At 70.9% G+C, this 56082-nt stretch carries 50 protein-coding genes, 1 tRNA gene and 7 pseudogenes (2 of these 58 running past the window's edge); 22 read left to right on the forward strand and 36 right to left on the reverse strand.

Annotated features, from left to right (window positions below; all coding sequences use genetic code 11):
* The 4 genes in view from Phou_RS50270 to Phou_RS50285 are tightly spaced (at most 53 nt apart) and all read right to left on the reverse strand, a layout consistent with a single transcriptional unit that may run on beyond the window.
* Nucleotides 1-29, reverse strand: partial view of a hypothetical protein gene (locus Phou_RS50270; protein ID WP_173072071.1) — the beginning only. It extends 619 nt beyond the left edge of the window; 29 of the gene's 648 nt are visible here — the first part of the coding sequence; the start codon lies at nucleotides 27-29; its stop codon lies off the left edge, out of view.
* A 53-nt stretch (nucleotides 30-82) separates the two neighbouring features.
* Nucleotides 83-583, reverse strand: coding sequence for a DUF456 domain-containing protein (locus tag Phou_RS50275; protein WP_173072073.1), 501 nt, complete (start codon nucleotides 581-583; stop codon nucleotides 83-85).
* 45 nt (nucleotides 584-628) lie between these two features.
* Nucleotides 629-1156 carry an NUDIX domain-containing protein gene (locus tag Phou_RS50280; protein ID WP_173072075.1) on the reverse strand — a complete coding sequence of 176 codons (528 nt, stop codon included), beginning with the start codon at nucleotides 1154-1156 and terminating at the stop codon, nucleotides 629-631.
* 2 nt (nucleotides 1157-1158) lie between these two features.
* Nucleotides 1159-1686: an AAA family ATPase gene (locus Phou_RS50285; RefSeq protein ID WP_173072077.1), complete on the reverse strand. Its 528-nt coding sequence runs from the start codon at nucleotides 1684-1686 to the stop codon at nucleotides 1159-1161.
* Nucleotides 1687-1788: 102 nt separating this feature from the next.
* Between Phou_RS50285 and Phou_RS50290 the strand changes: the two genes are divergently transcribed.
* The gene (locus Phou_RS50290; protein WP_173072079.1) at nucleotides 1789-2202 is read left to right on the forward strand and encodes a hypothetical protein; all 414 of its coding nucleotides are present in this window, start codon (nucleotides 1789-1791) and stop codon (nucleotides 2200-2202) included.
* Between the two features lie 620 nt (nucleotides 2203-2822).
* Here the strand turns inward: Phou_RS50290 and Phou_RS50295 are convergent.
* From Phou_RS50295 to Phou_RS50305, 3 genes are all read right to left on the reverse strand, one after another.
* Nucleotides 2823-3512, reverse strand: coding sequence for a DUF3159 domain-containing protein (locus tag Phou_RS50295; protein WP_173072081.1), 690 nt, complete (start codon nucleotides 3510-3512; stop codon nucleotides 2823-2825).
* Between the two features lie 33 nt (nucleotides 3513-3545).
* On the reverse strand, nucleotides 3546-4208 hold the full coding sequence (locus tag Phou_RS50300) for a class I SAM-dependent methyltransferase (RefSeq protein ID WP_173072083.1): 663 nt from the start codon (nucleotides 4206-4208) through the stop codon (nucleotides 3546-3548).
* Nucleotides 4209-4328: 120 nt separating this feature from the next.
* Nucleotides 4329-4532 carry a cold-shock protein gene (locus Phou_RS50305; RefSeq protein WP_173072085.1) on the reverse strand — a complete coding sequence of 68 codons (204 nt, stop codon included), beginning with the start codon at nucleotides 4530-4532 and terminating at the stop codon, nucleotides 4329-4331.
* A gap of 284 nt (nucleotides 4533-4816) precedes the next feature.
* On the opposite strand from Phou_RS50305, the gene Phou_RS50310 reads away from it, so the two are divergent.
* On the forward strand, nucleotides 4817-5071 hold the full coding sequence (locus tag Phou_RS50310; protein ID WP_173072087.1) for a hypothetical protein: 255 nt from the start codon (nucleotides 4817-4819) through the stop codon (nucleotides 5069-5071).
* 19 nt (nucleotides 5072-5090) lie between these two features.
* On the opposite strand, the gene Phou_RS50315 is transcribed toward Phou_RS50310, so the two are convergent.
* Nucleotides 5091-5537, reverse strand: coding sequence for a response regulator (locus Phou_RS50315; RefSeq protein WP_173072089.1), 447 nt, complete (start codon nucleotides 5535-5537; stop codon nucleotides 5091-5093).
* A 107-nt stretch (nucleotides 5538-5644) separates the two neighbouring features.
* Here Phou_RS50315 and Phou_RS50320 point away from each other — a divergent pair, with 107 nt between their 5' ends.
* Nucleotides 5645-6493, forward strand: coding sequence for a MerR family transcriptional regulator (locus Phou_RS50320; protein ID WP_173072211.1), 849 nt, complete (start codon nucleotides 5645-5647; stop codon nucleotides 6491-6493).
* Here Phou_RS50320 and Phou_RS50325 read toward each other — a convergent pair.
* The 5 genes and pseudogenes from Phou_RS50325 to Phou_RS50345 form a co-directional block, all read right to left on the reverse strand.
* A pseudogene (locus Phou_RS50325) lies at nucleotides 6494-8813 on the reverse strand (transglutaminaseTgpA domain-containing protein).
* Nucleotides 8767-9897: a DUF58 domain-containing protein gene (locus tag Phou_RS50330; protein ID WP_173072091.1), complete on the reverse strand. Its 1131-nt coding sequence runs from the start codon at nucleotides 9895-9897 to the stop codon at nucleotides 8767-8769. Before Phou_RS50330 ends, Phou_RS50325 begins: the two are co-directional and overlap by 47 nt.
* A 204-nt stretch (nucleotides 9898-10101) precedes the next feature.
* Nucleotides 10102-11112: pseudogene (locus Phou_RS50335) on the reverse strand (AAA family ATPase); the annotation flags it as partial.
* Nucleotides 11112-13759: pseudogene (locus Phou_RS50340) on the reverse strand (fibronectin type III domain-containing protein). The pseudogenes Phou_RS50335 and Phou_RS50340, both read right to left, overlap by 1 nt.
* A gap of 229 nt (nucleotides 13760-13988) precedes the next feature.
* On the reverse strand, nucleotides 13989-15089 hold the full coding sequence (locus Phou_RS50345; protein ID WP_246274886.1) for a fibronectin type III domain-containing protein: 1101 nt from the start codon (nucleotides 15087-15089) through the stop codon (nucleotides 13989-13991).
* A gap of 155 nt (nucleotides 15090-15244) precedes the next feature.
* Between Phou_RS50345 and Phou_RS50350 the strand changes: the two genes are divergently transcribed.
* From Phou_RS50350 to Phou_RS50360, 3 genes are all read left to right on the forward strand, one after another.
* Entirely contained in the window at nucleotides 15245-16210 is a 966-nt protein-coding gene (locus Phou_RS50350) for a quinone oxidoreductase family protein (protein ID WP_218579678.1), read from the forward strand.
* Between the two features lie 200 nt (nucleotides 16211-16410).
* Entirely contained in the window at nucleotides 16411-16593 is a 183-nt protein-coding gene (locus tag Phou_RS55985) for a DJ-1/PfpI family protein (protein ID WP_371872297.1), read from the forward strand.
* 38 nt (nucleotides 16594-16631) lie between these two features.
* Nucleotides 16632-17102, forward strand: coding sequence for a helix-turn-helix domain-containing protein (locus tag Phou_RS50360; RefSeq protein ID WP_173072095.1), 471 nt, complete (start codon nucleotides 16632-16634; stop codon nucleotides 17100-17102).
* A gap of 22 nt (nucleotides 17103-17124) precedes the next feature.
* Here Phou_RS50360 and Phou_RS50365 read toward each other — a convergent pair whose 3' ends face one another.
* Both Phou_RS50365 and Phou_RS50370 read right to left on the reverse strand, forming a co-directional pair.
* On the reverse strand, nucleotides 17125-18531 hold the full coding sequence (locus Phou_RS50365) for an aldehyde dehydrogenase family protein (RefSeq protein WP_173072097.1): 1407 nt from the start codon (nucleotides 18529-18531) through the stop codon (nucleotides 17125-17127).
* Between the two features lie 114 nt (nucleotides 18532-18645).
* Nucleotides 18646-19050, reverse strand: a complete 405-nt coding sequence (locus tag Phou_RS50370) for a RidA family protein (protein WP_173072099.1) — start codon at nucleotides 19048-19050, stop codon at nucleotides 18646-18648.
* A gap of 164 nt (nucleotides 19051-19214) precedes the next feature.
* Between Phou_RS50370 and Phou_RS50375 the strand changes: the two genes are divergently transcribed.
* From Phou_RS50375 to Phou_RS50390, 4 genes are all read left to right on the forward strand, one after another.
* Nucleotides 19215-19298, forward strand: a tRNA-Leu gene (locus Phou_RS50375).
* 38 nt (nucleotides 19299-19336) lie between these two features.
* Nucleotides 19337-19549: a hypothetical protein gene (locus Phou_RS50380; RefSeq protein WP_173072101.1), complete on the forward strand. Its 213-nt coding sequence runs from the start codon at nucleotides 19337-19339 to the stop codon at nucleotides 19547-19549.
* A 356-nt stretch (nucleotides 19550-19905) separates the two neighbouring features.
* Entirely contained in the window at nucleotides 19906-21078 is a 1173-nt protein-coding gene (locus Phou_RS50385; protein WP_173072102.1) for a polymorphic toxin-type HINT domain-containing protein, read from the forward strand.
* Nucleotides 21075-21785 (forward strand): hypothetical protein, encoded by a 711-nt coding sequence (locus Phou_RS50390; RefSeq protein WP_173072104.1) that lies wholly within the window; start codon nucleotides 21075-21077, stop codon nucleotides 21783-21785. Before Phou_RS50385 ends, Phou_RS50390 begins: the two co-directional genes overlap by 4 nt.
* Before the next feature lie 861 nt (nucleotides 21786-22646).
* Here the strand turns inward: Phou_RS50390 and Phou_RS50395 are convergent.
* From Phou_RS50395 to Phou_RS50405, 3 genes are all read right to left on the reverse strand, one after another.
* The gene (locus Phou_RS50395; RefSeq protein ID WP_173072106.1) at nucleotides 22647-23390 is read right to left on the reverse strand and encodes a class I SAM-dependent methyltransferase; all 744 of its coding nucleotides are present in this window, start codon (nucleotides 23388-23390) and stop codon (nucleotides 22647-22649) included.
* 412 nt (nucleotides 23391-23802) lie between these two features.
* Nucleotides 23803-24711, reverse strand: a complete 909-nt coding sequence (locus Phou_RS50400) for an alpha/beta hydrolase (RefSeq protein WP_218579679.1) — start codon at nucleotides 24709-24711, stop codon at nucleotides 23803-23805.
* A complete protein-coding gene (locus Phou_RS50405; protein ID WP_173072108.1) occupies nucleotides 24708-25016 on the reverse strand; it encodes a putative quinol monooxygenase in 309 nt (102 codons plus the stop codon). Before Phou_RS50405 ends, Phou_RS50400 begins: the two co-directional genes overlap by 4 nt.
* Nucleotides 25017-25145: 129 nt before the next feature.
* Between Phou_RS50405 and Phou_RS50410 the strand changes: the two genes are divergently transcribed.
* Nucleotides 25146-26039: an AraC family transcriptional regulator gene (locus Phou_RS50410; protein WP_173072110.1), complete on the forward strand. Its 894-nt coding sequence runs from the start codon at nucleotides 25146-25148 to the stop codon at nucleotides 26037-26039.
* A 36-nt stretch (nucleotides 26040-26075) separates the two neighbouring features.
* Here the strand turns inward: Phou_RS50410 and Phou_RS50415 are convergent, their stop codons facing one another.
* The 4 genes from Phou_RS50415 to Phou_RS50430 form a co-directional block, all read right to left on the reverse strand.
* On the reverse strand, nucleotides 26076-26378 hold the full coding sequence (locus tag Phou_RS50415) for a hypothetical protein (RefSeq protein WP_218579680.1): 303 nt from the start codon (nucleotides 26376-26378) through the stop codon (nucleotides 26076-26078).
* 74 nt (nucleotides 26379-26452) lie between these two features.
* Nucleotides 26453-27727: an Hsp70 family protein gene (locus Phou_RS50420; RefSeq protein WP_173072114.1), complete on the reverse strand. Its 1275-nt coding sequence runs from the start codon at nucleotides 27725-27727 to the stop codon at nucleotides 26453-26455.
* Nucleotides 27728-27745: 18 nt separating this feature from the next.
* Nucleotides 27746-28548, reverse strand: a protein-coding gene (locus Phou_RS50425; protein WP_371872292.1) for an IS5 family transposase whose coding sequence is annotated in 2 segments (ribosomal slippage) — nucleotides 27746-28203 and nucleotides 28203-28548 — 804 coding nt in all. Because the reading frame shifts where the segments join, the coding sequence is not laid out codon by codon here.
* 444 nt (nucleotides 28549-28992) lie between these two features.
* A complete protein-coding gene (locus Phou_RS50430; protein ID WP_246274887.1) occupies nucleotides 28993-29739 on the reverse strand; it encodes a hypothetical protein in 747 nt (248 codons plus the stop codon).
* Between the two features lie 206 nt (nucleotides 29740-29945).
* On the opposite strand from Phou_RS50430, the gene Phou_RS50435 reads away from it, so the two are divergent.
* A complete protein-coding gene (locus tag Phou_RS50435; protein WP_173072116.1) occupies nucleotides 29946-31370 on the forward strand; it encodes a DEAD/DEAH box helicase in 1425 nt (474 codons plus the stop codon).
* 56 nt (nucleotides 31371-31426) lie between these two features.
* Here the strand turns inward: Phou_RS50435 and Phou_RS50440 are convergent.
* Nucleotides 31427-32100, reverse strand: a pseudogene (locus tag Phou_RS50440) (DivIVA domain-containing protein).
* Nucleotides 32101-32446: 346 nt separating this feature from the next.
* On the opposite strand from Phou_RS50440, the gene Phou_RS50450 reads away from it, so the two are divergent.
* Entirely contained in the window at nucleotides 32447-32923 is a 477-nt protein-coding gene (locus Phou_RS50450; RefSeq protein ID WP_173072120.1) for a ricin-type beta-trefoil lectin domain protein, read from the forward strand.
* 98 nt (nucleotides 32924-33021) lie between these two features.
* Here the strand turns inward: Phou_RS50450 and Phou_RS50455 are convergent, their stop codons facing one another.
* Complete coding sequence (locus tag Phou_RS50455) at nucleotides 33022-36090, reverse strand: AfsR/SARP family transcriptional regulator (protein ID WP_173072122.1); 3069 nt, start codon at nucleotides 36088-36090, stop codon at nucleotides 33022-33024.
* A 249-nt stretch (nucleotides 36091-36339) separates the two neighbouring features.
* Between Phou_RS50455 and Phou_RS50460 the strand changes: the two genes are divergently transcribed.
* The gene (locus Phou_RS50460) at nucleotides 36340-36807 is read left to right on the forward strand and encodes a hypothetical protein (RefSeq protein WP_173072124.1); all 468 of its coding nucleotides are present in this window, start codon (nucleotides 36340-36342) and stop codon (nucleotides 36805-36807) included.
* A gap of 106 nt (nucleotides 36808-36913) precedes the next feature.
* Here Phou_RS50460 and Phou_RS50465 read toward each other — a convergent pair whose 3' ends face one another.
* Nucleotides 36914-38236, reverse strand: coding sequence for a glycosyltransferase (locus tag Phou_RS50465; protein ID WP_173072126.1), 1323 nt, complete (start codon nucleotides 38234-38236; stop codon nucleotides 36914-36916).
* 83 nt (nucleotides 38237-38319) lie between these two features.
* Here Phou_RS50465 and Phou_RS50470 point away from each other — a divergent pair, with 83 nt between their 5' ends.
* A complete protein-coding gene (locus Phou_RS50470; protein WP_173072128.1) occupies nucleotides 38320-38955 on the forward strand; it encodes a TetR/AcrR family transcriptional regulator in 636 nt (211 codons plus the stop codon).
* 140 nt (nucleotides 38956-39095) lie between these two features.
* Here Phou_RS50470 and Phou_RS50475 read toward each other — a convergent pair whose 3' ends face one another.
* From Phou_RS50475 to Phou_RS50490, 4 genes and pseudogenes are all read right to left on the reverse strand, one after another.
* Nucleotides 39096-39755, reverse strand: a complete 660-nt coding sequence (locus Phou_RS50475) for a response regulator (protein WP_173072130.1) — start codon at nucleotides 39753-39755, stop codon at nucleotides 39096-39098.
* Nucleotides 39752-40909, reverse strand: a complete 1158-nt coding sequence (locus Phou_RS50480; RefSeq protein WP_173072132.1) for a sensor histidine kinase — start codon at nucleotides 40907-40909, stop codon at nucleotides 39752-39754. The genes Phou_RS50475 and Phou_RS50480 overlap by 4 nt, the downstream gene beginning before the upstream one ends.
* A pseudogene (locus Phou_RS50485) lies at nucleotides 40906-41741 on the reverse strand (CPBP family intramembrane glutamic endopeptidase). Before Phou_RS50485 ends, Phou_RS50480 begins: the two are co-directional and overlap by 4 nt.
* A gap of 166 nt (nucleotides 41742-41907) precedes the next feature.
* Nucleotides 41908-43404, reverse strand: coding sequence for a flavin monoamine oxidase family protein (locus Phou_RS50490; RefSeq protein WP_173072134.1), 1497 nt, complete (start codon nucleotides 43402-43404; stop codon nucleotides 41908-41910).
* Nucleotides 43405-43845: 441 nt separating this feature from the next.
* Between Phou_RS50490 and Phou_RS50495 the strand changes: the two genes are divergently transcribed.
* Nucleotides 43846-44502 carry a GNAT family N-acetyltransferase gene (locus Phou_RS50495; protein WP_173072136.1) on the forward strand — a complete coding sequence of 219 codons (657 nt, stop codon included), beginning with the start codon at nucleotides 43846-43848 and terminating at the stop codon, nucleotides 44500-44502.
* On the opposite strand, the gene Phou_RS50500 is transcribed toward Phou_RS50495, so the two are convergent.
* Nucleotides 44499-45356 carry a hypothetical protein gene (locus Phou_RS50500; RefSeq protein ID WP_173072138.1) on the reverse strand — a complete coding sequence of 286 codons (858 nt, stop codon included), beginning with the start codon at nucleotides 45354-45356 and terminating at the stop codon, nucleotides 44499-44501. The two genes, Phou_RS50495 and Phou_RS50500, sit on opposite strands and share 4 nt — an antisense overlap.
* Nucleotides 45357-47114: 1758 nt before the next feature.
* On the opposite strand from Phou_RS50500, the pseudogene Phou_RS56135 reads away from it, so the two are divergent.
* Nucleotides 47115-47312: pseudogene (locus Phou_RS56135) on the forward strand (tetratricopeptide repeat protein); the annotation flags it as partial.
* A 785-nt stretch (nucleotides 47313-48097) separates the two neighbouring features.
* A complete protein-coding gene (locus tag Phou_RS55995) occupies nucleotides 48098-48556 on the forward strand; it encodes a bacterial transcriptional activator domain-containing protein (RefSeq protein ID WP_371872298.1) in 459 nt (152 codons plus the stop codon).
* A gap of 38 nt (nucleotides 48557-48594) precedes the next feature.
* Here the strand turns inward: Phou_RS55995 and Phou_RS50510 are convergent, their stop codons facing one another.
* On the reverse strand, nucleotides 48595-49023 hold the full coding sequence (locus Phou_RS50510) for a hypothetical protein (RefSeq protein WP_173072142.1): 429 nt from the start codon (nucleotides 49021-49023) through the stop codon (nucleotides 48595-48597).
* Between the two features lie 258 nt (nucleotides 49024-49281).
* Here Phou_RS50510 and Phou_RS50515 point away from each other — a divergent pair, with 258 nt between their 5' ends.
* Nucleotides 49282-50250 (forward strand): glycoside hydrolase family 6 protein, encoded by a 969-nt coding sequence (locus Phou_RS50515; RefSeq protein WP_173072145.1) that lies wholly within the window; start codon nucleotides 49282-49284, stop codon nucleotides 50248-50250.
* A 67-nt stretch (nucleotides 50251-50317) separates the two neighbouring features.
* Here the strand turns inward: Phou_RS50515 and Phou_RS50520 are convergent, their stop codons facing one another.
* Complete coding sequence (locus tag Phou_RS50520) at nucleotides 50318-50614, reverse strand: hypothetical protein (protein ID WP_173072147.1); 297 nt, start codon at nucleotides 50612-50614, stop codon at nucleotides 50318-50320.
* A gap of 1922 nt (nucleotides 50615-52536) precedes the next feature.
* Here Phou_RS50520 and Phou_RS50525 point away from each other — a divergent pair.
* Nucleotides 52537-53025 (forward strand): RNA polymerase sigma factor, encoded by a 489-nt coding sequence (locus tag Phou_RS50525; RefSeq protein ID WP_173072149.1) that lies wholly within the window; start codon nucleotides 52537-52539, stop codon nucleotides 53023-53025.
* 143 nt (nucleotides 53026-53168) lie between these two features.
* Here Phou_RS50525 and Phou_RS54225 read toward each other — a convergent pair whose 3' ends face one another.
* Nucleotides 53169-53366, reverse strand: a complete 198-nt coding sequence (locus Phou_RS54225; RefSeq protein ID WP_246274888.1) for a hypothetical protein — start codon at nucleotides 53364-53366, stop codon at nucleotides 53169-53171.
* Between the two features lie 58 nt (nucleotides 53367-53424).
* Between Phou_RS54225 and Phou_RS54230 the strand changes: the two genes are divergently transcribed.
* Complete coding sequence (locus Phou_RS54230; protein WP_246274889.1) at nucleotides 53425-53619, forward strand: hypothetical protein; 195 nt, start codon at nucleotides 53425-53427, stop codon at nucleotides 53617-53619.
* 3 nt (nucleotides 53620-53622) lie between these two features.
* Here the strand turns inward: Phou_RS54230 and Phou_RS54235 are convergent, their stop codons facing one another.
* The 3 genes and pseudogenes from Phou_RS54235 to Phou_RS50540 form a co-directional block, all read right to left on the reverse strand.
* Nucleotides 53623-54072: a hypothetical protein gene (locus Phou_RS54235; RefSeq protein ID WP_246274896.1), complete on the reverse strand. Its 450-nt coding sequence runs from the start codon at nucleotides 54070-54072 to the stop codon at nucleotides 53623-53625.
* A 368-nt stretch (nucleotides 54073-54440) separates the two neighbouring features.
* Nucleotides 54441-55061 (reverse strand): annotated as a pseudogene (locus Phou_RS54240) (serine/threonine-protein kinase); the annotation flags it as partial.
* Nucleotides 55062-55098: 37 nt separating this feature from the next.
* The gene (locus Phou_RS50540) at nucleotides 55099-55854 is read right to left on the reverse strand and encodes a hypothetical protein (protein WP_173072151.1); all 756 of its coding nucleotides are present in this window, start codon (nucleotides 55852-55854) and stop codon (nucleotides 55099-55101) included.
* Between the two features lie 18 nt (nucleotides 55855-55872).
* On the opposite strand from Phou_RS50540, the gene Phou_RS50545 reads away from it, so the two are divergent.
* A protein-coding gene (locus Phou_RS50545; RefSeq protein WP_173072153.1) for a hypothetical protein crosses the window boundary here: on the forward strand, nucleotides 55873-56082 show its start. Its footprint extends 315 nt past the window's final position; the window shows 210 of its 525 coding nt (coding positions 1-210); the start codon lies at nucleotides 55873-55875; the stop codon falls past the right edge of the window.

Raw genomic sequence — 56082 nt, forward strand, 5'->3', positions numbered from 1 at the left:
TCCGGACGGTGCGGAAAAGGACTGCTCATGGGCGCTCCTGCACGCGCGGCCTTTTGCCGGGACAGTAGTGCACCACGGCCACTCAGGTCACCAGCAGACCGCCGCCCCACGCGGCCGCGATCGCCAGGGCGGCGGCCAGTTCGATCAGCATCGACAGGCCTGCGGCCTTCAGCGCGTGCACTGTGGACGGCCACGCCTGCCGGTGGTCACCCAGCCGCACCCGCTCGGCCAGCCACACCCCGAGGACGAAGCCCAACACAAGACCCACGATGGGTACCACGAAAAAGCCCACCAGGCCGAGGACCCCGCCCACCAGCAGCGTGCGGTTTGGCACCCCGGAGCGTTTGAGGTTGCGGCCCGGCCACAGGTACTTGACCGCGGTGCCGCCCGCCGCCAGCCCGGTGGCGACGGCGAGGACCAGCCACTTCGGCCAGCCCGCGTCGGAGAGCAGCGCCCAGGCCAGCACGCCGAGCCAGCACAGCAGCAGGCCGGGCAGCACCGGCACCACCACGCCGACGATGCCCGCGGCGATGGCGAGGCCGCACAGCAGCGTGACGGTGGAGTTCGTGTCGGTGAGTTCCACGCCGTCAAGCCTGCCGCACGCGGGCCACCTTCGCTGGGTGAGCGGCTACGGCCTGTCGCTGACCTCGCGCAGGCGGCGGTACGCCTCGAAGCCGTCCGGCACCCACTCCCACTCGGCCAGCCGCTGGTCCAGCTCCTCCTCGGTGAGGAAGGCGTGCCAGTCGACCTCCTCCGGCTGCGGCCGCACCGGACCGTCGATCCGCACCTCGTAAATGGCGGACCACCACGTGTGCTGCGGCGTCTCGTACAGGAACCGGAACAGCGGCACCGGCGCGAGCGGCCCCTCGACGCCCAGCTCCTCGGCCGCCTCGCGGGCGGCGGCCGCGTCGTAGGTCTCGCCGGCGCCGACCACCCCGCCGACGAACATGTCGTACAGCGACGGGAAGACAAGCTTCCGCGCGGTGCGGCGGTGCACGAAGATCCGCCCCTGCGGGTCGCGGGCGAGCACGAAGGCGGCGCGGTGGCGCAAGCGGTTCGCGTACACCTCGCGGCGCGGCGCCTGCCCCACCACCACGTCGTGCTCGTCGACCACGTCCAGGATCTCGTCTTCGGAGAGCGGCGCTTCGTCGGTCACGTTCAGATCGTAAGCGAGCGGCGTACCGTGGCGACCCGCTCCGCCAACGGCCCCGCCGGCACCTCGACGAGCGTGTAGCCGAGCTCGCGGTAGGTGTGCTCGTGGACCCGTTCGAAGGTCAGCGAGTCCGCGAAGCTGAGCCGGCGCGCGGCGGTGCGTTCCACGAAGCCCTGGTTTCGCACGAAGAGGACGGTCCGCTCGTACTCGCCCTCGGCCCGCGCGACCTCCTCGCGCAGCAGGCGGGACGGCGGCAGGCCGAGGTGGCGGCACAGCGCCAGCGTGCAGACCGGCGAGCGGTCGAAGAACGTGACGCCGCCCGCCGCCGCGGCCGCGAAGCGCCGCCGCTGCAGGGCCGCGACCTGGTCCACGAAGTCGTGCTCGCGCCACGGCTCGGCCCGCCCGAGCGCCCGCCACAGCGCGATCACGTCGGTGGCGGCCTCCTCCACAACGGCGTGGCCGTCGAGCTCGAGCTGGCGCAGGATCGCGGTCTTACCGGAGCCGGGCGTGCCGGTCAGGATGTACGCAGGCATGGTCGTCCCTCGCAGGGTCAGGATCGGGAGGCGGCCCCGCGAAATCCGAGAGCGGTGCTCGATCGGTGCGGTGCCTCGACCAGCGTACCTATCGTGGCGGTCATGCAGGCTGAGTGGACGACGGCCGATGTGTGGGTCTTCGCCGCGATCGAGGGGAGCGGGCCGGACGACGGCTACACGCTGGCCCAGATCGTTGCCAAGGCCGACGGCATCAACCACGCCATCCTGCTGGAGCGGGAGCTCACCCAGGCCGTGCCGCGGCTGCTCGCCGCCGGCCTGATCGGCGCCGACGCCGAAGCCGACCGCTACTGGCACACCGAGGCCGGGCGCGCGCTGCGGCAGCGCTGGATCAAGCGGGGCGGCCTGTTCAGCTGGGGCAAGGCGATGATGCCCGCGCTGCGCCGGATGGGCCCGCCGCAGGACGGGGAGTGGCGGCTGCCGGCCGGGGCGTTCGAGCGCGCCGTCCAGGCCCATCTGGCCTGGGGCGAGTCGATGCTCAAGCGCCGAAGGAGCTAGAAGCAGCAGATCAGAGCTACCGCGATGTCCGCGGTGGTCCGGACCGTTGCTCCCGCGGTCTCACCGTCCGCGGTGGGCGATCTCCCGCGGTCTCACCCTCCGCGGTGGGGCGGGCCTCGTCTGCTCGTGGTGGGCGGGCTCCGGCGGTCTCATCGTTCGTGGTGGGTTAGATCCTGCGGCTCATCGTTCGTGGTGGGCGACTTCCGCGGTCTCACCGTTTGCGGTGGGCGAGTTCTGGCGGCCTCACCGTTCGCGGTGGGCGAGATCCCGCAGCCTTACCTCCGCGGTGCGCGATCTCACCCCGGCCCGCCAGGGAGTGGCGGCCCGATCCCTTGATCGGCGCCACTACCCCGGCGCCGAGTGCGAAGGACATCGCGGCAGATCGGGCCGATCCGCTAGCGCGCTTCGGTTTGTGCCGGCTCGGAGGTGGCGGCGGCCTGTGCGGGCAGTGTCGGTGGGTCGGGGGTGACCGGGTGGCGCAGGCCCGGGTGGTCGGCGGTCGGGCGGATCCGCTAGCGCGCTTCGGTTTGTGCCGGCTCGGAGGTGGCGGCGGACTGTGCGGGCAGTGTCGGTGGGTCGGGGGTGACCGGGTGGCGCAGGCCCGGGCGGTCGCGGATCCGCTAGCGTGCCTCGGTCTGTGCCGGCTCGGAGGTGGCGGCGGACTGTGCGGGCAGCGTCGGTGGGTCGGGTGTGACCGGGTGGCGCAGGCCCGGGTGGTCGGCGGGCAGCGTGCGGCGGATCACCCACCAGCTCACGGCCAGGCAGGCGGCGACCAGCGGCCAGGTCAGGGCGGCCCGCGCGACGCCGAGCGCGGCCACCTGGTCGGCGGCGTAGAGGGGGAGGAAGACGGCGAGGCGCAGCGCGTACTGCAGGACCCAGATCCAGCTTGCCCGGCCGTAGGCGCGCAGCAGGTCCGGGTCGCGGCGCCACCGGGTGCGCTGGCGCAGGACCGCGCCGACGATCACGCCCAGCAGCGGCCACCGCAGGACGATGCTGACCGCCCAGACGAGGGCGCTGGCGGCGTTGGAGACGAGCTGGAGCAGGAAGAAGTCGGCGGCGCGGCCGGTGCGGACCGCGATCAGGGCGGCCACGCAGACGGCGAGCAGGCCGACAAGAGCGGCGCCGGGCTTGGCGCCGCGCGACAGTCGCCAGACGGCGACGGCGGCGCCGGCCACGAGCGCGGCGATCACGCCGCCCCACAGTGACTGGCCGCCGGCGAGCCAGCCGGCGGCGAACGCGAGCGGTGGTGCCGTCGCGTCCACCGCTCCGCGCCGACCTCCGAGCAGGTCAGCGAGCGACTCGTCCCTCACGTTAGGGAAGCCTAACTTAGTGAGATCCGCTCGTCACGCCTGCTCGGCCGTGGTGGCCTGCACCGCGAAGACGTCGGCGCGCCGGATCTGCGCGTCCTCGGGTGGCCCGGCGACCGGGGTGTGATAGGTGGCGACGCGCCGCAGCTGGCTCTCCGGCAGGTGCCGCCGGTCCGGGTCGCCCAGCAGGACGTGTGCGCCGCGCTCGACCGCCCGGGTCAGAAACGGCACGACCCGCTGTGCAATGGGCCCGTCGTAGAGGGCGTCGCCGGCGAGGACGACCTCCGCGCCGTCGCCGTCACCGTCCAGCATGTCGCCGGGGGCTGGGCTGATGGTGACGCCGTTGATCCGGGCGTTCGCGGCTATCGCGGCGATCGCGTACGGGTCGATGTCGTTGGCCGTCACGGCCTTGGCCCCGGCCAGCGCGGCGGCGATCGCCACGAGGCCGGATCCAGAGGCGATGTCGAGCACCGTGCGGCCCGCGACGGAGGCTGGATTATCGAGGATGTACCGGGCGAGAGCCTGGCCGCCGGCCCACGCGGACGCCCAGTAGGGCGCGCGCAAGGGCCGGCCCGCGGTAGCCTCCAGGCGCGCCCACAGGATGATGGCGTCCTCAGCGAGGAACAGCCTCACCTCTGGCACCAGCGGCGCGTGCGCGAGCCGGAGCTGGTCAAGGCTGGTGAATCCGGGCGCGTCCAATGTGTTCAGCTTGCACTCTCCACATAGGAGCGGCGGCCGGAGCCGGCGGCTCCGGCGCGTAGGCAGGACCTACCGCGTTGGCGTGCTCGACGCGCGCGGCGACGCCAACCCGAACTCAGCTCAGATCAGCCGGATGTTGGCAGCCTGCGGACCCTTCTGACCCTGCTGGATCTCGAACTCCACGCGCTGGTTTTCCTCGAGGCTGCGGTAGCCATCAGCGGAGATGGCGCTGTAGTGGGCGAACACGTCCGGGCCGTTGCCGTCCTGCGTGATGAAGCCAAAACCCTTGTCCGCGTTAAACCACTTGACCGTGCCGGTAGCCATGACTTTCTCCTTGTCGAAGGCCGATGGGGCCTACACCGTGTAGGCGCCCAGTCGCCGTGTTGATTCAATCCTCGTCCGGAAAAAGTCCGGAAAAACAAAGAACGCCTGGTGGTCTTCGTTACCAGGCGTTGGCAAAGTCCGTGGAAGTCCCAAAACCGCAACAGCGTAGAGGCTACCACGTTGGGGGAGGTGCCGCCGGGGAAACGGCGACTACGATGAGCGAGGCCATCGATCCCGGAGTTCGCGCGCCGCCCCTCGCGGCCGAAGCAGGAGACGATCACCACATGCACGTTCTCTTTCTAGGCGGTCCCTGGCACGGCGAGCGCCACGAGGTCATCCCGTCACGGCGGGCACGCGGCAGCGAAGGACTGCCCCAGCAGTACAGCGTGCGCGAGTCCCTCGGCGGCGCCCTCGCCGGCGAAGGCGGCGGCGCGCCGGCCGGCGACCGTGTCATCTACACCCGGCGGTTCGCTCAGGGCGCCGGCGAGCGGAGGGCGGTCTACGTGGCGCCCGACTACCGCGGGCCCGCCCGCGCGTAAGGCGAGCAGGCGACTACTCTCAGTCCCGCTTCGGGCGGGCTGAGAGTTCGCCGTAGAAGTCGTAGATCCTCGCAATCGCCGCGTCGAGGTCGACAAGGTCGATCGGCTTGGTGACGTAGGCGTTGGCGCGCCCGGCGTAGCTCGCGGAGATGTCCGAGGGCTGCTCCGACGTGGTCAGGATGACCACCGGGATCGTGGCCAGGGCCTGGTCGGACTTGACGGCGGCGAGGACCTGGCGGCCGTTCATCCGGGGCATGTTGAGGTCCAGCAGGATCAGGTCCGGCCGCGGCGCCTCGCTGTGGTCCGCCTCGCGGCGCAGAAAGGCGAGAGCCTCCACCCCGTCGTGCGTGACGTGCAGCCGCACCGGTGCGTGGTGCTCGGCGAATGCCTGCCGGATCAGGGCGATGTCCGCCTCGTCGTCGTCGACGAGCAGCACGTGGTAAGGGTGGTCCGGTTCGTTCGTCAAAAGACGCCTCTTCGCAAGGTGTAACCACGGACAGTCCGGCGTGAGCGTACCTCTGCGCCGGATCGGGTCTTGACCCTGACACCGTGTCAGCCGGCAGCATCGAGGTCGTGTTCGGGATCGGGGATTTCGCCGCGCTCGGCCGCGTGTCCGTGCGGATGCTGCGGCACTACGACGCGATCGGGCTGCTGCGGGCGGCCAGGACGGATCCGGCGACAGGGTACCGGTTCTACGAGGCCGACCAGCTGCGCCGGCTCAACCGGATCATCGCCATGAAGGACCTCGGGCTGACGCTCGGCCAGGTCGCGGACGTCCTCGACGACAAGGTCACGGTCGAGCAGTTGCACGGCATGCTCCGGCTGCGCCGGGCACAACTGGAGGCGCAGCTGGCCTCGGACGCCGCCCGGCTCGCGGGCGTCGAAGCGCGGCTGCGCATGATCGAGCAGGAGGGGCACATGAGCACCGAGGACGTGGTGTTGAAGCAGGTCGCACCGGCGCGGGTCGCGGAGCTGTCCGCGCTGGCCGCCAGCTACGAGGGCGAGGACATCGGCCCGGTGATCGTCCCGCTGTACGAGCAGATGTGGCAGCGGCTGGGCGCCGCCGGCATCCGCCCCAGCGGCGCGCCGGTCGCCTACTACGTGGCCGAGCCCGACGGGCAGGCGGTGACGGTGCACGCGGGCGTCGAGGTGGCGCCCGGCACGAGGGCGGACGACACCATCGACGTGGTGGATCTGCCGGGGATCGACTCCGCGGCGACGATCGTGCACCGCGGCCCGATGGAAGAGGCGTTCCGCAGCATGGAGATCCTCGCGCGGTGGATCGACGACAACGGCTACCAGCCGGTCGGTTTCGCCCGCGAGGTGTGCCTGCACTTCGACCCAGAAAGCCCGGCCAACTGGGTGCACGAGTTTCAGCTAGAGGTCGCCAAGCCCGATCCGGCGGCGGTGACTCCGCGTTGATCAGGGGCTTGGTGGGCGTGTCGGCCGGCGTGTCGACCCACGAACTCCCTGATCAACCGCCGAGGTCCGTTTGTGCCAGCGCAGCGGGCCGGGGTGCAGTGACCAGAGCAGGCGGCGCCACCAGGAGCGCCGGGCGCGCAGATCGCTCGCGTAGGCCACGGCCTGCGCGCCGGCCCGCCGCGCCTGCGCCTCGTCGGTCGCGAACGGCGCGAACGTGGCCTGGTTGACCAGGTCGGCCAGCTCCTCGATCGGCGGCGCGGCTTGCCGCAGCGCGGTGGCGCGGCGTCCCTCGGCCGCCACCTGAGCGTGCGCCGCGACCTCGGTGGCGTCCAGGTGCGGGCCGGCGGGGCGGCCGGCCAGGCGCAGCGCGTCGCTGACCTCCAGCCAGGCGCCGGCCACCCGCTGGGCCGGCGGCCCCTCCTCCAGGCGCCGGCGGCGCAGCCCGCGGCGCATGGTGAGCAGGACGGCCGCGGTACCGCCGATCAGCAGCACCAGCAGCGTGCTGAGCCCGCCGGCCACGATCGCGGCGGTGGGTCGGCCGCTGGCTCCGCCCGGCGCGGCGACCGGGCCGGCTGAGGCGCTGGCGGCGGCGGACGCGGTGGGCGCCTCGGTGGGCGGCTCGCTCGGCGGCTCGGTGGGTGGCTTGAAGTCCTCTTCCACCGGGCGAGGGTCGGTCTCGGGCTGCGGCATCGGGTCGAACGCGACCCAGCCAACCCCCTCGAAGAGCACCTCCGGCCACGCCAGCGCGTCGGCGCCGCGCACCGGGCCGCTGCCGGTGGCGGACTGGAAGCCGACCACGACCCGGGTCGGCAGCCCCATCAGCCGGCCGAGCACCGCGTAAGCCGCGGCGAACTGCTCCGACGTGCCCTCCTGCCCGCCACCGCCGCGCGGGCCGAAGAGGAAGAAGCCCAGGTTGGGGAAGGCGTGGCCGCTGGGGGCGTCGGCGACGACCCGGTAGTGGGTGGCGAGGAACTCCTCGATCGCGACCGCGCGCTGGTAAGGCGCGCCGTTTTCGTCGGCGATCTGGTCGGCCAGGCGCTGGATCTGCTCCGGCACGCCGTCGCCGAGCCGCAGCACGCGCGCCACCGCCGGGCCGGAGGGCACGTCGGCCGCGGACAGCAGGCCGAGGTCGGGCCGCTCGCGGGTGGAGGTGGCCGTGTACCGCAGGCCGGACTGCAGGCCCTCTGGGCGGATGAGGGTGCCGCTGCCCGGGTCGTACGCGACGCGGGCGCCGTCGACCGCGGTCGGGGTGGCCGCGGTGGGCAGCAGCCGCCCGGTGAGGTCGGAGATCGTGATCTCCTGCCGCACGGTGTCCACTGTGGAGTCCGGCGCGACGGCGGGGGAGGGCAGCACCCGGCCGGCCGTGCGGTACGTGGCGCCGACCCGCCAGGTGATGCCGTCGTAGTCGTTGAGCACGGCCAGCCGCAGCCGCAGCGGCCCACCCGGCGCCGCGCTCACGTCGAGCAGGTGCTGGTCGGGGTTGAGCGCCCACCCGGAGATGCGGATCAGCGGGTTTTCGTCGAGGCTGTCGACCTGCGGCGGCTGCACGTACTTGCGGGGGTCGACCGGCCGCGCGCTCACCTGGCCGGCGACGAAGGGGCCGACGACCGCGGCCAGCACCACGATCGCGGCCAGCCCCGCGGCGGCGCCGGCGGCCACCCGTACCCGCATGGCAGCCCGGACCGGCGCGGCGAGGCCGCCCTGCGCCGCCGACGGTGGGCGACCGGTCACGGCCAGCCCGGCTGCCGCGGCGGCCGCGAACGCGAGCGTCGGCAGCACCGCGGACTCGGCGTTGGGGCCCACCACGTAGAGGGCGCCGGCGTAGAGCGCGGCCGGCGGCAGGTAGCCCAGCAGCACGCGGCCGGAGCGGACCGCGACCTCGGTGGCGGCCAGGCCGGCCAGCCACGCGCCGACCACCGGCACCAGCACGGTGTCCGGGGTCGGCTCGACCGGGATCATGGCGGTGAGCAGGCGCGGGATGCCATTGCGTGCGGCGTCGGAAAGGATCTCGGCGAGGCTGCCGGGCAGCTCGGCGCGCTGCGCGGCAAGCCGCAGCGCGATCACCGTGTAGATCGCCATCGCGACCACCGACACCGGTGCCACCAGCCACGACGGCAGCCGGCGGGCGGCGGTGCTCACGCCGACCGAGCCGATCGCGGCGCCGACGACGAGCTGGGGGAGCAGCGGGCCGGCGTAGATCCGCGCCAGCACCGCGCCGCACAACCCAATCAAGATCATGAGCACGATGGGTACCGGCGCCGCGCGCAGCAATCTCACCACCGCTGGACGCCCTCCCACTCGGCGGCGAACTGCGGCCCATCCTTGGCGTCCAGCACCACCATGCCGTCGACGGCGGCCGGCGTCGGCCCGTCGGAGCCGAAGATGCCGACCACCACCGCCGGGTACGAGCCGCGCAGCGCACCCACCAGCCCCAGCTCGGCACCGCCGCCCGGTCCGGTGAGGAAGACAAGCGTGTCGCCGAGGCGCTGCTGGCGCAGGCGGTTGGTGGCGGCGCTCAGGTCGCCGTCGCGGTGCAGGTGTGCCTCGGCGAGCTGGTCGAGGAAGTTGGCCGTGCCGCCACCGCCGGAGACCAGCTGGAGGGTGACCGGCACGTCTTCGCGCACCGCGGCCGCCACCACCGAGGCGGCCGCCTCGCACGCCGACTCGAACGTCTCGTCGACGCTCTCCCTCGGGTGCGCCGACGCGCGGTCGTCCAGCAGCACGACGATCTGGGGCAGCGAGGTGTCGAGGTCTTCGCGCACCATCAGCTCGCCGACCTTCGCGCTGGTGCGCCAGTGGACGCGGCGCAGCTCGTCACCGACCACGTACTCGCGGAGGGAGTCGAACGTGATCGTGCCGTGCGGCACCCGGTCGAGGCGGCCGTCGAGGCTGCGGGCGACGCCGGCCGGTACCGCGTTGAGGTGGTGGATGCGCGGGTGCACCCACACGGTGGTGGTATCGCCGTGCGCGCGGGCCAGCGACACAAGGCCGAGCGCGTCGCGGCGGGTGACCCGCAGCGGGCCGACCGGGATGACGCCGCGGCGCTCGGTCGGCACCGGGTAGCTGACGGTGGTGTCGTGGCCGGGGCGCAGGCGCAGCAGCGGCACGGGCACCGGCCTGGCGCCGCACCGGTCTTCGGCGATCAGGCTGGCCGAGGCGAGGCGGCCGGTGTTGCGGACGGTGAGCGTCATCGTGGCCGGCTCGCCGCGGGCCACCCGGTCGGGGTCGGCGACCCGCTTGACGGACAGCCCCGGGCGCCACGCCGCGTGCGCGAACGCGCAGCCGACCGCGATCGCCGCCGCGCTGCCCAGCACCGTGAGCTCCGGGTAGCCGAACCAGAAACCGGCCACGAGCATCAGGCCCGCGCCGGCCAGCAGCCCGACGCCGCGTGCGGTCAGACGCATCGCGCGGTCCTAGCCGGAGTGGCGCGGCGCCGGCGCTCCGTAGTGCCCCGGCGCGGCGCCGCCCTGGTAGGCCGTGCCGTTCTGCGGTGCGGCGCCTGCCTGGTACGCGGTGCCGTTTTGCGGCGCGGCCCCGGCCTGGTAGGCCGCCCCGTTTTGCGGCGCCGGTCCCGCTTGGTAGGCCGCGCCGTTTTGCGGGGCGGGTGGCGCCTGCTGGCCGTTGGGCAGCGGGACGGGCACCTGCTCCATCGCGTCGTTGAGCACGTCGGCGGCGGTGACGCCGCGCAGCTGGGCGTCGGAGGTGAGCAGCACGCGGTGCGCGAAGACCGGCTCCAGCAGCGTCTTCATGTCTTCGGGCAGCACGAAGCCGCGGCCTTCGATCAACGCGTACGCACACGCCGCCCGGGTCAGCGCGATCACGCCACGCGGGCTCACGCCGACCCGCACCTGCGGGTGGTTGCGGGTGGCGGCGGCGAGCCGCACCGCGTACGCGTACAGCGGGTCGGCGACGTGCACCCGCTGCGCCATCGCGACCATCTGGCCGATCGTGTTGGTGTCGGCGATCGCCTCCAAGGCGTCCGGCGAACGCATCGTCGCGCCGCGCAGCACCTCGATCTCCACCGCCTCGCTCGGGTAGCCGACGGAGAGCTTGACCAGGAAGCGGTCGAGCTGCGCCTCGGGCAGCCGGTAGGTGCCGTCCATCTCGACCGGGTTTTGCGTGGCCACCACGAGGAACGGGCGGGGCACCGGGTGCCGCACGCCGTCGACAGTGACCGTGCGCTCCTCCATGACCTCCAGCAGCGCGGACTGGGTCTTGGGGGAGGCGCGGTTGATCTCGTCGGCGATCACCACGTTGGCGAAGACCGGCCCGGGGTGGAACTCGAAGCCCCGCGTGGCCTGGTTGAAGATCGTCACGCCGGACACGTCGGACGGCAGCAGGTCGGGCGTGAACTGGATCCGCCGCCACTGGCCGTGGATCGTGGCCGCCATGGCCCTGGCGAGGGTGGTCTTGCCGACGCCGGGCACGTCTTCGAGCAGCACGTGCCCCTGCGCGAACAGTGCGGTCAGCGCCAGCCGCACCACCTGCGGCTTGCCGAGCACGACCGCGCCGATGTTGTCGGCCAGCCGCGCGGCCAGGTGGGCGAAGCCCTGCACGTGCTGCGGGGTGAGCCCTTCGGGTGGGCTCGATGCCTGGGTGTGATTGACGGTCGCGGTCATCAGCACGCCGGCAGGGATCCGAGTTCGTCGGGGTCGCCGACGCCCTCGAGGTTGAACCAGGCGAACGAGATGTACCGCTCCGCACCCTGCCACTTGATGCGGATCCAGACGTTGGTGCTGTCGTTGGGGTTGGTGCCCATCTTGCCCGGGTTGTAGACGTAGTCGTTGATGCCTTCACCGGTGGTGTGGCAGATCGCCTCGATGCGCGTGCCGTTGCCGGCTCGCCCGGCGGTGCCCGAGCGCATGTTGGTGCCGTTGTAGATACCCATGCCGTTGCCCTCGGAGCACCACGTGTGCTGCGCCGGGTCGGTGCTGGCGGTGTTGTTGATGCACACGGCCGTGCCGAAGATGGCGGGGGTGGCGCGGCTGCCGGTGCCGGTGGCGCTGCCGGCCGCGTTTGTCACGGTGACCGTGAAGTTGTACGTGGTGCCGGGCGTCAGCCCGCCGACCGCGAGCGTGCCGCAGTCGCCGTTGGCCGTCTTGCCGCCGACGTCCAGGCTGCAGGTGGCGTTGCCGCCGCCGTCGTTGACCGTGAAGTTGACCGTCACCGCGGTGACCGTGGCGGAGCTGCCGGTCACCGTGACGCTCGGCGTGGCCACGGTACGGCCCGTCGCGCTCGCCTCCGCGCCTTCGCCGGCCTCGTTGACCGCGCGCACCTTGACCGTGACGTTGGCCCCCTCGCCCAGCCCGGTGATTTCTGCGCTGGTGCCGGTGACCTCGGTGCGGTTGCCGCCGGCGTCCACCACGTACTTGGTGATGGGGCGGCCGTTTTCGGCCGGGGCGGCCCAGACCGCGTTGAGCGTGCCGGCCTTGCCCTTGACGGTGGTCACGTCCAGCGACGCCGGCCGGTCCGGCACGGTGAACGGCACCACGCTGTTGCTCACCGGTGACGCCGTCGACGCGCCGCCGCGCTCGTTGACCGAGACGACCTGGAACGCGTACTGGTTGCCGTACTCAAGCTCGCCGGCAGGCACGACAAGCTCGGTCGAGGTGGACTCGCCGGCCGGCGCGGCGGCACCCGCGGCGACAGCGGTCACCGTGTACTTGCGGATGTCCAGGCCCTGCCCGTTGGCGGCCGGCCACTTCACGACGACCGTGCCGTCCGGCTTGGCCTCGGCGGTCACGCTCGCCGGCGGGTCGGGCACCTCGGAGGTCGGCACGACCGGGTTGCTCTGCTTCTTGGGCCCGGCGCCCTTTTCGTTGACCGCGTGCACCGAGAACCGGTACTCCTGACCGTTGACCAGGCCGGTGATCTTCACAGAGCGCTGGCTGGCGCCGACCTCGATGGTCTTGCCGTCGCCCTCCACCACGTACTTGGTGATGTCGGCGCCATTCGGATTGGCCGAGCGCCAGCCGACGGTCACCTCGGTGTTGCCGCCGGTCGCGACCACCGAACGCGGCGCGCCCGGCTTGCCCACCGGCGGGTCCTGCTTCTGCGGCGGCGGGGGAGGCGGCGGCGGGTCGCCACCGAGCACGTCGTTGGCGTACTTGTCGACGGTGCGCACCTCGTGCTTGTCGTCGACCACTGTCGCGTTCTGCGAGTTGGGCGCGTTGATGAACAGGTAGTTTTCGCGGACCTCGAGCTCCAGCGGCCCGTTGGCGCCCTTGATCTCGATCTTGTTGACAAGCTGGCCGTTTTCGTCGAACACGTACACCGTGCCGGTCGAGGCGTCCGCGGCGTAGAAGCGCCCGGCCCAGGCGACCGCCGGCTCCAGCTTGGCGCCCTCGCCGGGCACCTCGAAGTCGTGCACCGGCTTGTCCGGGTCGACCACCCACACGTGGCGGGCGTCGGGCACTGTCACCGGCACCCGCGGGCCGTTGGTGCGCGGCGGCAGCGAGCCCAGCCCGTCGAGCGTGAGGGGGGTGGCCAGCTTGTCGTCGCCCTTGACCGTGGTGAGCGTCTTGGTGGTGCGGTTGAGCACGGCCACGCCGTCGTCCAGTGTGGAGATCGTCAGGTCGTGGCTGGGGTCGGCGACGTCGACAGTGCGCACGATCGCCGGGCTCTGGCCGCTGCCGCCCGCGCCGCCGGACGCGGCCGGCGCGTCGGGCAGGGGCGCCGCGGTCACCGCGGACACCGTGCCCTCGCTGGGCACCGCCACCCACAGGTTTCCGCCGCCGTCGAACGAGCCGCCGGTCAGGCCCGGCGGGTAGTGCACCGCCTCACCGATCGGCGCGAGCGAACGGGGTCGAGCTGGCGCACCACACCCTGCACCGCGTCGACCACAAACGCCTTGTCGTCCTGCAAAGCCACGCTCACGCCCACGCCGGCGACCGTCTTGGTGGTCGCGGTGATCTGCAGGGTGGCGAGGTCGAGAGAGCTGACCGTGCCGGTGGTGAGGTCGCGCAGGATCAGGAACCGGTCGGTCTGCGACACCTGCATCTTGTGGCCCTGACCCTTGGGGATCTGCAGCCGGGTGTCGACCCGGCCGGTGACCCCGTTGACCCGGGCCATCTCGCTGCGCAGCGAACTCCACAGCCACGAACTCGCGTCATAGCTGGCCACCGCGTGATCGGCCGCACCCAAACCCAGAATCGTCAGGCCCATGGCCGCGACGAGCCCCAGCACGGTGGCGATCGTGACGATGCCGCCGCGCTTGAGCTTCCTACCCTTTACCGGGCTCGCGCCCGCAACCTCCGCTGTGCCGATCCCTGTGGTGACCACAGTCGGCCGCCCTCCCCACCCCGTGAACGCGGGCCGGCGTCCTCCCGCGCTGCTCGTCGATGCGTTCCTCCCCAAATGCCGCTGGCCATCATAGGGGGTGCGCTAGGTAGGCGGATACCCGCTGTGGATACGCTGCCCCAGCCTGTGGATAACTCGGATGCGGGCAGTGTTGGCGCAGGTCCGCTCAGTTACATGCGATCTTGCCTACTGTGGATCAGCCAGGCGTCGGGGACTTACGCTCCGTACACACCTGGCCGGAGGTGGCGAACTCCTCGGTGCTGTAGACCGCGAGGACCGTGAAGCAGTAGCCCAGCCGCGGGTTCAGGCCGTTGATCGTGGCGCTCGTCTCGCCCGGATCGACGTTCAGCATCGCCTTGTGCTGCCGGCCCGCCTGCGCGCCCGCGATGATGAACGGCACCCGCCCGTCCGTCGGGTCCTTCCAGGTCACCGTGATGGCGGTGCCGTCCACCCGCAGCTTCAGCTCGGTCGGCGGGTCGCCGGCCAGCCGCGGACCCTGCGTCACCGTCGTCGGCGGCGGCGTCTCGTCACCCCCACCGGAAAACACCACCTGAATCGCCACGAACCCCGCCGCCAGGACGGCGGCGGCCGCCGCGATCATGGCGGCCGCCGTCGCGCCACGCACTTTCCGTGGGCTTGTCACGAGGTACGTCGGCTCGGAGTCCCCGCCGTACGCCGGAGGTGCGTTGTGCGCCGGCGGCGGGTTGTAGACGGGCGGCGGGTTGTAAGCGGGCGCCGGCGCCGGTGGCTGTTGCGGGTATGCCGGCGCCGGTGGGGGATTGGGCAGCGCGAACGCCGCCGACGACGGGAACTGCATCGGCGGCGGTGGCGGCGGCTCGTCGGACGGGATCGTCAGCTCGACCGAGGGTGTCGAGTCGCCCAGGTACTCCCGCGCCGCGCGCACCGTCCAGTGGTCATCGCCGAAAACCGCCGGCGCCAGCGTCGCCACCCGCCCGAACGCCCGCCGCGCCTCGTGCCTGTTGCCCAGCTCCTCGGCCACCCCGCCCAGGTCGAACGAGATCGACAGCATCAACGGGTGCGAGTCGCCAAGGTGCAGCTGTCCCGCCGCGTAGGCCTCCTCCAGCACCCGCCGCGCGGCCATCGGATCGCCCGCCTCCCGGTGCAGGCCGGCCAGCACCTGCCCGGTGGCGATCACATCCGGGCTGTCCTCGCCGAGCGCCGCCTTGGCGCCCTCCAGGGTCTGGTCGAGCATCACCCGGGCGCCGGCGAGGTCACCGGCGTCACGCAGCGCACGGGCGTTCTGCTGGGCGGTAGCGAGCGGAGACGGCTGGGACACGCCCGCCATGCTGCCTGCCACCCCGCCATCCGCGCCACCCGGGTCCCTTGGGTGGGCTGCGGGTGCTGGGTCAGCGCGGTGAAGAATTACTTGATTCACTCAAGCAACCTGTGATCCAATGATCCTTGATTCAATCAAGTAAAAATGGAGGACCCATGGAAAGCAGAGACACGATGAACGCGATCGTCCTCGACCGCTTCGGCGGAGTCGACGAACTCGCCTCGCGCCGGATACCGCTGCCGCAGGTCGGCGACGACGACGTCCTCATCCGGGTGGAGTTCGCGGGCGCCGCGTCCTGGGACGCGGTCGAGCGGGAGGGGCACTACGACGGCGCTTTCGGCGTCGCGTCGACCTTCCCCTACGTCCTCGGCTGGGACGCGGCGGGCACGGTGGCCGCGCTCGGACGCAACGTCACCGGGTTCGACGTGGGCGAGCGTGTCTACGCCTCGACGAACCCGGTGCAGCGCGGCGGCTTCTACGCCGAGTACGGCGTCGTCGAGGCGGAGTTCGTGGCGCGCGTGCCCGACCGCCTGCCGACCGAACAGGCCGGCGCGATGCCGTGGGACGCTCTGACCGCACTGGGCGGCCTCGATCTGCTCGGGCTGCCGCAGGGCGCAACGCTCATGGTCTTCGGGGCCAGCGGGGGTGTCGGGCACATGGCCGTGCAGCTGGCTCGGCACCGCGGCATCCGGGTGCTGGCCGTGGCCTCTGGCGACGACGGCGTCGCCCTGGCCCGGCGACTGGGCGCCGACGAGGTCGTCAACGGTCGCAAGGACGACGTGCTGGCCGCGGCCTCGCAGTTCGCGCCGGACGGGCTCGACGCCGCTCTGGTCACCGCGGGAGGCGAAACCGCCGAGCGGTCTCTTCGCGCGGTCAAGAGCTCGGGACTGATCGCCTGGCCGAACGGTGTCCTGCCCCTGCCCGTGACGCCGCCGAGCGCGAAGGTGTCCTACTACGACGGGGACATAACCCGGGCCGCCACCGATCGGCTGAACGCGATCATCGAGGCGAGCTCCTTCGAGGTCCACCTAGCCCGGACCTTCCCATTGGAGAACGTCAAGGATGCGCACCGCGCCCTGGACGATCACTACGTCGGGAAGCTGGCCCTCAAGGTCGGATAGCGACGCGGCGACGCTCAAGTCGGGGTCGGCGACGTCCAGCAGCCCGCCGGTGCCCCAGCGGGCGTCCGGTGAGACAAGAAACGCCACCGCGTCGGCGATGTCGGCGGCCTCGCCGACCCTGCCGAGTGCGGTCGTCGCCGCTACGCACCTGAGTACGGCATCGACGACGGGTCTGACCCGGCCACGGCGCGCTGGCCGCGCTGCGGCGGGCCGCCAGTGCCGGCAGCCGGGTCGTGTCCGTGTGCTCGGGGGTGTTCCTGCTGGCCGAGGCCGGTCTGCTGGACGGCCGTACGGTGACGACGCATTGGCAGTACCGGGAGGCACTGGCCGCTGCCTTTCCCCACGGTCGAGGTGCACCACGACGCGATCTTCGTGGCGGATAGACCGGGTCCTCACCGCCGCGGGGGCATCGACCCTGTACATGCACCTGATCCGCGCCGACCACGGCGCCGAGGCGGCCGAGCGCATGGCGCGGCTGGCCATCGCGGCGCCGATCCGGCGAGGGCACCAACCGCAGGTCGTCGACAGGCCGGTCCCGGCTCGGGGAGCGGGGCTGGCAGACACCCGCGCGTGGGCGCTGCGCCGGCTCGACCAGCCGGTCGGCCTCACCGACCTGGCCCGCCACGCCCACACCAGCCTCCGGACGCTGACCCGCCAGTTCCGGGCAGAGACGGGCCACCCGCCGCTGCAATGGCTATTGCAGCAACGCATCGGGCGCGCCGAGCTGCTGCTGGAAACGACCGACCTGGCGGTGGAGCGGATCGCGCGGGACAGCGGGCTGGGCACGGCCGACTCGCTGCGCCGCCACATGATGCGTTACCGGGGCGTGACGCCGTCGGCCTACCGCGCGGCACATCGCACACCTCGGCAGGCATCGAGCCCGGCAGGATGAGACCGTGACGAGATCGGCGGGGTTACCAGCCGGCCGGTGGGGCTTCGAGGTGGACGGCCTTGGTCACGGTCAACTCGTCCAGCAGCTCAGGGCCGTACCCGAAGCCTTGGCCGCTGCCGCGGCGCGGATGCGCGGCACCGCCCGGTGCCCCGCCGAAGACCGCGTTGACCTTGACCGTGCCGACCGGAAGCTCGTGGTAGGCCCGCTGGGCGTGGCTCATCCTGCCGGTCAGGACGGTGGCGGCGAGGCCGTAGGGCGAGTCGGCGGCCCGCCGCAGGGCTTCGTCGAAGGAGTCGACCGCCATCACGGGGGCGACCGGCCCGAACGTCTCCTGCCGCATGACCGCCATCTCGTCGGTGCAGCCGGCCAGCACGGTGGGTGGGTAGAACGCGCCTGGGCCGGGCGGCACGGCACCGCCGCGCAGGGCGGTGGCGCCCTCCTTGATCGCTTGCTGGACCTGCTCGTCGACGGTTTCGCGCAGCCGGCGGTCCACCAGCGGCCCGATGCGCGGTGCCCAGGCGTCGGCCTGCGCGGCCAGCGCGTCCAGGAACGGCTCGGCCACCGTGCGGTGGACGTAGACGCGTTCGACCGCGACGCAGATCTGCCCCGCGTTGGCGAACGCGCCGACAGCCGCCTGCTCGGCCGCCCATTGCGGGTCCACACCGGCGTCGACGATCAGCGGGTCGCTGCCGCCGTTTTCGAGCAGTGCCTTCGCGCCGGTCCGCGCGCAGGTGGCGGCGATCGAGCGGCCGGTCGCGGTCGAACCGACCTGCGCCACCACGTCGACCCGCGCGGCGGCCAGCGCGGCACCGACCGCGCCGTCACCGGTAACGAGGTTGAGCACGCCGGGCGGCAGGTGCGGGGCGAGCAGCTCGGCCAGCCGCCACCCGGTGGCCGGGGTGCGCTCGCTGGGCTTGTAGACCACCGTGTTGCCGGTGACCAGGGCGGCGCCGAGCAGTCCGCAGGAGACCGCGACCGGGTCGTTCCACGGCGTGATGACCGCGACGACGCCGCGCGGCTGGAAGACCATGAGGTCGACGGCGTCGGCGTTTCCGGCCAGCGAACGGCCGCGGTGGGTGGGACCCAGCTCGGCGTACTGGCGCAGCGTGCCGACCCCCGCCATGATCGATTCGGCGGCCTCGCCGACCGGCTTGCCCATCTCCGCCGACATCGTCCCGGCCAGCTCGTCCACAGTGGACTCGATCGCTGACGCGGCGGCGTGCAGCGCGGCGGCACGGGCGCTCGGCGCGGTGCCGGCCCAACCGGCGGCGGCCGCCCGGGCTGCCTCGACCGCCGCGGCGACGTCTTCCTCGCTCGACATGGTGAACGCGGTGACCGGCTGTCCGTCGGCGGGGTTGGCGACCGTCAGGGTGCGTCCGGAGCGGCCGGGACCGCGGACGCCGGCGATGAGCTGCGCGACCTCGTACATGGGGGTGGCGCTTCCCTCAGCCGGCTGATGTAAACGTGGGCCGGTCTGCCGCCAGCCTCGGGCTGACTGTGCGGTGGCGCTTGCTCATAGGCTTCCTAGCCTGGCCGGGCGGGGCTATTCCTCGAGGGCGGCGGTGACGTCGAGCTCGATCAGCTGGCCGGTGAAACCAAGCTGGGCCACTCCGAGCAGCGTGCTGGCTGTGGTGAACGCCGGCGCCAGCGGCGAAGCCTGAAACCGCGCCCACACCCGCGACAGCACCGGCTGCTCGGCGCTGACCACATAGATCACCGTGCGCACCACCTGCTCCGGCCCCACACCGACAGCGGCGAGTGCGGCAAGCGTATTCGCCGCCACCTGATCCACCTGCGCATCGAAGTCCCCAAGCCCCACCACGACCCCGTCAGCGTCCAGCGGACACTGCCCGGCCAGGTGAGCCGTCCGCCCCGCCTCCACCACCGTGATGTGGTGATAACCAGGCGTATCGTGCAAGGAGTCGGGGTTGATGCGGCTGATCGACATGGCGCCCAGTGTGACCCGCCGGGCCCGCGCTTCGCCGCCCTTTTCGCCCCGCGTGCCCACCGTGCAGACCCCCGCCGAGGCCGTGTAGAGTGATCCCCCGTGCGACCCTCGGGTGGCGGTAGGACGGCGTGCCCGTTCCGACCCCACCGGTAGAGTGGACGCACAAGTCCGGGTGGCGGAATGGCAGACGCGCTAGCTTGAGGTGCTAGTGCCCGTATAGGGCGTGGGGGTTCAAGTCCCCCTCGGACACAAACCGATGCCCCACGGTGCGGTGCAACATCAACTGTTGCCCGCACCGTTTGTGTTCCGGGTCGGAGGTCAGGCGCAGGCCAAGGCTTCGGTAGACCTGCGGTTTGTGGTCCGGGTGGGCCTGTCGGAGTGCCGCGACCTGGTCGCCGAGCTCGTCCAGGATGGCCACGCTCTCGTCCTCGCTGAGTCCGTCGATGTCGGTCGGGCGGTGGGCTGTAGCGTGCTGCGCACGTCTGCGGTTCTCGGCTAGCGCCGCCGTCTCGTTGTCGTACTTGCCGACCGTGCTCCTGAGCTGTCGTGTGCCTTCTCGGAGCCGGATCTCCCAGGCGTACGGCGGTGACAGTTCTCCCGGTAGCTCCACGGAGACCAGTGCTAGGGCGTCGTGGTCCTCAGGCATGCCCCGGGACCAGGCCAGGCACGTTCGACGCAGTACGGGAGCCGCACATCCGGAGCGTACGTCCGGAGAGCGCGTGTCAAGATCGCGTCAGCCAGGTTGCTGCCGTATCAGGCCGCGCGGTAGCCGGTGCGATGGCCGCAGGCGCCGGCTACATGGTCGACGTCGGCCGCGGTGACCAGGAGTTCTCCTGGAGCGGCCTGGCCGGCACGATGATCGAGGGCGGCCTGGACGGCGCCCTGAGCGCAGGCATGAGCCGCTTCACCGGCGGCCTGACCCGCTTCACACCGGGCGGCGGCCTCACCTCCCGACTGCCCGCACCCGGCATGAAGGCCAAGCCCTCCGGCGGCGCCCGGTCACCGGCGGCCAACGGCGGTGGGCGCCCGGCAGGTGGCTCAGGCGGATCCGCCACGCGTTCCGGCGGTGGCGACCCGAGCCCCGGGGCCGCGGGTCCGCGCCGTGACGGTGGTGGCGGCGACCCGGGCTGCGCGGGACAGGGGCGTAGACACAGCTTCGACCGGGCCACGCTGGTGCTGATGGCGGACGGCAGCGCCAAGCCGATCGAGGACATCGTGCTGGGTGACGAGGTCGCGGCGACGGATCCGCAGTCCGGGGTGAGCGGTCCGCGCCAGGTGACCCGTCTGCACATCAACTTGGACACGGACCTGACCAACGTCACGGTCCGGGCCAGCACGGGCCAGACGACTGTGCTGGAGACGACCGAGCACCACCCGTTCTGGGATGCGACGGACGGCCGCTGGGTGGACGCGGGTGAGCTGAAGCCGGGTCACCGCCTGCTGGTGCACGATGACAAGCGCCTGGAGGGCGACGGCTCGGGTGCCGGCAGCGGTGGCGGTGGCCCACCGGTTGAGGTGACGGTCGTCAAGGTTGACAACCGCGTCGGCGAAGAGTTGATGCACGACCTGACGGTCGCCGACATCCACACGTACTATGTGCTCGCCGGCACCGAGCCGGTCCTGGTACACAACTGCGGAGACGGCGCCGAAGACAGGCTGCGAGAAATAGCGGATGAGATCAAGAGCAGCCCGCCGAAGAGGGAACGCCCTGGCACCGTCAGCGAGAGTATCGGAATCCGCCCATCCGGATTGCTGGTCGCCGTGCACACCAGGTCCGGCAATCGGGGACCGATACCAGGCCCGCTCATGTCTGCGTTGACTGCGTGTTCACACGTGCACGGTGGGTGTAGCGAGGTGAGCGGTGCTGCAAAGCTTATGAACCTCGGTGCGACTCCAGAATCGGTGACGACGGTAGGAATTCAGTCCAAGCGTCACGGGGCCGCCTATCACGGGAGGTTGATGGGGCCGTGTCCATCATGTGGCCGCATGTTGTCGGCGCTCGGTATGACATCGTCGGGTGACGGATGATTCCGAACACACTTTACGTGGCTGCGTCTTCGGCTGGCCTGTCTACTCGTGCGACCGAGTTCATCCGGGCCAGGTCGCACAGGGCTCGATTTGATCGTGGTATCACCGGCGAGCGCCTGCGGGACGAGATAGCCCGTGTCTATGGGAGGCCGAACGACGCAATTGTCGACCTGCTGGATGCGCTTCAGTCGAGGTACGGGGGGCTCACCTACGAAAGCGGCTTCTTTCAGACAGTCGTGCGCTTTGCTCCCGTCTGTGAACCGGAAGATGCGCTCGAGGAGCTGGAGATACTCTACGCGGTGGTGACAGGCGGGCCGGCCGGGGCGTCAGTGAAGGCCAACGGAGGGGTTGAAGTCGGCCTTGACGCCGCAGGCGTCGTGGAGTTCGCAAGCCTTGACTCCCTCATTGAGTGCGACGCACTCTTTGCAACGGTTGAAGCGTTGGGTGCCACGACGGAGAGGTATCTCGATTCCGAGTCGTTTGAAACGGTCCTCGGGAGTTTGGTAGCGGATGAACGTCTGGCCCTCCGGCCAGTATCTGAGGCGAGTGGCCGACGTACTCACTGGCTTGAAAGCGAGTCGTTGATGGTCTACGCGACCAACGTTTGGTCTGCGCTCGGGCTGGTGATGCCGCCGATGATTCGGGCATGGGCGATCGACGAGGATGAGATCGATAGGGTCGATTCCCTCCTGGGATCGACCCCTTGAACAGGCACCGATACTGACTACGCGGGCCCAGCCGGGTGGGGAGACGGGGTCGGCGCTTTCCTCTCGAATGTGCAGACGAGCGGATCCACAGCCGGGCGGTGCCGGCAGCCGCCCACCCAGATGCCGGCCCTGATCGCGAGCCTGCGCGCACATCGCCGCGGTTGTGCGGAACCCTTCGAGCGAAGAATCGCCCGATGCGCTGGAACGTCCACAGTGATTGGACCGCCGGCCTCGGGCAGCCACACCTGAACCCCCGTACTGGTCGAACAGCGGCACCAGTTCGAGCAACTGATTGCCGGCGAACGCACGCTCGTGCTCACCGACCACGATCGCGTCCAGCAGAGCCGCGGCCTGGGGTCGTTGGGTCCAGAGCAGGCGGCGGGAGCAGCCGACATCGAAGTACTCGGCCACGATCACGCCGCGAGCAGCGACCAGGGCCACTGCGGACTTGTACTGCAACGCCCGTGAAGACGCCCGATCCTGAAAGTCAGCGGCGCTGCCGCAACCAACCCGCCAGCACGTGGCCCTGCATGTCGTGCGTGTCCGAGGCCATCACGCTCCCTACCCGCTGCCTGCGAGACATCCGCAGCCGCCAACGCCAAGAGCGGGAACGACCAGAACGGGGACAGGCACCACGATCGTGAACGGGGGAGACCGGAACCCGCCTGTGCCGAAGCCTCACAAGGCCCAGTGCCGCACCTCGATGTCGGATCGAACCTTGCCGTGAAGGACGTAGAGCCGGTCGTACGGACGCTTAAACCCAGCGGCCACCGGAGCTGTATGTGCCGCCTTCGACGCCGGCGGGCCGGTACCGGCCGCCGCTGCCCTGCCACTCGCGGTGAGGAGGCTCGATGCTGTACTTCAGCCCGGACGGCGCGCCAGGGCGAGGAGTGCGGGTCCCCTGTGCGGGGTGACGGCTTGGAGCGCGGCGAAGGGTGCGATGCCGGCCTGGATCGCCAGCCCGGTGAGGCGCGCGCCGGGCTGCAGCACTCGACCGGACCCGGCGGTGCGCTCCTCTACCGTGCTCTCCGCGACCTCGCCGCCGCGCCGGCTGGCCAGCCTGTTCCGGACGGCCTCCAGGGCGTAACCCAGCGGCCAGGCGTAATGCCGCAGCACGATGTCGACGGCGCCCGCGGCAGCCAGCCGCTCGCCGAGCTGCTCGGCGCTGTAGCGCCGGTAGTGCCCCGCTTCCTCGTCCATGGGGCCGAACCGCTCCGGGTCGGCGGGGACCGAGAGCAGCAGGTGCCCGCCGGGGCGAACCAGTGGCAGCCACTCCTGCAGTGCGCCGGCATCGTCAGCCAGGTGTTCAAGCACCTCGAACGCGCAGACGAGGTCGTAGGTGCCCGGATCGGGCGTCTTGTGGTGGTCGCCGTGCACCACCGTGCCGCCGACCGCAGTGATCTGGTCGTGCGCCGCCTGCCAGGATGTCTCGTCGGGCTCGACCGCGGTGTAGGTGGCGATCCGGGCCAGCCGTGCGCCGAAGCCGCCCCGACCGCAACCCAACTCGAGGATGGTCGACGGGGCGATCCCCCGCACGAGGTTGCGGACCACCGCCCAGCGAAGGGCGGCGCGCGGGGCGAGTGGAGGCGGGGCTGTCGGGCTCATCGGTGTCCAACCTCGAGGTGGGCGACGGATCGGCGGAGCGGTGCGACGACCTCACCGGGCTGGATGCTCGGCGGCGTTGACCTCGACCACCCCGTCGCCACCGGCACGCAGCCCTCAATGAGGACGGCCACCCGGGGTGGCGCTCGGCATCGAACGTGTCGAATGCCAAGCAGCGCATCCGTAGAGCCTACGCGTACCGGCCTGCCTGCGGAACCCGGAGAACACGTTGCTGGGCGCGGCACCGGCTCCCCGATCCTCACCTGGAGCAAGCCCTGGAGCAGTTCGAGGAACAGTGAAGCCGCAAGTTGGTGGCGTAACCGGACGGTAGCTCTAGGGCTGCCAGCCGGGCGTCGCTGTGTTCACGTTCGGCTCGATCACGCCGCCCGGCCCTGGCAGATGCCGCTCGCACCCGTCACCGTTTGGCGTCCAGGAGCCGGGCCAGCCATCCCGTACGGGTGGCTCGTGCGGCGGACGAGAGGGCGGCTGCGGGGAACAGGGCGTCGAAGCCGTGGAAACCGCCCGCCCACAGGTGCAGGTCGGCTTTGCCGCCGGCGGCCCAGATGCGGGTTGCGTAGTCGACGTCCTCGTCGCGAAAGACCTCTTCCGAGCCGGCGTCGATGTAGGTAGGGGGCAGTGCGGACAGGTCGGTCGCGAGCGCTGGAGACACGTACGGCGAAACCTCGCCGTCGAGGTCACCCAGCAGGCAGTGCCAGGCGAACTCGTTCATCTCGCGGGTCCACACGCCCTCACCGGTGAACTGGCGGCTCGACGTGGTGCTGTGGCGATGGTCGAGCATCGGGCCGATCAACATCTGGGCCGCGATGGGGACCGTGCCGCGGTCGCGGGCCATCAGGGTGATGCCGGCAGCCAGGCCGCCACCCGCGCTGGCGCCGGCGACGATGATGCGGGTCGGGTCGATACCAAGCTCGGAGGCGTGCTCGGCGATCCACAGCAGGGCGGTGTAGCAGTCGTCGACCGCAGCGGTGCCCCGAGCCTCGGGTGCGAGTCGGTAGTCGACCGAGACCACGACCGTGCCGAAGCGGTCGAGCCATTCGAGGGGGATGTCGATCTGCGAGTACCGGTTGCCCATGATCATGCCGCCGCCGTGGATCCAGTAGACGCACGGGGCGTTCGTCGGGCGCAGGCCTTCGGGACGCAGGACGGTCAGCGGGATCGAACCGCCGATGACGAGTTCCTCGCGGTTGCGCTCCGGTGCGGGTGCGGCGGCGTACGGGCGGATCTGGGGGAGGGTCTCGGTGGTCAGCTGCGGCATGGCCGGCATGCTGGTGAGCAGGGCGCCCAGCTCGAGGTCGAGGTTCATCGCGCGAACGCCTTTCCGCCGACGGGGACCTCGTCGGTGTACTGCGAGTCGCCGGTGACCAGCTTCTGCAGCTGGGCGACCAGGGTTTGGGCGGGCTCGGTGGCGAAGAACGCGGCGTGAGCCTCGCGGGTGGTCCAGCCTTCGGTGACGTGGATGACGTCGGGGTCGCTGGCCGAGCGGCCGACCAGGAACACGACGCAGTCGGGGTTGGGCAGCGAGGGGGCGTCGAGCAGCAGTGCGATCACCTCGTCGCCGCGGCCGGGCGCGGCGGTCATCGTGGCGTGGAAGCCGTGTTGGACGCTCATCTGATTCTCTCCTGTCCGATGTTCAGCTCGTTCGGTGGTGAAACAAGCATCGCGGCTTCAGCAGGGGAAACGTTAGAGCGATCCTGTCCGACTCTTGCACAATCCTGCTTCGACGGCGAGGATTGGGTGATGGAGGAGCTCCGGAGCCTGCTCGCTCGTCACGCCCGGCCCGATCTGAGCACCCCGATCGAGGATGTGCTGATCTCGCGGGTCGATCGCACCGCGCCGCCGTCCACGTCGATGTCGGGGGCCGTGCTGGCGGTGATCGCGCAGGGCGCCAAGCGGATCGCGCTCGGCGATCGGGTCTACGAATACGGCGCCGGGCAATACCTGATCGCGTCGGTCGATCTGCCGATCACCGGGGAGTTCACGCGGGCCAGCCCGACCGAGCCGGCGCTCGGTTTCGGGTTGCTGCTGCGCCCGGCGGCGATCACCGAGCTGCTGATGCACGCGGCGCCGGGCGATCTGCCGCCCGTGAGCGGGGCGGCGCCGTCAGGGCTGGCCGTCAGCGACGCGCCAGCCGAGCTGCTCGACGCCGTGGTGCGGCTGCTGCGGCTGATCGAGCGGCCGCGTGACATCAATGTGCTGGCGCCGCTGATCAAGCGAGAGATTCTGTGGCGGGTGCTGACCGGCGAACAGGGCACCGCCGTACGGCAGTTGGGTCTGGCCGACAGCAGCCTCACGCATGTGGCGCGGGCCGTGCAGTGGATCCGCGACCATTACGCGCAGGCGTTTCAGGTGGAAGATCTGGCCCACCTGAGCGGGATGAGCGTGTCGGCGTTCCACCGCAATTTTCAGGCGGTCACGGCGACCAGCCCGATCCAGTTTCAGAAGCAGATCCGGCTGCAGCAGGCGCGGCTGATGCTGGCCACCCGGCCCGGTGACATCGGCGGGGTGAGCCGCATGGTCGGCTATGACAGCCCGTCGCAGTTCAGCCGGGAGTATCGCCGCCAATTCGGGGCTTCCCCGAGCCAGGACAACGGACGGCTGCGACCCGTTATGACCTCGTCCCCAACCATGTGAAGGGGACGGTGATGACCTCGTTGGATCCCAGACCGCTCAGCCGGTCCTGCGTAGCCGCCTGGTCCACAGCTCGATCGTGACCACGACCAAAAGCAGCGCCAGCGCCAGCCAGAATCCGACGCCGGTACCGACGAAGTCTCCCGCGGCCTGGTCGGGCGGCACCTTTCCGCCCTCCCGGACCCGGGTCTCGATCAGGCGCAGTACGACCAGTTCGCCCGCGACCAGCAGTCCTGCGGCGACTCCCGCCAAAATGGCGAGGACGGCATGCGACCGGCCGCGGTCCTTGCGCCGCAGGCGCCGGTCGACGGCGACGGCCAGCGCGGCGAAAGTCACCAGCATGGCCCCGATCAGCAACGGCTGCGGTGCCAGCCGGTCCTCACGCCATCGTGACGGCGGCGCCAGGTGACCACCGGTCACCTCGGGTGTCCCCCAACCGCGAGGACCGCTCCGCGGTAGGTGGTGGTGCCACCCGGATCGGCCCGCCCGTAGCCGTCCGGCAGGCCACACGAGACGGTGGCGAAGGGTAGAACGAAGCAGAGCAGGACGCCGACGAGCAGGCCCGGACGCATCCATCCACGACGCCGCGTGGCGCGTCCCGAACCAGGCGTGGGCGTGACCGCGGGCAGCTCGCTCGTGCCGGCCGCCGCGATGCGCGGCGCCGGTGCGGTGAGCGACGTACGCGGTACACGCAGAGCCCCCTCGACGACCACGGTTTCCGGACGCTCCACAGTGGTGGGTGGTATCCCGAGCCTCTGATGCAGAATGTTGGCCGCTTGAGGGATTCGGCTCCCGCCACCGACAAGGAGAACCCCCGCCAACCGGTCGGTCGTCAGCGCGGCAGTGGCGATCACCTCCGCGGTGAACTCGCCGACCCTGGTCAGGATCGGCTCCGCGGCGGCCTCCAACTCTGCGCGGGTCAGGTGGGAAGCAGCGGGCTGGCCGGCGATCCGCAACGGCGTGTAACTGGCGCGGGACAGACTCTCCTTCGCCGTGCGCACCTCTCGCAACAGCGGCACCCGATCGTAGCCAGGGTCGTCGATGCCTGGTAGCAGGCACTGCCTGGCGAGATGGTCGACCAACGCGGCATCGATATCCAAACCGCCAAGGTCCATCCCCGCCGACGCGAGCACCCCTACCCGCGTACCGCAGCTGACGACAGCGACGTCCGTGGTGCCAGCACCGATGTCGACGACCACGAGCGGCCGGTGCGTGCGGATGCCGAGAACGGTCGAGAAGTACGTCGCCGCGGCGACAGCCTCGCTCACCGTGTACACCTCACCCAGGCCCGCGCGTTCCGCCGCCTCGGTGAGAACCCTTTGGCGCGGCGCGCCCCAACCGGTGGGATACGTCATGACGACGGACGAATCTCGGGGTAGCACTCCCGCCTGGCTGCGCACCTGGGCCAGCACGGCTGCCAGAGCGTCCCGGACATCGACGTGCCGGGCGCCCAGCAGCAGCACGCCGTCATCGACCCTGCGCTTCGGATGCGGCTCGAACGCGCCCGGCTCGGCCAGCCCGAGCCGCTCAGCGTCGCGGCCGCTAGCCAACCGGCCATCCGCGCCCGCGAACACGGCCGAGGGCAGCAGCTCCGACCCGTCGAACAGCAACGGCCGCACCGATCCCGAACGCTCCAGCGCAGCGGCTGTGTTCGACGAACCGAGATCCACCGCCAGTCGGTACGCCGCCACCGCCGGCAGTCTAAGAGATCAGTTCAGAATGAGTTGTCTGAGGCAGATCACTGAGCAGGCGAGGCTGATCAGTGCTTGGTGGATGTCGGCGCGGCGTTCGGTGCGCAGGCGGAGCTTCTTGAACGCGTGCAGCCAGGCGATTGTGCGTTCGACGTACCAGCGGTGCTTGCCCAGACCGGATCCGTGCCCGGCGCCCCGGTGGGCGATGTGCGGGGTGATGCCGCGGGCTCGGACCAGGCGACGGTACTTGTCGTGGTCATAGCCGCGGTCGGCGTAGATGCGGCGCGGTCGTTTTCTGGGCCGGCCACGCACGCCGCGGACCTGAGGGATGGCGTCAATGAGGGGCAGCAACTGCGTGACGTCGTTGCGGTTGCCGCCAGTGAGGGTGACAGCGAGCGGGATGCCGGCCGCGTCGGTGATCACGTGATGTTTGCTGCCCAGCTTGCCCCGGTCGACCGGGCTCGGGCCGGTGTGCTGCCCCCTTTGAGCGCGCGCAGGTGCGAGGAGTCCACGATCGCCGCAGACAGATCCAACCGCCCGGCGGCGCGCAACTCGGCCAGGATCAGCTCGTGCAGCTGCTGCCAGACGCCAGCCTCGTGCCACTCCTTCAGCCGCCGCCAGCAAGTAGCACCAGACGCGCCGAACGCGGCCGTCGGCAATGCGTTCCACGACACCCCGGTCCGGGCCGCGAACAGGATCCCTTCCAGCGCGGCCCGGTCGGAGGTCCGGGCCCGGCCCGGATAGCGGTATCGCCGCTGCCGCACCGGAATCAGTGGCTCCAACCGCGACCACAGCTCATCTGTGAGCACCGCATCAGACACCTCAGGAGTGTCGAACACCCTGAACAGCAACCCGATCAGACACGCCAGCTCATTCTGAACTGATCCCTAAGCCCACCCATCGACCGGGTTCGTGCAACAGTTCGTGCCCGTCGAGCGTGTTGGAACCGATGAGAGGTGGGAGTGGTCGAGACGCTGGACGGGGTCACCACGATCCTGCACTCCGCGCGTTTGGTGTTGGGCAGGCCGCAGGGAGCCTGGTGAGCTATGGCGTCGACGGCAGTCGACCGTTGCGGGCGACCGGCGTCGCGGTGGACCTAGCCGGCATGGGCACGTGCAGTTCGTGTCCGTCACCCATCAACGTGTTCTTCGACAGCACCGGCCGATTCATACAGCTCCGGCTGTGTCCGGTAACGAAACGCCAATCCACCCGGCTGGAATCGAATACGGCCGAAGACGGGCCCGGATTGGCTGGATCAGCTCGCGCTATATCACCAGGGTGTCGAACCGGCCTTCCCGGCGGCGGACGTGCCCACGCCATCCCGCTACCAGCGCGATGAAAGTCCAGCCGCTGCCGCCCAGAACCAGTGACCCCAGCTTGGCGGTGGAGTCGACCCGATCGGCCTCCTTGAGCGCGATCACACCGTTCGGATCGGTGAGAACGGTCAGGGTGTCGCCGATCTCGTAGTCGGGGGCGCTGCCTCGATAGATCAGCGGCTCGCCGAGCGGCCCATCGTCACCCTCGAGCGTGAACGTGTGCCGCTTACCGGCGACCTCAGCGTCGACGACGGTTACCTGCTGACGGACGCCGCGATTCTCCAGAGCCAGGTCGGGGGCGAGTTCCACCGACCCGACAAGCACGAACAGGCCGGGAATGAACGACAGCAACGACAGCCACATCGCTCGGTGCAGCAAACGTACGACGATCATGAAGGCCAGGCAGAAGGCGACTCCCGTCACGATCGAAATGACCTTCGACCCCACCGCGGCGTACGCGATCGCGGTATTGAGCGCGATGAAAGCCAGGCCAAGCAGCACCACCAGCGCCGTCCTGGTGGCCGACTTGCCCGCCGGCCAGGCTCCCGCCCAGCGGGTGGAACCAGCCGGCGGCGCCGCGGCTGGACCGGATCCGTACGAACCGAACCTGGCCGGAGGCGTTCGGGTGAATCGCTGGTCGGCCTCTCGTCCTCCGTCCGGCTGGATCCGGTCTGGTGGGGCGGGTTCGGAACGCATGACCAAGATCATAACGGTGGCCGACACCCAACTTGAGCGTGCCTGGAGGCCATGGAGGCGCGCGGGCCGTACGGACCCGGTGCCGCTCCAGTAGGCTAGGGGTACTGCTCCACCGTTCTGCCCTGGCCGCGTTCGACTCCGGGCCACCAGCGTGCACGGCCGCCGGCCTGCGCCGGGCAGCTCATTCTTCAACGTTCGGAGACTTCATGGCGGTACGCCGCCCCCGTTCCACCGCACCTTCAACCGCCTTCGGCGAGCTGGGCGTACCCGCCGCGCTCGTCGAGGCCCTGGCCGCCGTCGGCGTGACAACGCCGTTCCCGATCCAGGCGGCGACGCTGCCCGATGCCCTCGCCGGGCGCGATGTGCTCGGCCGGGGACGTACCGGGTCAGGCAAGACCTATGCGTTCGCGGTGCCGCTGCTGGCCCGGTTGGCGGCGCGCCCCGCGTCGCGCCGTCCGGGGCGGCCCCGAGCGCTGATCCTCGCGCCGACCCGCGAGCTCGCCACACAGATCGAGGCGTCGATCGCACCGCTGGCGGCGGCCGTCAAGCTGCGCACGCTGACGGTGTTCGGCGGGGTGGCCGCGGACCGTCAGATCGCCGGGCTGCGTTCCGGTGTGGACGTTCTCGTCGCGTGTCCGGGCCGGCTTCTCGACCACATCGAGAACGGTCACGTCAGTCTCGACGCGGTCGAGGCTACGGTGCTCGACGAGGCCGACCACATGGCCGACCTCGGCTTCCTGCCGGTCGTCCGGCGGCTGCTGGACCAAACGCCGCGGCGCGCTCAGCGGCTGCTCTTCTCGGCCACGCTCGACGCCGGCATCGACGTCCTGGTCCGGCGGTACCTCGTCGATCCGGTCACCCACAACGTCGACGCCGCGTCGGCGCCGGCGGCTGTGCCGCACCACGTGTTGCACGTCACCCATCAGGAGCGGCTGTCCGTGCTGGTCGACCTGGCCGCCGCTCCGGGCCGCACGCTGGTCTTCGCGCGCACCAAGCGGCGGGCGAAGACACTCACCCGTCAGCTCGTCGAGGCAGGTGTGCCGGCCATCGAGCTGCACGGCAACCTCGGGCAGAGTGCGCGGAGCCGCAACCTGACGGCCTTCGCCGCGGGCAGCGCGACCACCCTGGTGGCGACGGACATCGCCGCCCGCGGCATCCATGTCGACGACGTCGCGCTCGTCGTTCATGCCGACCCACCGGCCGAGTACAAGGCATACCTGCACCGCTCCGGCCGGACCGCCCGGGCCGGTGCGACTGGCACGGTCGTCACTCTCATGACCGACGACCAGATCGACGGGGTACGCCAACTCGCCCGGCAGGCTGGCATCACTCCGACCACCACACGGCTCCGGCCTGGGCACCCGCTCCTCGCTCAGATCGCCCCCGGCCCGCGCACGTTGGTCGCCCCGCCAGCCGCCGAGCCCGCAAAGGCCACCGGTCGCGGCCGGTCCCGGGCATCTGCCGCTCCCAAGACGACCAGCCAACGCCGCAAGACCGGTTCCCAAGCGGCGGGCAGCGCGCGCGGCAGCCGGCACACCGCCACGCCAGCCGCGCGGCAGGTGTCCAGTGCAGCCGCCTTCTCCGCCGGAAGCCGCGCCGGTACCACCCGTCGCGGTGGCCGGCCTCGATAGGCCCGGTTCCACCTGGCGGGACGGACCGGACGGACCGTGTAGCCGCTATCGGACCGTCAGGGTTTGACCTCGTCGGTTTCGCCGACATCGCGCAGGTGGCTCTCCACGTGCGCCGTCAGTCGCGACCGGTACTCCCGCCCGAATGCCTCAAGGTCCTCGATCTGGTGCTGGGCCGCGACGCGCTCCGCCTCCAGGCCGCTCATCGCCTCGTTGTGGCGCTGTCGTGCATCCCGCTCCAAGGCATCGGCGTTGGTCAGTGCATCGCCGGTAATCTGCTGCGCCGCCGAGCGGGCGTCGGACAACACGTCGTGGGCCTCGCGCTGGGCTTCGCCGAGGTGGGTGTCGGCGGTGCGCTCTGCCATGGTCAACACCTGAGATGCCTGCTCACGGTCGGGGACGGCCACTGCGCCGCTCTGCGCGCGTGCCCGCTCTAGCTCGGCCTGGATCGCGCGGGCTGCCCGTTCCGCAGATGCCCTTTCCCGGTGAACGCGGTCGAGTTGGGCGGTCAACTCGTCCAAGGCGGTGGCCAGCTGTTGGTCGGGGCCGTGCCAGCCTGTGCGCGGTCGTGCGCCATCAGGTTGCGCAGGTCGTTGTTCGCCTCGATCAGGCGGATGAGCTCCTGTTCGAGCTCGTCCAAGAAGGCATCGACGTGTTCCTCGTCGTAGCCGCGCTTGCCGATGGAGGGCTTTTTGAAAGCGATGTTGTGAATGTCGGCCGGAGTGAGCGCCATCAGGCTCCTTGGGTTGGTGCGGCCCGCGCGTCGACTGGTCACCGTTTCTTCCATGATCACGCCGCACCACGAGCCGTAAGCACGACAGAACCCAGGTCACGGCCGACACTACCAAGCCTTCCGCCTTGCTAGCGCGCCGAGAAGCATCCGGGGGCGTCTCGGCCGTGCGGGAACGATGCAGGATCGATGAAGGCGTGGCGCAGGATCCGAACCGACGAGGTACGCACCGGGTGCGAAACCCCGTCCATTTCCGGACACCGGCCGAAGGAGAAGCATGCTCTCGACGTCACGCTTACGTCGCCTGGTGAAGCGTCCAGGACGGCTCATCGCTATCGCCACCGCCGTGGTGACCGGCGGCGCGTTGGTCGCCGTCCCGTCGGTGGCCTCCGCCGCCACGTACAACACCTACTACATCCAGAACGCGGCCACCGGTCAATGCCTGGAGCCGAGGAACAACCCCGCGTCCAACAACATCATTACGAAAGTGTGCGGCTCATACGATTCCTGGTCCTTCAACGGCAACCTGATCGCCGACGCGTTGCAGGTAAACTGCCTCACCCTCAACACGGTCCCTGGTGGCGTGAGCCTGCGTATGACCGGCTGCCGCCCGCAGGATCCCGAACCGCGGCGGCGGTGGGCGTTCACGAACTTCGATGGGAGCCCGACCCAGATCCTCAGCGCCGCCACGGGCTGCGCGCTGCTGGACTCCGACATCCCCGGTGACACGGCCTTCTGCGTGCGCGCCGACAGCGGCAACTCCCATCAACGGTGGCGGATCGTCTTCGCGGGAACCATCGAGATCCCGGACAACCCGACCGGGTGACCTCGGCACGCGTCCGGTGTCGACAGCGGTTCCGGCGACACCGGACGCGGAGGCCTCGTCGAATCCGGCCGGCCACCACCTGCGCTGAACCGGCGCCGTCAGCTGGCTTTTATGATCGACCGAACCTGGCCCAACCGGCCGCGGATGGCCGGCACGGTGGTTTCCTCCTCGTCGGTGTGGTCGACGCCCAGGCGGGTGAGGATGGCCAGTGCATCCTCCCAGTGGCGGCGGGCCTGCTCGTGCAGGTTGAGGGCGCTGTGTGCGGACGCGAGCCCGTCGTGCGCGCGCGCCTGGTCGGCGGGCTGCCCCAGCTCGCGACAGAGCGCGAGAGCCCGGCCGTGGTACGCGATGGCGGCATCGGGTTGGCCGGTGGCGTGCCGCAGCCGGCCCAGGCCGTGCCATGCCTCGAACTCGAAGTTGCGGTCGCCACTGTCGCGGGCCAGTGCGAGGAGTTCCTGGTAGTAGGCATCGGCCTGCTGGTGGCAGCCACGCCGCCGGTGGATGTCGCCGAGGCCGGTCAGCGCGTTCAGCTCGCTTCGGCGTTGGCCGGCGGCGCGGGCGATCCGCAGCACGTGCTCGTAGTGCTCGACAGCCAGCGTGTACCGACCCTGCAACCGATGGATGTCGCCGAGAGCGGCCAACGCGTCCAGTTCGCCGGCGCGGTGGCCGGTGGCCTTGGCGATCCGCAACACCTGCCGGTAGTGCTCGGCAGCCTGCTCGGGCTGGCCTTGCCGCCGATGGATGTCGCCGAGGCTGCCCAGCGCGGTCAGCTCGCCGAGGCGATGGCCGATGGCACGGGCGATTCCCAACGCCTGCTCGTAGTGTTCGGCGGCCTGCCGGGGGCGGCCCTGCAGCCGGTGGATGTGGCCCAGGCCGGTCAGCGCGGTCAGCTCGCCGGCGTGGTGGCCTGTGGCCCGAGCGATCCGCAGTACCTCACTGAAGTCGTCGGCGGCCTCCGCATGTCGGCCCTGCAGCCGCCGGATGTCGCCGAGGCCGGTCAACGCGTCCACCTCGTCGGCGCGGCTGCCGGTGGCGAGGGCGGTGGCCAGGGTTTGCTGGTGGAGCGTCTCGGCGTCGTGGTAGCGGCCACGGGTGCGCATGTGTCGATGCAGGATGCCGGACAGGTGCCGGACGTGGTCAGCGTGGTGGTGCTGGCCGGCATGCCGCACGGCGGCCAGAAGGTTGCCGTGTTCGGTGTCCAACCACTGCAGCGCCGCCGCCGCGGTGGACAGGTCGGGACAGGGAGTGCGCGCCGCTGGGACCGGCGGCCGGTGCTCACGCTCGGCCGGGTACGCCGCGTTCATGGCCAGCGCGGCGACGTGCCGGTAGTAGTCCAGCAGGCGGCTGATCGCCGCTTGCGCGGTGTACTCGGTCAGGCTGCCGGTGGCCGCGTGCGCGCGCGTCAGGTCGTGAAACCCGTACCGGCCTGGGGTCGGCTCCTGCAGCAAGTGGGCATCGAGGAGCCGGTCGAGCGTCCGGCCGGCGAGCCGCAGGGTGACGTTCAGCAGGGCGGCCGCGGCATACCGATCGAGGTCGGGTCCGGGGTGGCGGCCGAGGAGCCGGTACGCCTGCTGCTGGTCGACGTCGAGGTGGCGGATGGACAGGTCGAGGGTGGCGGTGACACTGCGCTGCCCGACCTCCAGTTCGGTCAGCCGGTGCTGCTGGTCGCGTAGCCGCTCCACCAGATGACTCAGCGACCACGTGGGGTGAGAGCGCAAGCGGGCGGCCGCGATGCGGATCGCCAGCGGCAGCTGGCCGCACCTTTGCACAAGCTCGATCAGTAGATCGGGTGGCTGCTCAGAAAGCTGGTCCGGGCCGGCGATGCGGGTGAACAAGGTGACCGCGTCGGAAACGGGAAGGGTGTCGAGTGACAGCGTGTAGGTGGGATCAAGTCCGGGCAGCCGGTGCCGGCTGGTGACCAGCACCATGCTGCCCGGAGCGCCGGGTAGTAGCGGCTGCACCTGGGTCTCGGCGGCGGCGTTGTCCAGCACGATCAGCATCCGCTTGTCGGCGAGCCGCGTCCGGTACAGCGCGGCCCGTTCCTCCAGACCGGCCGGAATCTGCGCCGCCGGGATGCCGAGCGCCCGCAGCGCGTGGTCGAGTGCCGCCCCCGAGTCGACCGGCTCCACCCCGCACGTGTATCCGTGCAGGTCGACGAAGAGCTGCCCGTCCGGGTAACGCTCGGCGATGCGGTGGGCGACGTGGACCGCCAGGGCGGTCTTGCCGATCCCGGCCATCCCATCGATCGCGCCGATCGCCATGGCGGAGCCGTCGTGTACCCGATCCAGCGCGGCCACCTCCCGGATCCGACCGGTGAACATCCGCGGCGGCGCCGGCAGCTGCCGCGGGACGCTCCGGGGTGCCGTCGTGGCGGCGGGTGGTGCGGCGCTGGTCGGTGCGGCGGCCCGGACCGGCGGCGGCGGGAAGGCATCGCCGCGCAGGATGGCCTGGTACAGCTGCTGCAGGTCATGGCCCGGGTCGATGCCGAGCTCGTCGGCGAGCAGCCGCCTGGTGCGGGTGTAAACATCAAGGGCCTCGGCGGTACGGCCGATGCTGTGCAGGACGCGCGTCAGCTCCACGGCCAAGGGCTCGACCAGGGGGTGCTGTGCGACCAACTCGGTCAGCGGTCCAATCACCGTGGCCGGATCGCCGACGCCGTTTTCAGCCCGCGCCCACAACACGACGGCGTCCAGGTACTCCTGCTGCCACGCGGCACGGGTCCGGGCCGCCCACTGTCCCGGTAGGCCGGCCAGCGGTTCGCCGTGCCACAGCCCGATCGCCTCACACAGCCGGGCCGCGCGGTCCTGGTCCGGGCTGTCCGGGGCCCGCGCCTGGACGACCAGCCGCCGGAACTGATGCAGGTCAACCTGAGCGGGGTCGATGTCGAGCAGGTAACCCCCGGACCGGCGGACCAACGGCACGGTGGCACCGGCCGTCGTGCCAGCCGGAGTGAGCAGCCGCCGGAGCCGGGTGATGTGCACATGCAAGGTACGGCGGGCGCCCGCCGAGGCGGTTTCCCACACCCGATCGATCAACATCTGGGTGGACGTCAACCTGCCGGCCTCGACGAGCAGAATCGCCAACACGAGCCGCTGTTGTGGCCTCCCGAGCGGGATCGCCTGATCGCCCGCACGGGCCTCGACCGGGCCCAGCACCCGAAACTCCATGACGCGCCCCCGCAGTCGACGTCTGACAGCGCGGCCCCGCGCTGCCCCAACCAGCACGGATCCACGCCCAGCTATGAGTGTAGGGCGGCGGCGCGGCGGTGGTCGGTCGCGGCGTTAACAGCCCGTTAGGAATTCACGCCACCGTCGATGTGCAGGCTGGGAATCGCGCGGCGGACATCGACAGATCTATAACCCGCGCGTGTACCACGATCTGCCCTTTTCCCTCGCCGAACAGGAAGGACGCTGACGATGTCGATCACACCGCCACGCAGAAAATTCGCCGGAAGGTCCGTGCGCGCCAAAGTGCTGTTCACCGCGACCATCGCGATGATCCTCGCGCTTCCGGCGCCGGCCGCTGTCGCGGCCACTGATGATCAGGTCACCACGGGATCCCCGACGGTTGGCGCGTCCGAAGTCCCGATCCGGGTCAGCGACGCCAGCCGCTTCGGAACGCAGGTGATCTACGACGTCGGTTGCTGGACGACATTCCGGCCGCCGGCCCCGGGCGGAGCGCCGATGACGCACTACTACGCGAACTGCGCGAACACCTGGGACATCGTCTGCCCGGCCGTCTACGTCAACGGTGTCCCGACGGTCTATGACAGGGCATGGCAGGTCGTGGGCCCGTACCCCGGCGTGGCCGACGACACCAACACCGCCGTGTGGTACTACGGGGCGACCATCCCGAACGGCATTTACACCACCGTTTTCTGTTGACCCGGTAAATTCGCGGCGCGGACCTTGTCGGGTCCGCGCCGGATTGCGCCTGACGACCTCGACCGGACCAGCAGAGTCGTCGTCCCGAGTCACGCCGCGGGGCCGGTCACGGTCGCGGCAACATTGATCGTTGGCGGGTGACGTCGGAGAGTTCGGCTTGGATCAAGGCCTCGGTGTCGCGGCTGGCGTATTCGGCGGCGAGTGCGCGGGCCCGCTGCCGGTAGGTGGGGTTCCGCAGGATGGTCTCGACGGCCGAGGCGAGGGCTGGCGTCGTGGGGGTGCCGGTGCGCAGGTTGATGCCGGCGCCGCTGGCCGCGACGCGGCCGGCGACTTCGAGCTTGTCCTCGGTGTCGCCGGCGACGACCAGAGGGATGCCGTGGGCGAGCATGAGTTGGGTTCCGCCGAATCCGCCGTTGGTGATCGCCAGGTCGACGTGGGGCAGCAGGTCGGCGTAGGGCACGTAGGTGGCCGCGCGGGCGTTGGCCGGTAGCACGCCGGAGAGCTGCGCCGGATCGGGTCCGCCGGTGGTGACCACGACGAAGACGTCTTTGTCGGCGAGAGCGTGCAGGGCGGGGCCGATCACGCGGTTCAGGTCTGAGGTGTCCACGGTGCCCTGGGTGACGTGGACTACCGGGCGGCCGGTGCCGCGGGCGGCGAGTAGCTCGTGCCACCAGGGTGGAGGTTTCTGGTTACGGATCGCGTCGTGCGCCGGTGGCGGGCCGACGAACCGCACCTGGCTGGGCAGGTCACTGCGCGGGTATTCGAAGCCGCGCACGCTGAGCTGGAGGATGCGGTCGGCCAGCCGCGGCCAGTCGAGGAAGAACGCCGGCGAGTGGGGCAGATCCATGGCGCGCAGTGTCCGGTTGAGGCGCCGCTGGTTCGGGCCGAACACGGCCCGGCGCACGAGGAGGTTCAGCAGCCGGTTGCGGACCCGGCCGGCGGCGCTCGACGAAGGGGGCAGGCCGAGGCCGAACGGTGCCGTGTCCCGGCTGGACAGGGTCAGCACGGTTATCCCGACGCTGACCACCGGCGGGCGCCGCGGTCGCGGATCCACCAGTAGTGGCAGCACGCCGAGAAAGCCGGTCTCGGCGAGCACGGCGTCGACCGGCTCGGCGTCGAGCAGCGCCCGCAACGCGTCGGCCTGCGCCCGTACCGGTTTGACGAAGGTGTGCTGCACGTCGAAGGTCAACTTGCGCAGGCCGGAGCGCGTGGTCCGGCCGGGGAACGCGGCGTCCATGTCGCGGGCGTCGTAGTCGGCCGACGCCGGCAGGGCGACGTGCTGCCCGCCCGTCGCCGCGATCGCGTCGTGGAACAGCGCTCCGGTCAGGAAACGCACCCGGTGGCCGGCCCGTACGAGTGTGGCGGCGATGTTGGCCATCGGTGCGACGTGCCCGTGCACCGGAGTGCTGGCGAGCAGATACCGGGCCATGGGGGATCCTTCCGGCCGCGAAGAGAATTTCGCTACAGTGGCACTGTAATTCAATACATCGATACTGTAGGTAAACTGTCGCCATGCCGACACGCGCGTACCACTCTCCGACCCGCGAGGCGCGGTCCAGCGCGACCCGTCACAAGGTGGTGGTCGCGGCACAAGAGTGTTTCGAGGAGCGCGGTTACGTCGCCACGACGATGCGCGCCATCGCGCAGCGGGCACAGGTCTCGGTCGAGACCGTGCACCTGACCGCCGCGAAGCGCGATCTGCTGTTGGCGGCGTTCACCCTTGTCGTCACCGGCGAGGATGGACCGGGTCGGCTGCTGGAGCGTCCCGAGCCGAAGGCCATCCTCGACGACCCGGACCCGGTACGCCGGCTGCGGCGCTTGGCCGACTTCGTTACGGCACTCAACACCCGGGTAATGCCACTGTGGAGGGTGTTCGAGCAGGCGGCCGCCGCCGACGCTCAGATCGGCGTCGAGTACGCGGACCTGATCACGCGAATGCGCAGCGAAATCCGTGACGTCCTGACGATGCTCGCCGAGCGCGGCGACCTCCGCGATGACCGACCCATCGACGAGCTGGCCGACCTGCTCTGGCTGCTGGCGCTACCCGACCAGCATTTTCGGCTCTGCGAGCAGGCCGGTTGGACCCTTGAGCGATACACGGCATGGCTCGCCGAGAGCATGCTAGACCTGCTCTTGGGCGACCGGTGAGCCGCAGTGATCATCGAGGGACTTGCTTTCGGCGGTGCGCCAGCTGCGCCTTCAGCGGGCGGCGCCCTGCCTCTCCGACGAGAAACGGGCTCGGTAAGGGTCGTGCTGCTCGTGCACACGAACACCGTGAGAAGGGCCGCTCAAGTCACCAGGCCGCGGCGGTACGCGTACACCACGGCCTGCACCCGGTCGCGTAGGTCGAGCTTGGTGAGGATGCGGGACACGTACGTCTTTACCGTTTCCTGGCTGATCACGAGGGCCGCGGCGATTTCGCTGTTTGACAGGCCCTCCGCGATGAGCCGGAGCACCTCCAGCTCGCGCGGGGTCAGCGCGCCGCTGTCCGGGTCGCCTTCGGCGGGGCGGATGCGCGCCGCGTACCTGCCCACCAGCTGCCGGGTTACCTCCGGGGCCAGCAGCGCGGCGCCCGTCGCGACCGTGCGGATGCCGTTGAGCAGCTGCGCCGGTGGGGCGTCCTTGAGCAGGAAGCCGCTGGCGCCGGCGCGCAGCGCCTCGTATACGTACTCGTCGAGGTTGAACGTGGTCACCACGAGGACCTTTACCGGCTCGGGGACGCCGGCGCCGGCCAGCAGGCGGGTCGCCTCGATGCCGTCGAGCACCGGCATCCGAACGTCCATCACCACCACGTCCGGCCGGAGCCGGGCGGCCAAGCCCACCGCCGCGCGTCCGTCGCCGCACTCGCCGACGATCTGCATGTCCGGCTGGGCGTCGATGATCGTCGCGAAGCCGGCGCGGATCAGCTCTTGGTCGTCGCAGACCAGCACCCGGATCGGCGTGGTCACGACGGGTCTCCGGCCGGGATCCGGGCCCGCACGAGAAAGCCGCCGCCGGTCTGCGCGCCGGCGCTGAAGTCGCCACCGAGGACTTTGACCCGCTCGCGAAGCCCGGTGAGGCCGCGCCCGCTGCCGCCGGGCGACGCGCTGCCGGATCCGGAGCCGTCGGTGCTGATCTCCACGGTCGTCTGCCCTTCCCCGTGGTGAACGTGAACCCTGGTCCGGCTGCCGTGCGCGTACTTCAGCGCGTTCGTCAGCGCCTCCTGCACCACCCGGTACGCGGCCACCTCGGCGCTGCCGGTGGCCGCCGTCGGCGTACCCTCCCGGACGAACTCGACCGGCTGCCCGGCCTGCCGGGTCTGGTCGACGAGGGCGTCGAGGTCGCCGACGGAGGGCGTACGCGGGTCGCCTGTGCTGTGGTCCGGGTTGAGCAGGTCGAGCAGCTGCCGCAGGTCGCCGACGGCCCGGCGGCCGGTGCCGGTGATCGCGGTCAAGGTCTGGTCCAGCTTGTCCGGGGTGCCCGTCAGGTAGCGCGCCGCCTCGGCCTGCACGACCATCGCCGTCACGTGGTGTGTGACGACGTCGTGCAGCTCCCGGGCGATGCGTGCGCGCTCCGCCGCACGGGTGGCCTCCTCGACATGGCGGCGGCGTTCCGCCTCGGCGGCACGGTTCTGGCGCAGCCACGCCCCGATGCCCCACGCGAGCGCCAGCATCAGGTAGAAGGTGATGAACCCGGAGATGCCCTCACCGGAGCCGAGCCGGTCGAGGGAGATCGCCAGGGGCACGTACGCCGCCGAGGCGAGACCCGCGACGAGCCAGCGGCGCCGTTCCAGGTGGGCGCCGGCGCTGATGAGCGCAATGGCCAGTCCCGTGCCCGCGACGGTGTGGTAGCTGCGGAGCTGGTCGATCGCGAATCCGAGCGACACCAGCGCGAGGCAGGCGGCCGGCCACCGACGGCGCACGGCCAACGGCAGGCACTCCAAGGCGACGACACCGACGGTCAGCGCGTCGTACGGGCGGTCCGGGAGGTCGCCGAGCTGCGTACCCTGCCGCTCCAGGGCCGGGACCACCGCCGCGAGGGCGAGGGCCAGGGCCAACGGGAGATCCCGGACTGTGATCGGCCACTGCCGCCACAGATCCGGGAGCCTCCGGAGCCTGCTCACTGGGAGACTGTAGCCGTTGCCGGAACCTGCGCCGTGCGGCGGCGGCGCGGGACGATGTGCCCGCGGCGCTTGGCCAGCCACAGGAACACCGCGGTCAGCACCACGCCGGCCAGCACCGCGTACAGGCTGCCCTCCGGCCCGAAGGCGCCACCGCTCAGCGCGACCGGCCCCGACGTCGAGGCGTCGAGTAGCCCTTTCGACTCGCCGTTACCCGAGACCGCGACGCTGAAGATGCCGCCGGCGGCGAAGTTCCAGCCCAAGTGCAGGCCGATCGGGATCCAAAGGTTCCGGGTGGCGGCGTAACAGGCGGCCAGCATGAACCCGGCCTCGATCGCGATGGCGGTCGCACCCCACAGGGTGGCGTCCGGGTTCGCCAGGTGCATCGCGCCGAACACGACGCCGGTCAGGGCCAGAGCGATCCAGGTGCCCGTACGCTCCTCGATGATCCGGAACAGCACCCCCGGAACAGCAGCTCCTCCGCGACCGCGACGGCCGCCATGAACCCGAGCAGACCGAGCGCTCCCATCGGCGAGCCCCAACCCTCGACGTGGTAACCGCCGAGGAAGGCGATGTTGGCGATGACGGCCGCGAACATGGCCAAGCCGATGAGCGTCCCGCGGCTCAGCTTCCCGCCCCAGCCGTCCCGACTGAGCTCGGTAGGTTCGCGGCGCTCAGTGCGACGCACGACCCACCGGTAGACGACCACGCCCAGCACGGCCGTCACAGCGCCGATCACCAGGGTGAGGAAGAAACTGCCCTCGACGGCGGCGAGGCCCTGCCCGCCGACGAGGGCGACGGCGCCGACGGCGAGAAGCTGTTTGACGAATCGCATGATGACTCCTTCGCAGACCGCGACCGGAGCGCCGCGGACACGAAAGGAACCTATGGATTTCCGCCGCCACAATCGTCACCGTGCGGTGGACACCTGCGGGTAGCTCGCACGGGGGACAAGACCCCTCTCGACGCGTCGGCGGTTTCCTGGCGCAACCGGCGATAGCTCACCGCGTGAGGAGGCCTGCGGCCCTGCGGGGTTCGCCGTCCGCGTGGAGGATTTCGCCGACGACACGTTCGGCTGATTCCAGCGCCCCGTTCATCCAGGCCATCCACAGCGACGTGTGCTCGCCGGCGAAGTGGACGCGGCCCTCGACCTGGCGCATCGCGGGGAACATCCAGCGCAGCTCGCCGGGCTGTGCCCAGGCCGTGACGCCGCCGGCCCAGGGGTCCTCCTGCCATGCCTTGTGCGCGATGCCGACGATCTGGCCGCGGATGCCGGGTAGCAGCTGCCGGAGGAGGTTGCCCATGGCGGTTACGCGGGCGTGGCCGTGTCGGGCGAACTCGAGTGCTTCGGTGTCGAGCATGTAGGCGTGGATCATGCCCAGGTGCGGGTCTGTCTGCTGTGAGCTTGTGTTCCATACGCGGCCGGCCATGGTGTCGGTGCCGACGAGGTTCAAGCCACCCAGTGGACCGAGCGGGTCGCGTTCCCAGAAGCGGTTGCGGGTTTGGAAGTGGCAGCGTGCGGCGGCCAGGTACCGGAGCCGGTGGATCGCCGCCATCTTGTCGGGTGAGAAGGGGGTGGCAATGTTGACGCGGCGCAGCGGCGCGAACGGCAGCGCGCACACGCAGCGGTCGGCGCGGATCTGGTGCAGGCCGCCGCGGTCGCGGTAGCCGACCGTCACGCCGGTGCGGTCCTGGGCGATCCTTAAGACCTCGCTGCGGTACCGCACGCGGTCGCCGAGGGCGGCGGCCATGGCGTAGGGGAGGCGGTCGTTGCCGCCGCGGATGCTGCCGAGGAAGGTTCCGGTGGTGAGGCTCTCGCTGGCGAACCCGGCGGCGGCGTTGACCCGCCCGATGCGGCCCTCCTGCGCGTAGAACCATTCGCGCCAGGTGGCGGACGCGCCCTGCGATCGCAGGTGTCCGGCGAACGTCGTCGCGTCGAGCTCAAGCGCTGACGGAAACGCGGCGGGCCAGCCCGGATCGAAGACGTCGCCGAGCTTGGCGAAGCCGGAGTTCAGGTAGTCGCCGAACCGCGCGGCCGGGTCCGGCTGCTCGCCCGGGGCGAAACCGGAAAGCGGCCACGGCTCGCCGGGCCGTGGCGGCAGAAACCGCCTGCCCTGCAGGTGGAAGGCGCGCGCACCGGTGTCGTACGGCGTCAGGTCGAGGCCGAACTGGCGCACGTACCGCAGCGTGTACTCGTGTGACTCGAAGATCCGGATCGCGCCCAGCTCGGCGTGGCCGCCGCGCCGGAAGCCCTCACGCACCGTCTGGACGCGACCGCCCGGGCGGCCCTGAGCCTCCAGCACGATCACGTCGTAGCCGTGACGCACGAGGTTGTAGGCGGCACCCAGCCCGGCCAGCCCGGCACCCAGCACGACGACGCGCTTCGCGGCACCACGGCCGCTCGCGCTCGCGGCAGCGCCGTCGACCGAGTGGGTCAGTCCAAGCGCGCCCACGGCCGCGGAACCCTTCAGCAACGCACGCCGGTCCAGTCGATTCATCGGGTCGCTCCCGCGTGTCCAGTAGGGATCGTGTGTACCCATGACGGCAACGGTGACCCCGCGACAGCCACGACCGCATCGGGAGATCGCCCATGGACCGACGGTGTAGAGCCTTAGCGGTAAGCCGGCGGTCCTTAGCACCACGCTGTCGGCACTTCGGGACTCCCGCCCGGGCACACTGCCGGCGGCTACGCGGTAGCCGCAACCGGTGGAGTCGCGCGCCGGGTTGGACATGGCCTCGGCCGACGAGGTGGAAGCCCTCTACGCGGGCGCGGCCCACCACCCCGACATGGTCTTCAACGTGCCGCGGGATCACCGCGCTTGAACGCGTCTCTGCCGTACTCCTTGCGGTATCCCACCGCCTCTCAAGCGGAGCTGCCCTCCTTACCAGGTCGCGCATGACAGGATTTCTACCGCTGTCAATCGAAGTGATGAGGGGCTATGGCTACGATTCGTCTGTACCGCGAAACGGACCTTGAAGAAGTGCGTCGAATTTGCGTGCGCACCGCCAACTCCGGGCAGGATTCCACCCCGATGACGGAGATGCCAGACCTGGTTCCCGACATTTTCCTGGTGCCGTACACGGTCCACGACCCCGATTTATGTTTTGTCGTTGAGGAGGACGGCCGTGCGGTTGGCTACATCGTCGGCTGCGCGGACACGGTGAGTTTCGCGACCTGGTTTCGCGACGAGTGGGCCCCGCAGGCGGGTCGCAAGTACCCGCAGCCGATCGAGTCGCCGAAAACCTGGGACGAGATGTGGGTCTACTGTCTGCACTTCAACTCGTACCCGCGCATGGTCATGCCAGGAATCGAGGGCTATCCGTCCCACCTGCACATCGACCTCGCACCGGAGTACCACCGGATGGGTTTGGGCCGGGAACTGATGTTGACCTACCTCGACGCTCTGAAGGCCGCCGGTGTCCCCGGCGTGCACGCTTGCGTCTCGGCAAAGAATCCCGGCGGGCTCAAGTACTACGAGGGCATGGGTTTCACGCCCATCGACGTGCCCGACCCCGCGCCGGTGGTGTGGCTGGGCCGTTCCACCGACACCAGGGACCTGACCGAGCCCAAGGTGGCCGCTGGCACGACCGACTAGCCCGCGGTCGTACCGTCTCGCAGTAGGGCGAACGGTGCGTCGGTGGGGACGCCGTCCGGCGTGCGGCAGGCGACCACGACGAGCCCGCCGGACCCGGCGTGGTCCCGGGCCGTGCATCGGTGGTTTCCCGGGCCGAAGGCGGTCACCGTCGCGGCGCCGGCGCGCGCGTCGAGGCCGGGCAGGCGGACGAGGTACTCGCCGGTGCCGACCCGTTCCACCGTGTTGCGCGCGCCGGTGGCGTTGTACTGGAACGCGAGGTCCGGCTGGTAGAAGGGCGCGGTCGGCCGGGTGGCCCGAAGGTAGGCGCTCGGTGCGCCGGGCGGCGGCGGTGGCTGGCCCGGCGCCGTCAGCCCGAGGTGGGCGTAGGTCAGCGCGAAGGTCGCGTTCGCGGCGACGCCCGCCGGCGTCCCGCCCAGCGTGGGAGAGGCGGTGAGGGTCAGGGAACCGGTACTGAAGCAGGCCACCTCGACATCCGTACCGGGGACGTCCCGGTCCTCGATCGCCCGGACTGCGGTGACGCCGCAGTAGGCGCCGTTCGCCTCGGTGATCACCGCGACGCCGTTCGCGCCGAGGCCCGGAAGCCACACGGTGTATCGCCCGGTGCCGGTGCGTATCACGTAGTCGACGTACCCGGTGGAGTCGGTGGAGCCCGGCCCGGCCGCGTACCACGCGTGCGCGGGATGTGCCGCCACGTCGTTGACCACGTACGCATGCCCGTACGGCGAGCTGCCGATCATCTTCACGCCCTGCGGGGGCACGGGCGGCAACGCCGCCGCCGCGGGCGCGGCGCCCCAGAGGGTGGCCAGCGTCGCTGTGACAGCCAGGGCAGCCGTGGTCACCTGTCGTCGAGTCATCGTCGTGGTCCTCCCGTGCCGATGCGAGGGCATTCGGTTCTGTCGACATCAAGACGCACGCTGGCGCCGGCCCGGCGGTGCGGCGAGCCTTTGTGGACAGGATGGCCGCGCCCATCAAGGTGGGATCAAAGCAGCTTCAAACCGGTCGCCGCGGCGCCCGAGCACCTGGGAGGCGGATATATGCCGGCCCTGGCGACCAACCCGCTCGCCGGCCGGGTCACGATCGTCCTGGCCGCCGCGGGCTACGGCAAGACCCGTGCGGTACGCGCGTGGCTCGGCGCCACCCGAGCCACCTGGCACAACGGCACCGACCTCACCGGCGGGATGGCCGCACGCGACGGCGATCGGGTAACGGTGGTCGACGACCTGCATCTGGCGTCCGCTGACACGCTGGCGGCGTGGCTGGCGCCGGCGCTGGCGGCGGGTTCCCGCCTGATCCTGCTCACCCGCAGCCCGGTGCCCAGGGCCGTGCTGAGGTCTTTTCCCGAGGCGGCCACCGAGGTGGGGCCCGCCCTGCTCGCGCTGACACCGGAACGGACCGCCCGGCTGTTGCGACGCCGCTACGGCCTGGCCGACCCCGACCTGGCCGCGCGGGTGCACCGGCTGACCGGGGGCTGGCCGGCGCTCATCCATCACGTGGCCGCGGCGCTCGCGGCCGACCCCGCTCTCGCCGACGCCGGTGGGCCCAGCCAGGAGACGCTCGCCGCACCGGGCACGCCGGTCGCCGGCTATCTCGGCGTGGAGGTACTGGACGCCCTGCCTACGGCCAGGCGCCGGCTGCTCGCCGACGCCGCCGGGCTCGGATACATCTGTACCGAGCTCGCCGCCGAGCTCGGCCACCCTCGGCCCGAGCAGGCGGTCGGGGAGCTCGCCCGGGCCGGCCTCTTCACGTCACCGACCCCAGGCGACCCGTGGTTCCGTCCGGTACCGATGGTCGCCGCGGTGGTGGGCATGGGCGGGAGGCGTTCGGCCGGCCGGTCCGCGCGGGTGCTGGCCGTCGCCGCCGACTGGCACGGCCGCAACAACCGTCCGGTCGAGGCGCTGCGGCTGCGGCTGGCCGCCGGCGACCACGCCGGGTGTGTGTCCATTGTGGCTGGACACGGTGCGGAGCTGCTCGCCGCGGGGGCAGCCGCCGACGTGGTCGCGGCCGCGCGTGCCCTACCGCCGAAGCTCCGCGACGACCGGATCGAGCTGCTGCGCGCCGAGGGTCTGGAGATCATCGGGGACCAGGCCGGCGCGGTCGCGGTCTATGCCGCGCTCGCCGGCGACGCCGAGCGGATCCCGCCGGCCATCGCCTGGCGGTACGGCGTCGCTGTCTACCTGTGGGGCGATCCGCGCCAGGCGCTCGGCATCCTGCGGCGCGGCGCCCTCGCCCGCGAGGACACCGCGGACGAAGCACTGCTGCTGGCCTGGACGGCCGCGGCGTACTGGCTGGCCGGGGACGCGGCGCCCTGCCGGGACCGGGCCGCACGGGCGCACCGCGCCGCCGTCGCGGCCGGCGACGACCGGGCGCTGGCCACCGCACACGTGGCGTTGGCGCTGTGCGCGAACCTTGACGGCGACCCGGCGGCGCTGCGCACCCACTACGCGCGGGCGCTGGATCTTGCCGAGGCGGCCGGCGACGTCATACAGGCCATCCGGATCCGCGCGAACCTCGCCGCCGGAATGGAACGCGAGGCCCGCTTCACCGAAGCCCTGCAGATGGTACGCCCGGCGGTGGCGCTCGCCGAGCGCTGCGGCCACACCAGCATGCTCGCGATGTCGCTGTGCAACGAGGCCGCCCTGCTGCACCGGCTCGGCCACCTCGACGACGCGGTCGCGCGGCATCGACGGTCGGTGGAGCTTTACCAGCGGATCGGCTCCGACAAGGTCGCGTACCCGCTCAACGGACTCGGCGACATCCACCGGCAGCGCGGCCGGCGAAGCGAGGCGCGGGCCGCGTACGAGGAGGCGGTGCGGGCGGCGACCCGGGACGGCAACCGGCAGAGCCTGGTACCCGGGTTGGCTGGTTTGGCTCGGGTGATCGACGGTGATCCCGCGGCCGAGATCGCGGCGCGGGCGCTGGAGTCCGCGGTCGGACCGCAACGCACCGCGGCGCTCCTCGCCGCCGGCTGGGTCGCGGTGGGGTCCGGCGATCTGCGTGACGCGCAACAGCGGTCCTCGGCCGCGGCCGAGTCCGCGAGGTTCCACCGGGATCGCACCGGGCTGGCCGAGGCTCTGGAGCTCCGCGCGGCCGCCAGCGACCCGCATGAGGCCCGGCAGGCGCTCGTGGAGGCGCTGGCCATCTGGCGGAGCGCGGAGGCGGTACTGGATGTCGGACGGGTGAGCATCGCGCTCGCGGCGCTGCCCGGGGCGCACGCTGACGACCGGCTCGCCGCGCGGCTGGCCACCACCCGGCTCACCGCCGCGGGCGTCATGCTCCCCACGTCCCCGCCGGTGGCGGGCGGACCGGCCGAGGTGCGCATCCGCGTACTCGGCGGGTTCGCGGTGCTCATCGACGGCCAGCCCGTACCGACCTCGACCTGGCAGTCCCGCAAGGCCCGCGACCTGCTTCGTATCCTGATCGCCCGCCGGGGCCGTCCGGTGCCCCGGGAGGAGCTGGTCGAGCTGCTGTGGGGGAGGCGGCCGGCGACTCGGGCGTCGGCCACCGGCTGGCGGTGGCGCTGTCCACGGCGCGGGGTGTGCTCGACCCGCGCCGCAGCGCTCCATCGGACCACTTCATCGCCGCGGGCGGAGCCAACGTGCGGGCCAACCTCGACCGGCTCGACGTCGATGTCGAGGCGTTCTTCCGGGACGCGGCCGACGGCCTCCGGCTGCTCGCCGACGGCGCGGGCGACGACGCCCAGCTCGCGCTCGCCGCCGCGGACCGGCAGTACGCCGGCGACGTGTACGACGACGAGCCCTACGACGACTGGGCGCAGCCGCTGCGTGAACACGCCCGGGCGGTGCGCTTGGACGTCCTGCGCGCGCTGGCCGAGTTCCATCGGCGGCGCGGCGAGCTCGACGAGGCGGTGCGCTACCTGCGGCGGATCCTCGACGTCGAGGCGTACGACGAGCGCGCACACCGCACCCTCGTCGGCGTGCTCACCGACGACGGCCGGCACGGCGAGGCGCGGCGGGCGATGGCCCGGTACACCGCCGCGATGCGGGAGATCGGCCTGCCGACGCCGGTGACCCAGCCGTCCCCCACGCCGTTCTAGCACGGTGGGGACGCCCGGGTCACGGGTGCGGTCGGCCGCTACTTGGGCGGGTTGACCGTGATCTGGCAGTCCTTGCACCGGACCTTGATGATGATCTGGCACTGACCGGCGGGCCAGGGCCCAGTGGTGAGCTCGTCGAGCGTGAGGTCGAGGCCCGCACCGTCGATGAGACGCGTCATGGTGTAGCTGGGCACCTCGCGCCCGCCGTCGATGGCGATCGACAGGTCGCTGGCCGGCACGGACCTGCCCAGCGCGTTCTCCGCCCGTCGCTTGAGGTCGCGCAGGGTGAGCGTCGCCGGTGCGGCGTCGACCGCGGCCACCTCGACGTACACCTCCTCCGCCGGGACGGTGGTCACGCTCGCCGCCTGTCCCACCGTGGGTGCCACGACCAGCCCCACCAGCATCGCCAGCAGACCGAGCACGACCGCCGAGCCGAACCGGCGGTGCCTACCGTTGCCCTTGTTCACGGGGATTCTCCTTCCGCCGTCCCACCGCTTGCCGCGGCGGCGACTGCCCACGAGGTTCGGCGGTGACGTCATGGCGCCGTCAAACCCGATTCAAGGCGGGCGGCAGCAGGCTGGAAGCGGTCCCAGAAATCGTCGGCAGAGGCTCTGGTCCGAGAGCGGCTCCACTTGACATCCATCCCATTTTTACTGAGTATCGGACTCATATATATGGACGAACGTCACTGGAAGCGCTTCCGGTCATCTAGAGGAGACCTGCTCATGAAACGACGGACCCGTCCCTGGGTGCTTGCCGCCGCGGTGGCTTTGGCGGTCCCCACGGTCCTGCTCGGCGCACCGGCCGCCCACGCGGATCCGGTCAGCCAGACCAGCGGTTTCTATGTCAACCCCAACTCCAGCCCTGCGACGTGGGCGGCCGCCAACCCGGGTGACGGACGCGCCGCTGCCATCCGGACCCAGATCGCGCAGAAGCCGATGGCCAGCTGGTTCGGCAACTGGAGCGGCGACATCGCGGGCGCGGTCAGGGGCTACGTGGGAGCTGCGGACGCCGTTGACAAGCTTCCCCTCCTGGTGGCCTACAACCTTCCCGGCCGGGATGCGTGCGGCGGCCACTCCGGTGGTGGCGCCGGCAGCGTCGCCGCCTACGACGCGTGGATCGCCTCGTTCGCGTCCGCCGTCGGCAGCCGTCCCGCCGTGGTGGTCCTCGAGCCGGACTCCCTGGGTGACTTCAACTGCATGAGCCAGGCGCAGATCAACGACCGCGTGGGCATGCTTTCCCGCGCCGTCGGCCAGTTCCGGTCCAGGGCGTCCAACACCTGGGTGTACGTCGACGCCGGCAACCCCGGCTGGGTGGACGCCCAGACGATGGCGCAGCGACTCAACATGGCGGGCGTGGCCAACGCGCGCGGCTTCGCGCTCAACGTGTCGAACTACTTCACCACCGGCGAGAACACCAACTACGGAAACCAGGTGGCCTCCGCGCTGCAGAGGTTCGGGTACAGCAAGCCGTACGTGATCGACACCAGCCGCAACGGCAACGGCTCCAACGGCCAATGGTGCAACCCCGGCGGCCGCAGGATCGGCACGCCGAGCCGGCTGGGCGGCGGCGCGGAAATGCTGCTGTGGCTCAAGACGCCCGGCGAGTCCGACGGCAACTGCGGAGTCGGTGGCGGTTCCAGCGCGGGCCAGTTCCTGCCCGAGGTCGCCTACAAGATGATCTACGGCTACTAGCACAGCGGCGGAGATCGTGGGCTCGCCATCGCTGGCCTCGCCAGCGATGGCGCCCAGGTCCACGCGGTTACCCGGCGCGGCGGCTCCCCCGGTCGTTGCGCGGCCGGCGGCCCAGCAGCGCGGACAGTTCGCGGAGGGTGTGGCTGTCATGGTCGTCGAGTAGAGGGCTGGCGGTGTCGGTGGTGCGGAGCCGCTCCTTGGCGCGGCGGTCGGTGATGGCCGCGATCCAGGCGCGGCTGTCGATGCCGGCTTCGTCGACATGGTGTCTGGCCATGTGCCACACCTCGACGAACGTCGACCGCATCACGGCCCGGGCATCGAGCGCTCGCGGCAACGCCCGGATGGCGTCGCGCCAGACACGCATGGCCAGAAGGGTGTACAGCCGTCGAAACGCCACCCGGTCGCCGGCCGCGATCCGATCGACAAGCGCATGTAGACGATCGCTGGTGTTCGCTGTGGTGATGGCACGTGTCGGTGCTGCAGCGTTGAACATGTCCGCTCCCGGATGCGTCAGGTCTCATGTGGACGCGCCGCCGGGGACCGGAGCGGCAACCAACCAGCAGACAAACCGACGGCGAGGGCGCCGGCCGCCGCGTGGTCTGCGGTTCACCGGTGACGATACCCGGATGCGGTCGAGTGTTACGCCTTGTCGGCGACGAGTCCCTCGGTGGTGAGAAACAGCGCAGCGGGTTGAGGTCGTGGCGGCGCTGCTGCTGACCGGCGCGCTGACGAGTTTGGTCGCTTGTCGCCAAGACGGACTCGGCGCCGCGCGAGTAGTGGCGCGTGCCCGCTACGGTTAGGCCGTGACAAATTTAATCGTATTGGCCGTTTTTGTCGCCGCAATTGGCGCGGTTGTCGGTTACGTCGCCTGGCGCGACCGGCGTCGCCGAGGAATACACATTGACCCGTCCGTCAGCCGCGACGCGCTCACGCAGGCGCAGTGGCAGGCCGCTCAGGGTTATGCCGCGGACATTAGCCCGACCGGCACCCCCTCCCACGCCACCAGGCGAGAGCTTACGACCGGCACCACAGCTCGTAGACCCAATTCGAAACTGATCCGGGCTACCGCGATGTCCGTGGTGGTCCGGACCGTTGCTCCCGCGGCCTCACCCTCCGCGGTGGGCGAGCTCAACCCAAACCCCGGGGGTGCCGTTCAAATCGCCCCCTTGGCGGCCGACTCCGCCGGACCTGTCAGCTTTCTCGATCGGCATCGGCGACCACCCCTCGCTTGTGGACGGATTCGCTCACCTCGACCCCAAGCCGGTCCTTGCCGCGTCAGGGTGAGCCTTCTCAGAGCCCGACCCGAGTTAGCTGTGGGATGCCGCTATGCCCGCGGGTGCCGCCTCACCCTCCTTGGTCGCCCAGCTCAACCCAGGAGCCCGCTCCGGCAGATCTTGGCAAGTTAGCGTCGAAATAATGCGCCTCGACTTTCGGCGTTTCGTCGTCTGGAGTCCTTTCGCGGTCAGCCGCCTCACCCCGTGGTCGCCAGCTCAACCCAGGCGCCCGCTCCGGCAGATCTTGGCAAGTTAGCGTCGAAATAGCGCGCTAACTCACCAAGATTTCGACGCTCACCCCGCCTGCGCCTGATCGGCAGTCACAGACCGCGACGACGGTGCCGAACTGCGGGCGGACTTGCGCATTCCCGCCTCTAAAGGTCTGCAGAAGCACGGGCGGGGAAGATCGGACAGGTAGATCTTGCATCTTGCCTGGTCAGTGCCTTACCCCGTAAAAGCTGGCCACTGCGGCGCGGACACCGTGAGCTGGGAGGACACCGGAGGCTGTCGCCACGGCAAGCAATCCTTACTCCGAAAGTCGAGATGCGCCAACTCACCAAGATCTCGACTGCGGCGCCGCGTGCGTCCGACGGATGGTCGCTGACGGTAGTAGAGCCCTCCAAGACGGCGCCGCATCGTGGGCGGACTCGGCGCCGCGGTCCGTGACTGCCATTGGAGCAGGCCCGTGGGTTGAGCCTGGCGACCGCGCACGTTGAGGCCGCGGGAGCAACGGTCCGGACCACGACGGACATCGCGGCAGCTCACATCTCGTTCGGTTTGAACTTTCCAGAAAAGCTCACCCTGACCGTGAAGGATGCCTGGTTGGACACTCGTGCGGCGGCGCCGTCATGACTGACGCGTGATGCGGGCGCGAGCGGCCACGTTGGCATGGTCGATCGCAGTCGCCGTTGCCGGATAGGCGCATGCTGTACCCATGGAGAAGACCTGAAACGCTCTCGTCGACGCGGCTGACGTCGAAGATCTTGCCCGGCGGGCATCTGACGGGGATTCGATGGCGTTGGATGCGTTGCTGGTGGCGGTAGGACCGGATGTGTTGCGGCTGTGCGCGCGGTTCCTGCCGAACCGGGAGGATGCCGAGGAGGCGTGTCAGGACACGTTGCTCGCGGTCGCCCGTGGGATCGGGCGGTTTGACGGGCGGTCCTCGTTCCGGACCTGGTTGCACCGGTTGGCCGCCAACCGGGCCCGGTCCACGTACCAGGGATTGCGGCGTCGTTTCGTCGCGGAGGCCGCGGGGGTGCCGTTGCCGGATCGGCCGGACCCGCGGCGGACCAGTGTGGTGGCCGGTACCCGGTTGGACTTGCTCGATGCTCTCGGACAGTTGGCGCCCGGGCTGGCCGAATCGGTGGCGTTGCGGGATGTCGTCGGGTTGAGCTACCACGAGATCGCCGTGCTCCTGGACATTCCGGAGGGGACTGTGAAGTCGCGAATCCACGAGGCGCGGCGCCAACTGCGGCAGTGGATCGGCGACGGTCGGATGTGAGACACAGCGCGGGGCGAACAAAAGCCGGTGGCGGGGTGACTAACCAAGTGAAAGGTCCGATCGACAGGGGAGTCCCGTCATGCATCGTCGCTCAATTCGTCACCTCACCGCCGCCGGCGCGTTCGCGCTGATCGCGGTCCTTCCTACAGCGGCCTGCGGCTCGGAGCCGGTGTCGCCGCTGCCGGTCCAGGTAGGTACCGCCACGCCCGGCCAGACGGTGTCCCGGCCGCCGCGCAGTCGACGCCGCCGGCCAACGCCCCGCCCCAGAGGAAGAATCCGCCCGTCGTCCAGCGGCCGAAGACCAGCACCCACAGCCCCACGGGACCGACGTCGTCGTGCAAGGGCGCCATCCTGTACCCCGTCGATCTGCGCAACACGGAGCTCGCGCTGCTCAAGTCGATGTGCTTCGCGACCGGTGCCGTCCTGCGCCTGCAGGGCATCGGCCCCGGACTGGTGACCGTGACGCCCGCCTCGCTCGTCTCGCAGAGCTACGAGGGTGGTGTGGTCGACATCCGTCTCGTCCGCCGAGGCACCGCCACAGTCAACATCCCGCAGGATGGGCAGACCTACACGATCACAGTGGTGATCCGGTAGCCGCTACCGCACCCGTACCCCGGCGAGCAGCGTGTCGACGAAAGCCGGCCCGCTGCCCGCCGGGGGCGCGATCTGTACGTACACCAGGCCAGCGTCCCCGGGTCCGACGCCGGCCGTCTCGACGATCACCGTCTTGGCGCCGGGGCACGAGCTGTAGAGCGCCACGACCCACTCGATCCCCGCCTGCCGGCTGGTGCGTACCGGCGCCGCAGTGCATCCCGCGTGCGGCTGTCCGGCGACGAACGCCGCGGGTGTGGTCCGCCTGGCCATCTCCCGCGACAGCCCGATGAACGCCCCCGGCACCACCGGGTCGGTTTTCCACCGGTCCGGGGCCGGTGACACCGCGAGGGCCGGCTCCCGTGCCCCGCTCGTGTCCCTGCGGCCATCCCAGCCCGCTCCGGTGGCACGCCAGCCCGCCGGCAGCGTGATCGTGATCCGGCCGGTCGCGTCCACCGCGACAGCGGCGGCCGGCCGCGGGGACTGCCCACCGAGTCGGACGCCACCGACACGACCACCGCCGCGGCCAGAACGCTGGCGAGGGCCACCGCACGGCGTCTTCGGGGAACAGCGATCGTGCCCACCGGCATCGCCGTCGCGGATCGCGCGGTGGTGGCCCGGCCGAGCGCCACGGAGAACGCTGCCGCGTCCCGGTAACGGTCCGCGGGCAGCCGCGCCGTCGCCGTCGCCAGCACACCGGCCACCTTCTCCGGAACGCCGTCGCGCAGCCGCCCCGTGTCGAGCCCGCCGGCGGCGGGTCTGCCAAGCAGCCTGGCGCCAAGACGACCGAGGCCGTAGACGTCGGTGCGGGTGTCGACCACGGCCAGGGGATCGTCCTGCTCCGGCGCCATATAGCCCGGCGTACCCGCGCGGGCGGTCAGGCCGGAGGCCGCGGCGATCGCTTTCGCCAGACCGAGATCGGCGATCATGACCTGCTCGGTCCCGGCCGGCTGAGACCGAAGCAGCACGTTGCCCGGGGTCAGGTCGCGGTGCACGATGCCGTTGGCGTGCAGGACCGCGACCCCGGCGGCAATTTCCCGCAACAGCCAAAGCCCCTGGCCCACCGGCAACGGACCGGCGGCCAGCCGATCACTCAGGCTGCCTCCATCGGCCCACAGCATCACCAGGTACGGCCGGCCGTCGGGCAACTCGCCCAGCGAGTACACCCGCACGATGCGCCGGTGATCGAGCCGCCACAGCAGCCGCCCCTCGTCAAGAAACCGCTCCCGGACCCTCAGGTCGTGGCTCCAGTTGTCGGCCAACACCTTGATGGCGACGCGGGCGCCGAGCGCCGGATCAAAACCCAGCCACACAGTGGCAAACGAACCGACGCCCAACAGCCGCTCGATGCGGTAGGACCCGATTTGGGCGGGCGCAATCACGGCGACACCGTCCGGCGCACGAATCCGCTCCTCCCCACTGCTCCAGAATAGACGGCCTTGCATGAATTCTTATCCGGCAAATTGCTGGGAGGCCGCGCCGTCAGCAGGCGCCGGGGTAGGGGCGAGCCAACGAGATCGCGTGGACCCGGTCGTTGTGGGCGTCACCCACGTACTCCACGTCCCAGCAGAATGCCTTGAGGGCCCCATCGCTGCTCCGGATCGCCGACGACCAACAACCGTTGTAGACGAAGTACGAGGAGATTCCGGGAATCCAGCCGTTTTCGAAAACCGTGCTGAAGTTGTAGCCGGCGTAGTCGCAGGGGCCGTCATAGCCCCACATGTTGGACCAGTTGCCTTGCCAGCCTCGGTGTTGGAAGAGGCGGGCCAACAAAAGCTCGGCCTGCGGTGCCCGCTTGGCCAGTGCGACCGGGTCGGTGTCGCAGTCCCGGGATACGACGTCGGAGGTCTTCTGGCCGGGGCGGAGTTTGCGCAGCACGATGTTGCAGTGTTCGACATTGGTGGCCGTGATGGCGCCGGCCGCCGGGTCGCCGACCGCGGCAGAGGGGACGGCCTGCGCTGTGACGCCGGCTTCGGATGCGGACGCGCTCGAGGGTGGGCCCCAGGCGAGTGCGGCCATGGCCAGGCTCAGCACGGCGGCGGCGATGGTTCTGCCGTTTCTCACGGCGGTACCTCCCAAATGGACGACGATTCCGGCCACCATCGGAACCCGGCCCGGTTTCGTCTCGCTGACGCGGCGGTGACGCGAGCGGCCGATGGCCGCGTCTGGCTGACGCCAGGGACGCGTCAGCGATGTGAAACCGGCCCGGCGTTGGATGGCGGTGGATTCCTCGTCCACTCAGGGAGGTACCGCAAGATGAGGTACGGCAGGACCATCGCCACTGCGCTGCTCGGCGTCACGCTCACCGCGCTGGCGTGGGCCACGCCCGCGGGTGCCGCGGTGGCCCCGGACGGCACGTCGGCCCGCGGCGAACACTGCAACATCGTGCTGCGCAAACTCCAGCCAGGACGGTCCGTTTCCGAGGTCGTGGCCAAGGATTGCGACACCGACGCCGCCGCGCTGGCC

The sequence above is a fragment of the Phytohabitans houttuyneae genome, from assembly GCF_011764425.1.
GTDB classification, from domain to species: Bacteria; Actinomycetota; Actinomycetes; order Mycobacteriales; family Micromonosporaceae; genus Phytohabitans; species Phytohabitans houttuyneae.

Excerpts from the sequence above, each read along its gene's own strand:
- Phou_RS50285 (WP_173072077.1), bottom strand. The coding sequence starts at position 1,686 with ATGCCTGCGTACATCCTGACCGGCACGCCCGGCTCCGGTAAGACCGCG.
- Phou_RS50290 (WP_173072079.1), top strand. The coding sequence starts at position 1,789 with ATGCAGGCTGAGTGGACGACGGCCGATGTGTGGGTCTTCGCCGCGATC.
- Phou_RS50305 (WP_173072085.1), bottom strand. The coding sequence starts at position 4,532 with ATGGCTACCGGCACGGTCAAGTGGTTTAACGCGGACAAGGGTTTTGGC.
- Phou_RS50310 (WP_173072087.1), top strand. The coding sequence starts at position 4,817 with ATGCACGTTCTCTTTCTAGGCGGTCCCTGGCACGGCGAGCGCCACGAG.
- Phou_RS50330 (WP_173072091.1), bottom strand. The coding sequence starts at position 9,897 with ATGCGTCTGACCGCACGCGGCGTCGGGCTGCTGGCCGGCGCGGGCCTG.
- Phou_RS50350 (WP_218579678.1), top strand. The coding sequence starts at position 15,245 with ATGGAAAGCAGAGACACGATGAACGCGATCGTCCTCGACCGCTTCGGC.
- Phou_RS50360 (WP_173072095.1), top strand. The coding sequence starts at position 16,632 with ATGCACCTGATCCGCGCCGACCACGGCGCCGAGGCGGCCGAGCGCATG.
- Phou_RS50365 (WP_173072097.1), bottom strand. The coding sequence starts at position 18,531 with ATGTACGAGGTCGCGCAGCTCATCGCCGGCGTCCGCGGTCCCGGCCGC.
- Phou_RS50370 (WP_173072099.1), bottom strand. The coding sequence starts at position 19,050 with ATGTCGATCAGCCGCATCAACCCCGACTCCTTGCACGATACGCCTGGT.
- Phou_RS50385 (WP_173072102.1), top strand. The coding sequence starts at position 19,906 with ATGATCGAGGGCGGCCTGGACGGCGCCCTGAGCGCAGGCATGAGCCGC.
- Phou_RS50390 (WP_173072104.1), top strand. The coding sequence starts at position 21,075 with ATGATTCCGAACACACTTTACGTGGCTGCGTCTTCGGCTGGCCTGTCT.
- Phou_RS50395 (WP_173072106.1), bottom strand. The coding sequence starts at position 23,390 with ATGAGCCCGACAGCCCCGCCTCCACTCGCCCCGCGCGCCGCCCTTCGC.
- Phou_RS50400 (WP_218579679.1), bottom strand. The coding sequence starts at position 24,711 with ATGAACCTCGACCTCGAGCTGGGCGCCCTGCTCACCAGCATGCCGGCC.
- Phou_RS50405 (WP_173072108.1), bottom strand. The coding sequence starts at position 25,016 with ATGAGCGTCCAACACGGCTTCCACGCCACGATGACCGCCGCGCCCGGC.
- Phou_RS50410 (WP_173072110.1), top strand. The coding sequence starts at position 25,146 with ATGGAGGAGCTCCGGAGCCTGCTCGCTCGTCACGCCCGGCCCGATCTG.
- Phou_RS50415 (WP_218579680.1), bottom strand. The coding sequence starts at position 26,378 with ATGCTGGTGACTTTCGCCGCGCTGGCCGTCGCCGTCGACCGGCGCCTG.
- Phou_RS50430 (WP_246274887.1), bottom strand. The coding sequence starts at position 29,739 with ATGCGTTCCGAACCCGCCCCACCAGACCGGATCCAGCCGGACGGAGGA.
- Phou_RS50435 (WP_173072116.1), top strand. The coding sequence starts at position 29,946 with ATGGCGGTACGCCGCCCCCGTTCCACCGCACCTTCAACCGCCTTCGGC.
- Phou_RS50455 (WP_173072122.1), bottom strand. The coding sequence starts at position 36,090 with ATGGAGTTTCGGGTGCTGGGCCCGGTCGAGGCCCGTGCGGGCGATCAG.
- Phou_RS50460 (WP_173072124.1), top strand. The coding sequence starts at position 36,340 with ATGTCGATCACACCGCCACGCAGAAAATTCGCCGGAAGGTCCGTGCGC.
- Phou_RS50465 (WP_173072126.1), bottom strand. The coding sequence starts at position 38,236 with ATGGCCCGGTATCTGCTCGCCAGCACTCCGGTGCACGGGCACGTCGCA.
- Phou_RS50470 (WP_173072128.1), top strand. The coding sequence starts at position 38,320 with ATGCCGACACGCGCGTACCACTCTCCGACCCGCGAGGCGCGGTCCAGC.
- Phou_RS50490 (WP_173072134.1), bottom strand. The coding sequence starts at position 43,404 with ATGAATCGACTGGACCGGCGTGCGTTGCTGAAGGGTTCCGCGGCCGTG.
- Phou_RS50495 (WP_173072136.1), top strand. The coding sequence starts at position 43,846 with ATGGCTACGATTCGTCTGTACCGCGAAACGGACCTTGAAGAAGTGCGT.
- Phou_RS50500 (WP_173072138.1), bottom strand. The coding sequence starts at position 45,356 with ATGACTCGACGACAGGTGACCACGGCTGCCCTGGCTGTCACAGCGACG.
- Phou_RS50515 (WP_173072145.1), top strand. The coding sequence starts at position 49,282 with ATGAAACGACGGACCCGTCCCTGGGTGCTTGCCGCCGCGGTGGCTTTG.
- Phou_RS50520 (WP_173072147.1), bottom strand. The coding sequence starts at position 50,614 with ATGCGTGTCTGGCGCGACGCCATCCGGGCGTTGCCGCGAGCGCTCGAT.
- Phou_RS50525 (WP_173072149.1), top strand. The coding sequence starts at position 52,537 with ATGGCGTTGGATGCGTTGCTGGTGGCGGTAGGACCGGATGTGTTGCGG.
- Phou_RS54230 (WP_246274889.1), top strand. The coding sequence starts at position 53,425 with ATGTGCTTCGCGACCGGTGCCGTCCTGCGCCTGCAGGGCATCGGCCCC.